Source organism: Roseibium suaedae, from assembly GCF_900142725.1.
In the GTDB taxonomy this organism is placed as follows: domain Bacteria; phylum Pseudomonadota; class Alphaproteobacteria; order Rhizobiales; family Stappiaceae; genus Roseibium; species Roseibium suaedae.
The window spans coordinates 284,359-340,538 of record NZ_FRBW01000005.1 but is presented as its reverse complement, the minus strand read 5'-3'; the positions used below and the strand labels follow the sequence as shown (position 1 = coordinate 340,538).

At 60.1% G+C, this 56,180-nt stretch carries 53 protein-coding genes (2 of these 53 only partly in view); 32 read left to right on the top strand and 21 right to left on the bottom strand.

The window, feature by feature from the left end; all coding sequences use genetic code 11:
- The 3 genes in view from BUA94_RS20440 to BUA94_RS20430 are tightly spaced (each overlapping or abutting the next) and all read left to right on the top strand, a layout consistent with a single transcriptional unit that may run on beyond the window.
- On the top strand, nucleotides 1-237 hold the 3' end of the coding sequence (locus tag BUA94_RS20440; RefSeq protein ID WP_235860665.1) for an ABC transporter permease. Its footprint begins 621 nt before the window's first position; only the last 237 of its 858 coding nucleotides appear in the window; its start codon lies off the left edge, out of view; it ends in the stop codon at nucleotides 235-237.
- Nucleotides 224-1,066, top strand: a complete 843-nt coding sequence (locus BUA94_RS20435; RefSeq protein WP_073015199.1) for an ABC transporter ATP-binding protein — start codon at nucleotides 224-226, stop codon at nucleotides 1,064-1,066. The genes BUA94_RS20440 and BUA94_RS20435 overlap by 14 nt, the downstream gene beginning before the upstream one ends.
- Nucleotides 1,063-1,800: an ABC transporter ATP-binding protein gene (locus BUA94_RS20430; protein WP_073015198.1), complete on the top strand. Its 738-nt coding sequence runs from the start codon at nucleotides 1,063-1,065 to the stop codon at nucleotides 1,798-1,800. The genes BUA94_RS20435 and BUA94_RS20430 overlap by 4 nt, the downstream gene beginning before the upstream one ends.
- Nucleotides 1,801-1,922: 122 nt before the next feature.
- On the opposite strand, the gene BUA94_RS20425 is transcribed toward BUA94_RS20430, so the two are convergent.
- On the bottom strand, nucleotides 1,923-2,702 hold the full coding sequence (locus BUA94_RS20425) for a TIM barrel protein (protein ID WP_073015197.1): 780 nt from the start codon (nucleotides 2,700-2,702) through the stop codon (nucleotides 1,923-1,925).
- A gap of 714 nt (nucleotides 2,703-3,416) precedes the next feature.
- Between BUA94_RS20425 and BUA94_RS20420 the strand changes: the two genes are divergently transcribed.
- The 12 genes from BUA94_RS20420 (at nucleotide 3,417) to BUA94_RS20360 (ending at nucleotide 16,456) form a co-directional block, all read left to right on the top strand.
- Nucleotides 3,417-4,346, top strand: coding sequence for an ArsR/SmtB family transcription factor (locus BUA94_RS20420; RefSeq protein ID WP_073015196.1), 930 nt, complete (start codon nucleotides 3,417-3,419; stop codon nucleotides 4,344-4,346).
- Nucleotides 4,347-4,492: 146 nt separating this feature from the next.
- On the top strand, nucleotides 4,493-6,004 hold the full coding sequence (gene arfA / locus BUA94_RS20415; protein WP_073015195.1) for an arabinosylfuranosidase ArfA: 1,512 nt from the start codon (nucleotides 4,493-4,495) through the stop codon (nucleotides 6,002-6,004).
- Between the two features lie 10 nt (nucleotides 6,005-6,014).
- The gene (locus BUA94_RS20410; protein WP_073015194.1) at nucleotides 6,015-7,079 is read left to right on the top strand and encodes an ABC transporter ATP-binding protein; all 1,065 of its coding nucleotides are present in this window, start codon (nucleotides 6,015-6,017) and stop codon (nucleotides 7,077-7,079) included.
- 75 nt (nucleotides 7,080-7,154) lie between these two features.
- Entirely contained in the window at nucleotides 7,155-8,426 is a 1,272-nt protein-coding gene (locus BUA94_RS20405; protein ID WP_073015193.1) for an extracellular solute-binding protein, read from the top strand.
- A 114-nt stretch (nucleotides 8,427-8,540) separates the two neighbouring features.
- Nucleotides 8,541-9,419 carry a carbohydrate ABC transporter permease gene (locus BUA94_RS20400; protein WP_073015192.1) on the top strand — a complete coding sequence of 293 codons (879 nt, stop codon included), beginning with the start codon at nucleotides 8,541-8,543 and terminating at the stop codon, nucleotides 9,417-9,419.
- Nucleotides 9,419-10,246 carry a carbohydrate ABC transporter permease gene (locus tag BUA94_RS20395; RefSeq protein ID WP_175558094.1) on the top strand — a complete coding sequence of 276 codons (828 nt, stop codon included), beginning with the start codon at nucleotides 9,419-9,421 and terminating at the stop codon, nucleotides 10,244-10,246. The genes BUA94_RS20400 and BUA94_RS20395 overlap by 1 nt, the downstream gene beginning before the upstream one ends.
- Before the next feature lie 722 nt (nucleotides 10,247-10,968).
- On the top strand, nucleotides 10,969-11,202 hold the full coding sequence (locus tag BUA94_RS23395; RefSeq protein WP_073015189.1) for a hypothetical protein: 234 nt from the start codon (nucleotides 10,969-10,971) through the stop codon (nucleotides 11,200-11,202).
- Nucleotides 11,199-12,710: a TolC family protein gene (locus BUA94_RS20380; protein ID WP_073015188.1), complete on the top strand. Its 1,512-nt coding sequence runs from the start codon at nucleotides 11,199-11,201 to the stop codon at nucleotides 12,708-12,710. Before BUA94_RS23395 ends, BUA94_RS20380 begins: the two co-directional genes overlap by 4 nt.
- Nucleotides 12,711-12,736: 26 nt before the next feature.
- Entirely contained in the window at nucleotides 12,737-14,149 is a 1,413-nt protein-coding gene (locus BUA94_RS20375) for a multicopper oxidase family protein (protein ID WP_073015245.1), read from the top strand.
- Nucleotides 14,150-14,216: 67 nt separating this feature from the next.
- Complete coding sequence (locus BUA94_RS20370; protein WP_073015187.1) at nucleotides 14,217-14,504, top strand: copper-binding protein; 288 nt, start codon at nucleotides 14,217-14,219, stop codon at nucleotides 14,502-14,504.
- Complete coding sequence (locus tag BUA94_RS20365) at nucleotides 14,501-15,040, top strand: c-type cytochrome (protein WP_073015186.1); 540 nt, start codon at nucleotides 14,501-14,503, stop codon at nucleotides 15,038-15,040. Before BUA94_RS20370 ends, BUA94_RS20365 begins: the two co-directional genes overlap by 4 nt.
- A gap of 198 nt (nucleotides 15,041-15,238) precedes the next feature.
- The gene (locus BUA94_RS20360; protein ID WP_208980178.1) at nucleotides 15,239-16,456 is read left to right on the top strand and encodes a hypothetical protein; all 1,218 of its coding nucleotides are present in this window, start codon (nucleotides 15,239-15,241) and stop codon (nucleotides 16,454-16,456) included.
- On the opposite strand, the gene BUA94_RS20355 is transcribed toward BUA94_RS20360, so the two are convergent.
- The 9 genes from BUA94_RS20355 to uxuA form a co-directional block, all read right to left on the bottom strand.
- A complete protein-coding gene (locus BUA94_RS20355; protein WP_084082151.1) occupies nucleotides 16,442-17,374 on the bottom strand; it encodes a diacylglycerol/lipid kinase family protein in 933 nt (310 codons plus the stop codon). The genes BUA94_RS20360 and BUA94_RS20355 overlap by 15 nt on opposite strands.
- Before the next feature lie 3 nt (nucleotides 17,375-17,377).
- Nucleotides 17,378-18,562, bottom strand: coding sequence for a glycosyltransferase (locus BUA94_RS20350; protein ID WP_073015184.1), 1,185 nt, complete (start codon nucleotides 18,560-18,562; stop codon nucleotides 17,378-17,380).
- Nucleotides 18,559-19,776 carry an SAM-dependent methyltransferase gene (locus BUA94_RS20345; protein WP_073015183.1) on the bottom strand — a complete coding sequence of 406 codons (1,218 nt, stop codon included), beginning with the start codon at nucleotides 19,774-19,776 and terminating at the stop codon, nucleotides 18,559-18,561. Before BUA94_RS20345 ends, BUA94_RS20350 begins: the two co-directional genes overlap by 4 nt.
- 12 nt (nucleotides 19,777-19,788) lie before the next feature.
- Nucleotides 19,789-20,724, bottom strand: coding sequence for a fatty acid desaturase family protein (locus tag BUA94_RS20340; RefSeq protein WP_073015182.1), 936 nt, complete (start codon nucleotides 20,722-20,724; stop codon nucleotides 19,789-19,791).
- A 48-nt stretch (nucleotides 20,725-20,772) separates the two neighbouring features.
- Nucleotides 20,773-21,891, bottom strand: a complete 1,119-nt coding sequence (locus tag BUA94_RS20335) for a cyclic nucleotide-binding domain-containing protein (RefSeq protein ID WP_073015181.1) — start codon at nucleotides 21,889-21,891, stop codon at nucleotides 20,773-20,775.
- An 8-nt stretch (nucleotides 21,892-21,899) separates the two neighbouring features.
- Complete coding sequence (locus BUA94_RS20330) at nucleotides 21,900-22,526, bottom strand: DUF6962 family protein (protein ID WP_073015180.1); 627 nt, start codon at nucleotides 22,524-22,526, stop codon at nucleotides 21,900-21,902.
- Between the two features lie 162 nt (nucleotides 22,527-22,688).
- A complete protein-coding gene (locus tag BUA94_RS20325) occupies nucleotides 22,689-23,609 on the bottom strand; it encodes an NAD-dependent epimerase/dehydratase family protein (RefSeq protein ID WP_073015179.1) in 921 nt (306 codons plus the stop codon).
- Nucleotides 23,610-23,969: 360 nt separating this feature from the next.
- Nucleotides 23,970-25,088: an acyltransferase family protein gene (locus tag BUA94_RS20320; protein ID WP_073015178.1), complete on the bottom strand. Its 1,119-nt coding sequence runs from the start codon at nucleotides 25,086-25,088 to the stop codon at nucleotides 23,970-23,972.
- A 229-nt stretch (nucleotides 25,089-25,317) separates the two neighbouring features.
- Nucleotides 25,318-26,529 (bottom strand): mannonate dehydratase, encoded by a 1,212-nt coding sequence (gene uxuA / locus BUA94_RS20315; protein ID WP_073015177.1) that lies wholly within the window; start codon nucleotides 26,527-26,529, stop codon nucleotides 25,318-25,320.
- Nucleotides 26,530-26,652: 123 nt separating this feature from the next.
- On the opposite strand from uxuA, the gene BUA94_RS20310 reads away from it, so the two are divergent.
- From BUA94_RS20310 to BUA94_RS23640, 6 genes are all read left to right on the top strand, one after another.
- Nucleotides 26,653-27,351: a GntR family transcriptional regulator gene (locus tag BUA94_RS20310; protein ID WP_073015176.1), complete on the top strand. Its 699-nt coding sequence runs from the start codon at nucleotides 26,653-26,655 to the stop codon at nucleotides 27,349-27,351.
- Between the two features lie 27 nt (nucleotides 27,352-27,378).
- The gene (locus BUA94_RS20305) at nucleotides 27,379-28,356 is read left to right on the top strand and encodes a TRAP transporter substrate-binding protein (protein WP_073015175.1); all 978 of its coding nucleotides are present in this window, start codon (nucleotides 27,379-27,381) and stop codon (nucleotides 28,354-28,356) included.
- A gap of 66 nt (nucleotides 28,357-28,422) precedes the next feature.
- Nucleotides 28,423-28,935 carry a TRAP transporter small permease gene (locus BUA94_RS20300; RefSeq protein WP_073015243.1) on the top strand — a complete coding sequence of 171 codons (513 nt, stop codon included), beginning with the start codon at nucleotides 28,423-28,425 and terminating at the stop codon, nucleotides 28,933-28,935.
- Nucleotides 28,935-30,212, top strand: a complete 1,278-nt coding sequence (locus BUA94_RS20295) for a TRAP transporter large permease (protein ID WP_073015174.1) — start codon at nucleotides 28,935-28,937, stop codon at nucleotides 30,210-30,212. The genes BUA94_RS20300 and BUA94_RS20295 overlap by 1 nt, the downstream gene beginning before the upstream one ends.
- A gap of 9 nt (nucleotides 30,213-30,221) precedes the next feature.
- A complete protein-coding gene (locus BUA94_RS20290) occupies nucleotides 30,222-31,280 on the top strand; it encodes an L-idonate 5-dehydrogenase (RefSeq protein ID WP_073015173.1) in 1,059 nt (352 codons plus the stop codon).
- A gap of 368 nt (nucleotides 31,281-31,648) precedes the next feature.
- A complete protein-coding gene (locus BUA94_RS23640) occupies nucleotides 31,649-31,978 on the top strand; it encodes a substrate-binding domain-containing protein (protein WP_073015172.1) in 330 nt (109 codons plus the stop codon).
- Between the two features lie 2 nt (nucleotides 31,979-31,980).
- On the opposite strand, the gene BUA94_RS20280 is transcribed toward BUA94_RS23640, so the two are convergent.
- Entirely contained in the window at nucleotides 31,981-32,811 is an 831-nt protein-coding gene (locus BUA94_RS20280; RefSeq protein ID WP_235860658.1) for a sucrase ferredoxin, read from the bottom strand.
- A 272-nt stretch (nucleotides 32,812-33,083) separates the two neighbouring features.
- Here BUA94_RS20280 and BUA94_RS20275 point away from each other — a divergent pair, with 272 nt between their 5' ends.
- From BUA94_RS20275 to BUA94_RS20250, 6 genes are all read left to right on the top strand, one after another.
- Nucleotides 33,084-34,493, top strand: coding sequence for an FAD-binding oxidoreductase (locus BUA94_RS20275; protein WP_139251218.1), 1,410 nt, complete (start codon nucleotides 33,084-33,086; stop codon nucleotides 34,491-34,493).
- A gap of 48 nt (nucleotides 34,494-34,541) precedes the next feature.
- On the top strand, nucleotides 34,542-35,522 hold the full coding sequence (locus BUA94_RS20270; protein WP_073015170.1) for a Bug family tripartite tricarboxylate transporter substrate binding protein: 981 nt from the start codon (nucleotides 34,542-34,544) through the stop codon (nucleotides 35,520-35,522).
- 63 nt (nucleotides 35,523-35,585) lie between these two features.
- Entirely contained in the window at nucleotides 35,586-36,053 is a 468-nt protein-coding gene (locus tag BUA94_RS20265; protein ID WP_073015169.1) for a tripartite tricarboxylate transporter TctB family protein, read from the top strand.
- The gene (locus tag BUA94_RS20260; protein ID WP_073015168.1) at nucleotides 36,053-37,564 is read left to right on the top strand and encodes a tripartite tricarboxylate transporter permease; all 1,512 of its coding nucleotides are present in this window, start codon (nucleotides 36,053-36,055) and stop codon (nucleotides 37,562-37,564) included. The genes BUA94_RS20265 and BUA94_RS20260 overlap by 1 nt, the downstream gene beginning before the upstream one ends.
- On the top strand, nucleotides 37,561-38,268 hold the full coding sequence (locus tag BUA94_RS20255; RefSeq protein WP_073015167.1) for a GntR family transcriptional regulator: 708 nt from the start codon (nucleotides 37,561-37,563) through the stop codon (nucleotides 38,266-38,268). The genes BUA94_RS20260 and BUA94_RS20255 overlap by 4 nt, the downstream gene beginning before the upstream one ends.
- Complete coding sequence (locus BUA94_RS20250) at nucleotides 38,265-39,173, top strand: isocitrate lyase/PEP mutase family protein (protein ID WP_235860657.1); 909 nt, start codon at nucleotides 38,265-38,267, stop codon at nucleotides 39,171-39,173. Before BUA94_RS20255 ends, BUA94_RS20250 begins: the two co-directional genes overlap by 4 nt.
- Nucleotides 39,174-39,319: 146 nt before the next feature.
- Here the strand turns inward: BUA94_RS20250 and BUA94_RS20245 are convergent, their stop codons facing one another.
- Nucleotides 39,320-40,648: an NAD(P)/FAD-dependent oxidoreductase gene (locus BUA94_RS20245; protein ID WP_073015166.1), complete on the bottom strand. Its 1,329-nt coding sequence runs from the start codon at nucleotides 40,646-40,648 to the stop codon at nucleotides 39,320-39,322.
- Between the two features lie 62 nt (nucleotides 40,649-40,710).
- Entirely contained in the window at nucleotides 40,711-42,087 is a 1,377-nt protein-coding gene (locus BUA94_RS20240) for an aspartate aminotransferase family protein (RefSeq protein WP_073015165.1), read from the bottom strand.
- Nucleotides 42,088-42,489: 402 nt separating this feature from the next.
- Here BUA94_RS20240 and BUA94_RS20230 point away from each other — a divergent pair, with 402 nt between their 5' ends.
- From BUA94_RS20230 to BUA94_RS20220, 3 genes are read left to right on the top strand one after another with little or no spacing between them, the layout of a single operon-like run.
- Nucleotides 42,490-43,155, top strand: a complete 666-nt coding sequence (locus BUA94_RS20230) for a haloacid dehalogenase type II (protein WP_073015163.1) — start codon at nucleotides 42,490-42,492, stop codon at nucleotides 43,153-43,155.
- A gap of 9 nt (nucleotides 43,156-43,164) precedes the next feature.
- Nucleotides 43,165-44,442 carry an NAD(P)/FAD-dependent oxidoreductase gene (locus BUA94_RS20225; protein WP_073015162.1) on the top strand — a complete coding sequence of 426 codons (1,278 nt, stop codon included), beginning with the start codon at nucleotides 43,165-43,167 and terminating at the stop codon, nucleotides 44,440-44,442.
- A gap of 16 nt (nucleotides 44,443-44,458) precedes the next feature.
- On the top strand, nucleotides 44,459-44,812 hold the full coding sequence (locus BUA94_RS20220) for a cupin domain-containing protein (protein WP_073015161.1): 354 nt from the start codon (nucleotides 44,459-44,461) through the stop codon (nucleotides 44,810-44,812).
- 89 nt (nucleotides 44,813-44,901) lie between these two features.
- Here the strand turns inward: BUA94_RS20220 and BUA94_RS20215 are convergent, their stop codons facing one another.
- The 5 genes from BUA94_RS20215 to BUA94_RS20195 form a co-directional block, all read right to left on the bottom strand.
- Complete coding sequence (locus BUA94_RS20215; RefSeq protein ID WP_073015160.1) at nucleotides 44,902-45,753, bottom strand: GNAT family N-acetyltransferase; 852 nt, start codon at nucleotides 45,751-45,753, stop codon at nucleotides 44,902-44,904.
- A gap of 76 nt (nucleotides 45,754-45,829) precedes the next feature.
- Entirely contained in the window at nucleotides 45,830-46,756 is a 927-nt protein-coding gene (locus tag BUA94_RS20210) for a 2-hydroxyacid dehydrogenase (RefSeq protein ID WP_073015159.1), read from the bottom strand.
- A gap of 86 nt (nucleotides 46,757-46,842) precedes the next feature.
- Nucleotides 46,843-48,057, bottom strand: a complete 1,215-nt coding sequence (locus BUA94_RS20205) for a M20/M25/M40 family metallo-hydrolase (protein WP_073015240.1) — start codon at nucleotides 48,055-48,057, stop codon at nucleotides 46,843-46,845.
- Between the two features lie 22 nt (nucleotides 48,058-48,079).
- Entirely contained in the window at nucleotides 48,080-49,231 is a 1,152-nt protein-coding gene (argE, locus tag BUA94_RS20200) for an acetylornithine deacetylase (protein WP_073015158.1), read from the bottom strand.
- Between the two features lie 34 nt (nucleotides 49,232-49,265).
- Nucleotides 49,266-50,720, bottom strand: a complete 1,455-nt coding sequence (locus BUA94_RS20195; protein WP_073015157.1) for an NAD-dependent succinate-semialdehyde dehydrogenase — start codon at nucleotides 50,718-50,720, stop codon at nucleotides 49,266-49,268.
- Between the two features lie 174 nt (nucleotides 50,721-50,894).
- On the opposite strand from BUA94_RS20195, the gene BUA94_RS20190 reads away from it, so the two are divergent.
- Entirely contained in the window at nucleotides 50,895-51,938 is a 1,044-nt protein-coding gene (locus BUA94_RS20190) for a tartrate dehydrogenase (RefSeq protein ID WP_073015156.1), read from the top strand.
- Nucleotides 51,939-52,006: 68 nt separating this feature from the next.
- Here the strand turns inward: BUA94_RS20190 and BUA94_RS20185 are convergent, their stop codons facing one another.
- Both BUA94_RS20185 and BUA94_RS20180 read right to left on the bottom strand, forming a co-directional pair.
- Nucleotides 52,007-52,483 carry an Lrp/AsnC family transcriptional regulator gene (locus BUA94_RS20185; RefSeq protein WP_073015155.1) on the bottom strand — a complete coding sequence of 159 codons (477 nt, stop codon included), beginning with the start codon at nucleotides 52,481-52,483 and terminating at the stop codon, nucleotides 52,007-52,009.
- 124 nt (nucleotides 52,484-52,607) lie between these two features.
- Nucleotides 52,608-53,474 (bottom strand): GNAT family N-acetyltransferase, encoded by an 867-nt coding sequence (locus BUA94_RS20180; RefSeq protein ID WP_073015154.1) that lies wholly within the window; start codon nucleotides 53,472-53,474, stop codon nucleotides 52,608-52,610.
- A gap of 267 nt (nucleotides 53,475-53,741) precedes the next feature.
- Between BUA94_RS20180 and BUA94_RS20175 the strand changes: the two genes are divergently transcribed.
- Nucleotides 53,742-55,205 carry an aldehyde dehydrogenase family protein gene (locus BUA94_RS20175; protein WP_073015153.1) on the top strand — a complete coding sequence of 488 codons (1,464 nt, stop codon included), beginning with the start codon at nucleotides 53,742-53,744 and terminating at the stop codon, nucleotides 55,203-55,205.
- A 64-nt stretch (nucleotides 55,206-55,269) separates the two neighbouring features.
- Here the strand turns inward: BUA94_RS20175 and BUA94_RS20170 are convergent, their stop codons facing one another.
- Nucleotides 55,270-56,180, bottom strand: partial view of an ABC transporter ATP-binding protein gene (locus BUA94_RS20170; RefSeq protein ID WP_073015152.1) — the 3' portion only. Its footprint extends 769 nt past the window's final position; 911 of the gene's 1,680 nt are visible here — the last part of the coding sequence; its start codon lies off the right edge, out of view; it ends in the stop codon at nucleotides 55,270-55,272.

Sequence of the window (56,180 nt, the reverse complement as noted above, 5' to 3'; positions counted from 1 at the left end):
ACGCTCAACATGGCCGGGATCATCCTGACCGCCGCCGCGCTCGGCTTCCTGGGCCTTGGCGCGCAGCCCCCTGCCCCCGAATGGGGCGCGATGATCTCGAGCGGCCGCCGCTTCATGCTCGACAACTGGTGGGTCGCGGTCATGCCCGGCATCGCCATTCTTCTCACCAGCCTGGCCTTCAATCTCGTCGGCGACACGCTCCGCGACATTCTGGATCCCCGCCATGCCCGCTCCTGAGACCGTCCTGACCGTCCGAAATCTGACGGTGCGCTTTGCCCGTTCCAAAATCCACGCTGTGGATGGCGTGAGCTTCGACCTTGGAACGGAACGCCTCGGCATCGTCGGTGAGTCCGGTTCGGGGAAATCTACCCTCGGGCGTGCGATCATGCGGCTTCTGCCTAGCGCGGCGAAGGTGGAGGCCGATCAACTGGACTTTGATGGCGCACCCCTTCTCACCCGCTCTGAACGCGAGATGCGCAGCCTGCGCGGCAATCGCATGTCGCTGATCATGCAGGACCCGCGCTATTCGCTGAACCCGGTGCTGACGGTTGGCAAGCAGGTGGCGGAAGCCGCGCTTCTTCACCAGAAGATCGGCAAGAAAGAGGCCTACGCCAAGGCTGCCGAAATGCTCGCCCGCGTACGTATTTCGGACGTCGAACGTGTGATGGAGCTCTATCCTCACCAGATTTCTGGCGGCATGGGCCAGCGCGTGATGATTGCCATGATGCTTCTGGCCAAGCCCCGCCTGGTGGTTGCCGACGAGCCGACCTCGGCGCTTGACGTCAGTGTGCGCGGCGATGTGCTTGAGCTTCTGGATGAACTGGTGCGTGAGAACAATTCCGGCCTCATGCTGATCAGCCACGACATTCGCATGGTGGCGGCTTTCTGCCAGCGCATTCTGGTCATGTACAAGGGGCGGGTCGTCGAGACCTTGACCCGGCTCGAAGATGCCCAGCACCCCTACACCCGCGGCCTGATCGCAGCCATGCCCGACCCGCGCAAGCCGGTGCGGCGCCTGCAGGTGCTTGACCGCCCCGCCATCGATGCACTGGAGCCCCGTCCATGATCGAAGTCAGCAATCTCTCCGTGTCCTTTGGCAGCGGCGAGCGCCGCAAGCAGGTGGTCAAGGGCGTTTCCTTCCAGGTTGCCAAGGGAGAAACCCTCGGCATCGTCGGGGAATCGGGCTGCGGCAAGTCCACCGTGCTGCGTTCACTCGCAGGGCTGGACCGCCACTGGGAAGGCGAAATCCGTCTGAACGGTCAGCCGGTGGAGCGGGTGCGCAGCCGGGAGCATCTGACGCTGGCGCAAATGGTGTTTCAGGATCCCTATGGCTCGATCCATCCGCGCCACCGTATCGAGCGCGTTCTGGCTGAGCCAGCGCGCGCCATGAAGACCGGCGAAGGCTGGGACCGCGTTGCCCCTGCCCTCGAACAGGTCGGCCTACCGGCTGCCTTCGCCGAGCGTTTCCCGCATGAGCTTTCCGGCGGGCAGCGCCAGCGTGTCGCCATTGCCCGGGCCCTGATGCTCGAACCGGAGGTGCTGTTGCTCGACGAGCCAACCTCGGCGCTCGATGTGTCGGTGCAGGCGGAAGTGCTGAACCTCCTTGCGGACCTGCGCGAAGAACGCGGCCTCACCTATGTTCTGGTCAGTCACGACCTCGCCGTTATTGCCCACATGTGCGACCGGGTGCTGGTGATGAAGGACGGTCTGTTCGTCGATGAACTCGACAAGTCGGACCTTGCGCGCGGCGAGACCCATCACGCCTATTCCAAGCAGCTGTTCGAAGCGAGTTATCTGTAAACCGGCAGAACTGCTGTTTCTGACCGGCTCGGATCGATAGGGCCGCCGCTAGGAATAAGGAAAAGACCCGCTCTGGCCATGTGTCAGAGCGGGTCTTTTTATGTCTGCTCTGAACTTGCTTGTCAGAGTGTGAAAGCTGTCCGGAAGGCCTCAAGTGCCGCATCCGGATCGCCCGCCGCATAGGCCTCCAGCGTCACCATTCCGGTGTAACCCATCCGGTCGAGGGCCTTGGCCACCCCTGCAAAGGCGATTTCACCGGTTCCGGGTTCGCACCGGCCAGGATTATCGGCCACCTGGACCTCGCCGATCCACGGCAGGCACTTTTCACACCAGCGGATAAGGTCTCCCTCGCCGATCTGCGTGTGATAGAGGTCGATGTTGATCCGCAGCTCCGGCCGGTTGATCGATGACACCAGCGCGAGGACATCTGACGTGGTGGCAAAGGGACAGTCCGGATGATCTAGCGGGTTGAGGTTTTCCAGCGTGAAGACCACCCCTTCCTTCTCCGCCATGTCGCAGACGCGGTTCAAGGTGTCGCGGGCCTTCAGCCACATGGCTCCGGTCACCGCATGCGTTCTGACGACCGGCAGGCCGCCCTCTCCAAGACATGTGCCGAGCAGGTTCAGACGTTCGACGCCAAGCCGTTTTCCGACCTGAGCGGTTTCAAGGGCCGTTGCCAGAAGACGTTCCGCGCCTGCGTCATCCGCAAGGCTGCCCTCCAGAAACCCGTTCATGATGGTGAAGTTTGCGCCGGACTTTTCAAGCTTGGCCAGATCATGCTCCGGCCAGTTCCAGAGACCGACGGAAAAGCCCAGATCTGCCAGCCTTGCGGCACGCCACTCGATGGGTTTGTCCTGCCAGAGCATCTCGGCACAGGCGGCAAGGCGAAAGGGCACGGTCATTCTTCGGAAATCCTGACGTTTTTGGAGGAGGACTGACAAATGTGAATTGCCCGGAACGGCTATCGGCGAGGGTTTTGAGCCACTTCATTTCATGATGCCGACCGGGAAGACACCACATTGCACGAACGGAATACTATAAGAAAAGGACGGTCCTTATATGGCCTTATCATGCTGCCAAATTTGGCAAACAACATTATAATCCAATTAGATAGTGCATAATAGCGCCTTGTAGCGGCGTTGCACCTGCTAGGATAGACTGAAATATAAAATTCTATCTCGTGATGGATTTGAATGAAATGAAACGCCGCCATTTAGTAATGCGAAGGTTGGGCCAGTTCGAGATACGACACTTCCTGTCCGTCTGATGCTAATCAATGTCAAAGTTGTATGGATGCGCTATTCCAAAGCGCAAGTTCTGTTTAAAGCAAATAGGTTATCAATCAGGAATAAATCACACTTGGCTTGAGTTCCATCCGTCTTGCACTGACGAACGCTGCAAGAGTGAAAGCTGGCGCAAGGAACCCCGTCCCGTCGCTGTGCGGCCTGATCAAGACACACTGCTTCCCAGCCCCTTGCGGCCTGCGGCCTGCGGCCTTCAGAAGCCTACAAGCAGACTGCCTGTTTGCGTTCAGTCGACATGTGCCCAAAGCCGGATTGTCTTTATCGAATTTTTCGATACAAATAGACAAACAGAATACAAAGCAAGGGTATTCCATGAGCCGGAACTTCCTCGTCATTGATCTCGACAAGGACGCAGACATCCTTAAGGCCATCGCCTCTCAAACCCGATTGCAGCTCCTGCGTGAACTCTCCCGCGATCCCGGTATGAACGTCAATGCGCTGGCACGGGCTGCGGGCATGCCGCAGTCTTCCGTCTCCTCGCACCTGCAGATCCTGCAGGAAGTAGGGCTCATTAGGACAGAGGTCCTCAAGGCGCGGAAGGGCAGCCAGAAGATTTGCTATCCGGTCTATGACGAGGTGATCCTTGCGTTCCGCACAGCCGAAGAGAAGGTCCAGCCGAACCAGATCGAAGTCTCCATGCCGCTCGGCCTCTACACCAACAGCCAGGTTACCGGGCCCTGCGGAATCTGCTCGACCGAAGGCATAATTGGCTTGTTGGACGTGCCTGAAACCTTCATGGACCCGGACCGCATGAAAGCTGCTTTGCTTTGGTTTACCAGTGGCTTCATCGAATACCAGTTCCCCAACAACGCCAAGCTGACCGGTTCCGGAATCGAAAGCCTCGATGTGGTCATCGAGGTCAGTTCCGAAGTTCCCGGAACCATGAGCAACTGGCCCTCTGACATCGTCTTGTCAATTAACGGCAAAGAGTTGGGAGTCTGGACTTCTCCGGGGGATTTCGGTGACAAGCGCGGCACCTATACCCCTGACTGGTGGAAGCTGTCCGGGTCGCAATACGGTATGCTGAAGACCTGGAGCGTAGGACCGCTGGGCACGTTTGTGGACGGGCACAAGATTTCCGATGTCACAGCGGCAGAGCTGGAGCTGGACGACCACCGTTCGGTCCGCTTGAAGATCGAGGTCAAGGCAGACGGGCGTCACCCCGGCGGGATCAACGTCTTTGGTCGCGGGTTTGGAAATTATGATCAGGACATTTTGCTGCGCCTGCACAAGCGATCTTGATAGATTTACCAAGTCTCAATCCGTCGATTTTCCGACTGCCGGTTGCAATGCAACAACTTATGCGCTTGACAAAAACATTCTCCATCACATTCTTATCGTAAATTCAGATTTATATCTGATTTATAGATATAGTTGGGAGAGCGTTTATGAAAGCACGTGTTGTCGTGCACCGGGATTTCCGGATTAGTACAATCGACGAGCGGCTGTATTCCGCCTTCATCGAACATATGGGCCGGGCGATCTATTCCGGTATCTACGAACCTGGGCATCCGGAAGCCGATGCCCATGGGTTCCGCAAGGACGTCCTGAAGTTTGTGAAGGACCTGAAGATCCCTGCCATCCGCTATCCGGGCGGCAATTTCGTCTCTGCCTACAATTGGGAAGATGGTCTCGGTCCGAAAGACCAGCGCCCCGTGCGTTTGGATCTGGCTTGGCGTTGCAAGGAAACCAACCAGGTCGGTATCGACGACTTCGCGATCTGGGCGGAAGAGGCCGGTATCGACATGATGCTGGCGGTCAATCTCGGATCCCGCGGTCTGGAAGACGCCCGCAACTTCCTCGAATATGTCAACTTTCCCGGTGGAACTACCTGGTCTGACAAGCGCCGCGGCAACGGCCGTGAGGCGCCCTACGGCGTGAAGATGTGGTGCCTGGGCAACGAAATGGACGGCCCCTGGCAGATTGGCCACAAGGTTGCCACCGAGTATGGGCGGCTGGCCAACGAAACCGCTAAGGCCTTCAAGGGCTTCGACCCGACCATCGAGACGATTGTCTGTGGCAGCTCCAACGACGGCATGCCGACCTATCCCGAATGGGAGCGCGAAGTGCTGGAGGAGTGCTACGAGAATGTCGACTACATCTCGCTGCACAAATATTTCGGCAACAAGAGCAAGGACACGCTCAACTATTTCGGCAAGATCGAGGAAACCGGCCGCTACATCCAGACTATCGGTGGCGTGATTGACTATGTGAAGGCCAAGAAGCGCGCCAAGAACGACGTTCATATCTGCTTCGATGAATGGAACGTCTGGTATCACATCCGCGAGGAAGATGGCCGCCGCATCAAGGAATGGGACTGGCCGGAAGCCCCGGCGCTTCTCGAAGAGAACTACAATTTCGAGGACGCGCTCTTCGTTGCGGGCCTTCTGAACGAGTTCATCCGCCGCTCCGACCGGGTGCGGATTGCCTGTATCGCCCAGCTGGTCAATGTGATTGCGCCGATCCGCGCGGAAAAGGGCGGCCCCGCCTGGCGCCAAACCATCTATTACCCGTATCAGTTCGCATCGCTTTATGGACGCGGTGATGCGCTCAACATCGCTGTCGATGCCGGCACTTACGATTGCAGTGTCGCCAATGATGTCAGCTATCTCGATGTTGCCGGCGTGCACGACAAGGAAGCTGGCAAGCTGACGCTCTTCTTCGTCAATCGCCACCTAACCGAGTCTGCGGATCTTGACGTCTCGCTGCATGGTTTTGCGAACCCGACCCTGGCTGACCACATCGCTATGGAAGGTCATGACCTGAGCGAAACCAACGGTCCCATCACGCAGGACAAGGTCGTGCCGACCCGTGGCAGCGGCGTGGGCGTCGAGGATGGAAAGCTGAAGGGCAAGCTGCGCCCCCTTTCCTATCACGTGCTGCGTCTCGACGTAGCGTGAGGAGGCGACCATGGCCGTACAGCTTCGCAATGTCCGGAAGTCCTTTGGCACGGTTGAAGTCATCCACGACGTCAGCATGGACATTGCCGCTGGCGAGTTCGCCGTCTTTGTTGGCCCCTCGGGTTGCGGCAAGTCCACGCTTCTGAGAACGATCGCCGGGCTGGAGGACACCAGCTCGGGTCAGATCTCCATCGAGGAACAAGATGTCACCTGGACGGAGCCGGCCAAGCGCGGAGTCGCTATGGTCTTCCAGTCCTACGCCCTCTATCCGCATCTGAGCGTCTACGAGAATATGGCCTTCTCGTTGCGTCTGCGGCGGGCCTCGAAACGGGAGATCGAAGAGAAGGTTCTCGAGGCGGCGGCCATTCTGCGGCTCGAGGAGCAGCTTCACAAGAAACCCTCCCAGCTCTCCGGAGGTCAGCGCCAACGCGTCGCAATTGGCCGCGCAATCGTGCGCCAACCCAAAGTCTTTCTCTTCGATGAGCCTCTATCCAATCTGGATGCAGAACTCCGTGTCCAGATGCGGCTCGAACTGGCGCGCCTGCATAAGCAAATCGGGGCCACCATGATCTATGTGACCCATGACCAGGTGGAAGCCATGACGCTCGCCGACAAGATCTTCGTGCTGAAGGGCGGCATCGTGCAGCAGTCCGGACGACCGCTGGATCTCTACCGCGATCCAGACAATCGCTTCGTCGCGGGCTTCATCGGTTCACCGGCCATGAACTTTCTGGAGGGAACCGTCACCGGCCGCGAGGGCGATCTGACCATCCTCGAGGTTGATCGCACCGAGATGGTCGCGCGCATCGATGCCACGCCGGCACCGGGCACAAGCGTAGCTCTCGGTCTGCGCCCGGAACATATTCGCGTTGGCGAAACCGGGTTGCCGGTGAGAATGGAAATGGCGGAAGAGCTGGGAGGCCTTTCCTTCCTGCATACCCGCCGCCCAGACATGTCCGAAATCGTGGTGGAATGGCGCGACGGCGAACACGCCCGCATGGGCGAGACGCTGCATCTCGCCTGTTCTCCGGACAAGATCATGGTCTTCGACACGGAAGGTCATCGCATGAGGTAGCGCCAACGCTCACTTCGCATATGCACCCCGGCGGCATTTGGGAGAAACCCGCCGGTTCAGGAAAGGGAGGAATAGATGAATTACGTGAAACGTCTTCTCGCAGCCGGGGCCATGAGCTTCGCCGCCCTGCCAGCCTTTGCCGCACAGAATGTCACCTGGTGGGACTTTCTAAGCGGTGGCGACGGCGTCCGCATGAAGGCCCTGATCCAGCGCTTCAACGAAGAGCATCCTGATATTCAGATCAATGGCACCACTCTGGAATGGGGTGTCCCCTTCTACACCAAGGTCCGCACCTCAGTGACCGTCGGCCAGGGGCCCGACGTTATGACCTATCACTTGTCGCGCATGCCGCTTGGTCTGGAAGAGAACGTGCTCGACACCATTTCCGATGAGGACATGGCCGCAGCCGGTCTGTCGAAGTCTGACTTCTTTCCGGCCTCCATCGCAGCGGCTAGCGACGAGAATGGCGCTCTGCATGCCGTTCCTTTCGACATTCACTCTATCGTCCTCTACGTGAACAAAAGCTACCTCAAGGGCTCTCGTTTCCTTGATGACAAGGGCAATGTAACCGGCATCGAGAGTCTCGCCGACTTCGAGGAAGCCATGGCGCTCGCCAAGGCAAACGGCTCGGATACCCCTCTGTCTTACGCCACTGGCGATGATGGCGGCACCTATCGCGTTTTCTACACCCTGATGAAGCAGCAGGGCGGTGAACTGATCGCCGATGGCCAGGTCCTCCCCGGTGACAATCTGGGCAAGGCTGCCAAGGCCATTGAAATCATGACCCATTGGCACGAGGAAGGCTGGCAGCCGGAGCAGGCGGAATATCCGGCCTCCGTGGCCCTCTTCACGTCCGGGAAATCTGCCTTCCACATGAATGGCGTCTGGGAAGTTCCTACCATGATCGACCTGGCAGCCCAGAACAAGCTCGGCTTCGAGTGGACCGCGATCCAGATTCCTACCTTGCTTGGCACCACCGCAACCTGGGCGGACTCCCATGCTTTCGCAATTCCTGCCGGCTCCAAGATGAGCCCGGAAAAGCGCAAGGCCGTCATGACTGTGATCGGCTGGATGGAAAAGAACTCCCTGGCCTGGGCCGGTGCCGGCCACATTCCGGCCTACAAGCCGGTGGCCACCAGCGAAAGCTTCAAGGAAATGGAGCCGAACGCTACCTATTCCAGCCTGGCTGAGACAGCCGCCTATGACCCGCGCTCCGTTATCGCCGGCGTTGCATCCCCGGTCTATGACGCCTCGATCAACATCATCTCGCCAGCCATGCACGGCTACATGGATCCGCAGCAAGCGGCCGAACAGCTCCAGGCAGAGCTTCAGGCCAAGCTGCACTAGGACGGGAGGGGGACCTCCCCACCTGATCGCCATGGGGCGGGGTCTTGACGGCCACGTTCCATGGCGGTTTCCCGTGCTTCTTCGCTCTAACCAGGGAGACCGACAAAAGTGGCCATGATTACCAATCGGCGCAGGGATGTGGCTGTCGCCATGTCGCTGATTGCACCTTTCGTCGTGACCTTTGCGTTGGTCTTTCTGTATCCAACGGTCCGCATGGTGCTCCTGAGTTTCACAGACGCCCCGCTGATCGGTAACGGACACTGGATCGGGCTGGAAAACTTCAAGCGCCTGATGAGCGATCGGCTTTTCTTCACCTCGCTGAAGAACAACGGCTATTTCGTCCTGCTTACGGTGGTGCCGACCACGGCCTTGGCGCTCGCTATAGCCCTGACGATCAACCGGCTGAAGGGAGCGCTGCAGGCGCTTGTCCTCGCCCTTTTCTTTCTTCCCTATATTCTGCCGGTCTCGGTAGTAACTGAGATCTGGATGTGGATGCTCGATTTCCAGTTCGGCATTATACAGCCGCTCTTTGCCAGCCTCTACGGCAAGTCGATCCCGGTCTTCAAGAACCCATACTGGGTCATGCCAACGGTCGCAGCCGTCACCATCTGGTGGACCAACGGTTTCAATGTGCTTCTGTTCATTGCAGGCCTGCGCAATATTCCGCAGGATTTCTATGAGGCTGCCTCGCTTGATGGCGCAACCCGCTGGCAGATGTTCCGCCGTGTCACCTGGCCCTTGCTGTGGCCAGTCACCGCTCTGATCTTGACCCTGCAGCTCATCCTGCAGCTGAAGATCTTCGACCAGGTTTACCTGATGTCTAAGGGAGGACCTTTCAACTCATCCTATGTGCTGCTGTTAATGGTCTATCGCGAGGCTTTCCAGCTCAATCATGGCGGCTATGCCTCGGCCATCGCCGTGGTCCTCTTCGTGGTGATCATGGTCGTTTCGGTGCTGCAATTCCAGCTGCTGCGCTCCAGGGGGCAGAAATGATGCAGATCAGAAAACTCGAAAACAGCATACTTGCAGGTGGCAGCTTGCTCGCTGCGGTACTATGGACCTTCCCGCTCTACTGGGCCTTCATCACCTCGATCCGGACGGAAGACCGGGTTGTCAGCGACGCGGCAGGGCTTATCCCGGACGAGTTCAACCTGACCGCTTATGCCAGCGCCCTGTTCAATACAAAGCTTCTGACCTGGTACTGGAACTCCATCGCCACCTCGGTGATCATCACTGTAGTCGTTCTGGTCTCGGGCATGATGTGCGCCTACGCCATTTCTCAGATGCGCTTTCCAGGTCGCAAGTTGCTCTATGGCGTGGTGCTGGCAAGCTTCATGGTGCCGTCGCAGGCTCTCATCGTTACTCAATTTATCCTGATGAACGACATGGGGCTCATCAACACCTGGGCTGGCATCATTCTGCCCCAGCTCATCGTTCCGGTAGTGATCATCGTCTACAAGCAGTTCTTTGACGCGGTGCCAAAGGAGATGCGCGAGGCCGTGGTGCTCGATGGCGGCGGTGACTATACCTTGCTCTTCAGGGTCTATCTGCCGCTCAACTGGGGCATTACCACGGCTCTGGCGATCATCACCTTCATCATGGCCTGGAACCAGTTTTTCTGGCCGTTCCTGGTGGTGACGACGGAGAACATGATGACGATACCGGTGGGCATTACCCAGGTGAATGACGCTTTTGGTGTCTACTATGCCCGCCTCATGGCTGTCGCCCTGCTCGGTGCCATGCCGGTGGCTGTCTTCTATCTGATCTTCCAGAAAAAGGTGACCGAGGCCGTGATGATATCATCCGGCGTCAAGGGTTAGGAACAAGTGGAAGCATTCAAACCATCTAACGAATTGTTTTGATGGATGAGTTTGGTGCTGTAGACAACTCAGCCTATTGAAACGTCGGATATAGATGGCTCAATATGGTTTGATTAATTTCTATCCTTGACGGGAGGTATGAACCCGCCATCTGTTTAAATTCCCGCCATCACATAGATTTCAGTTTGCGCCGGGCGGCAACCGGGTTAGTGATCAGGAATGATCGCCTCATTCTTGCCCTTGCGAAAGCTGCTTCTGACGGTTTTTGCGGTGCTTTTCCTGACGGGAAGCGCCTTTCAGGCAAGTGCGTCCGCGCATCATATGGCTTTTGCTCCAGGCGCCGTCGCGCAAGAGAGCGGGAAGGCAGAGCATCACCATTCCGGCGAAACGGCCTCGGCACATCATGGCGATCATCGTGTTGTGGCAGACTTGGCGGTCGATGGCTGCGACACTTCGGCTGGCTCCAGCGGAAAGCATGCCCAGTCTGAAAATTGCTGTCCGTTCATGTGCTTCGGCGGGTTGCCTGCAGTTCAGGCGAGCCTGACGGCACAGACGGATCAGACTCCTCTTTATCAGTTGCCGTTGCGCGCCCTTGTCACGGCGTCGCTGGTGCCCCTGGATCGCCCTCCCAAACACTGATCTGACCCTGCACACGCTGCAGATAGAGAACCGCGCTGCCTTTGGCAGAGCGATCCTGTTCTTGCTCAGATCCGTGAGTCCCCATGATATTCCGCATATTTGCAGCTCTGGCGCTTGTCGCGCTTGGGGCCTGCGCATCGGCAGATCCCTTGCCGAGTTTCGCTTCCGGACCAGCGCCGGATGATCCAAGCCTTGGTCTTGGTTCCGCGTCCTTCGCTGGGAGCCCGGTTGATTATTCCCATCGCGAGCCGGTCGATCCAAGGTCCTGGCGTCAGATGAACGACGAGCAGGCTCCCGCCTCGGGAGGCCGCTCATGACCGGAAAAGCCAAAAAGCTCGCTGCTGTCACGCTCCTCGGCGCATTGCTTTCAGGGTGTGTTTCAGCCGATCAGATCGACAGCTACTCTGCAGCTGAGCCCGGGTTTGCTTCCGTGGCGGGCGAAACGTCCCGCCGCATGGCTGGGAAGTCCACGGTCTGGATCCAGAATGCCGATCAGGCCAGGGCAACCGCGGACCGTGTCCATGGCCTCGTGTTCAGAAAGACGATCACTGCCGATACGGCTGTTCAGGTGGCGCTTCTCAACAATCGCGGTCTTCAGTCGGCCTATGCGGAACTCGGCATGAGCGCTGCAGATGCCTGGCAGGAGACCATGCTGGAAAACCCGGTCGTTTCGATTGGCCTGCTTGGCATTGCAGCCCCTGAAGTCAATGGCATCAGAACGCTTGAGGGCATGGTCGCGGCCAATCTTCTGTCCCTGTCCACGCGCAAGCGCCGCGTCGACATCGCCGATATCCGCTTCCGCCAGAGCCAGGCCAGTGCCGTTGAGGCAACCCTTGCTCTTGCAAGTCAGACCCGGAGGGCGTGGATCGAGGCCGTTGCGGCTTTCGAGACGGTCACGCTCCTGAACCAGGCACAGGCGGCAGCCGATGCTGCTTCCGAACTGGCGCAAAAGCTCGGCGAGACGGGGGCCATGCCAAAGGCAGCTCAGGCCAGGGAACATGCGTTCTATGCCGAGCTGACGGGGCAAAAGGCACAGGCGCGGCTCGCCGCTCAATTGGCCAAGGAGCAGCTGACGCGTCTGATGGGGCTTTGGGGAGACGATACCAATTACTTTGTTCCAGACGCCCTGCCGCGCCTGCCCGGTTCACCCCGCCGCATTCGTGCTGTTGAGAGCGACGCGCTGCGCGGCCGTATCGATCTTCAGATTGCGAAACTGGAGCTGGAAGCCGTGGCTCAGAGCTACAAGCTGACCAACGCGACCCGTTATGTGAGTGATCTGGAGCTCATCGCCGGCGTCGAAGCCGAGCGGGAGATCGAAACCGAATACGAACTCGATGGCGGCAGCCTGGAGGAGCACAAGTCAAAGAAGACTGTGGCGACACCTCAGATTGAGCTCGAGTTCGCCATTCCCCTGTTTGACAGCGGCAAGGCCAGCCTGCGCAAGGCGGAGTTTGCCTATATGCAGGCGGCCAACCGTCTGGCGGAAAAGGCCGTCACGATCCGGTCCGAAGCCCGTTCTTCCTATACGGCCTATCAATCCACTCACAAGATCGCCCGTCACTACAGGGATGCTGTTCTGCCTCTGCGCAAGACCGTCGAGGCGGAAGCCCTGCTGACCTACAACGGCATGATCACCAGCACATTTGATCTGCTGGCCGATACCAGGGCGCGGATCAACACCGCCTTGCTGGCAAGCGATGCGAAACGCGCATTCTGGATCTCCGAAGCCGATCTTGCTGCTGCAATCGTTGGAGGCGGTGTAGCCGCGTCCGCCGGTGGTGCGGCGCCTCAAATGACAGCCGAAGCTGGTGGAGGAGGACACTGATGACGTCCATAAAGCATTTTGCGGCCATGATGAGCCGCCGGCAACTGCTCGGTGCTGCGGCTGGTGGCACCGCTCTCGTTTCCGCGACAGCCTGGGCCAAGACCACCAACATGGGATTGCCCGAAGCTGCCGTCATGGAGGGAGCCGGAACGCAAATCACTCCGCCGCCTTCCACCGGTGTTCCCTATACGCCCGTCGTTACCTTGAATGGCTGGACCCTCCCCTTCCGTACCAACAACGGTGTGAAGGAATTTCATCTGGTTGCCGAACCGGTGGAACGGGAACTGGCGGAAGGAATGACGGCCTATCTCTGGGGTTATAACGGGCAGTCGATTGGTCCGACCATCGAAGCGGTAGAGGGGGACCGGGTCAGGATCTTCGTCACCAATCGCCTTCCAGAACACACCAGCGTGCATTGGCACGGCATGATCCTGCCTTCGGGAATGGACGGGGTCGGAGGGCTGTCTCACCCGGCCATCCCGCCGGGAAAGACCTATGTCTACGAGTTCGATCTCGTGAAGTCGGGCACGTTCATGTACCACCCGCATGCGGATGAAATGGTGCAGATGGCCATGGGCATGATGGGGTTCTTCATCGTGCATCCCAAGGATCCGGCCTTCATGCCGGTAGACCGGGATTTCCTCATTATGCTCAATGCCTTCGACATTGATCCGGGGTCCTATGTGCCCAAGGTCATGACCATGACCGACTTCAACCTCTGGACCTGGAACAGCCGGATCTTCCCGAACATCGACCCGCTTGTGGTGTCTAAGGGGGACCGGGTGCGGGTGCGGGTCGGCAATCTCACCATGACCAATCATCCCATCCACATGCATGGCTACGATTTCGAGGTCACCGGCACGGACGGAGGCTGGGTGCGGCCGGAAGCACGCTGGCCGGAAGTCACGATCGACATTCCGGTGGGGGCGATGCGGGCCTATGAGTTTGACGCGGTTCACCTGGGGGACTGGGCCATTCACTGCCACAAGTCCCACCACACCATGAATGCCATGGGCCATGACGTGCCCACGTTCATCGGAGCCGACAAGACCTCCGTCAGCCGCAAGATCCGGCTCCTTCAGCCTGACTACATGCCCATGGGCAGCACCGGAATGGCGGAAATGGGCGCGATGGAGATGCCCTTGCCGGACAATACGGTTCCGATGATGACCGGCTGGGGGCCATATGGCCCGTTGGAAATGGGCGGGATGTTCTCCGTCGTGAAGGTGCGGGAGGGCATAGCGGCTGGAGATTATGCCGATCCGGGCTGGTACGAGAACCCTCCCGGCACACAGCCCTGGGAGTGGACCGGTGAGATGCCGGACGTCACCCGGGCAAGCGATCCTGCAGGTTCGGGAGCGGTCGCCCCCTCCTCCTCCCAAGGACAAACTGCTCCCGTCATGGGAGAGGGGCACTCAGGACACGGTCAGCATCATTGATTTGAAGGAAAGAAATTGACCGGCCAACGGCCGGTCAATCTCGGAATTATCATGGAGAGGAGCGAAAATGAGACGTGCATTCAAACTGATGGCCACAGCCATCCTCGGGTTGAGCCTTGCTGGCCAGGCGCTGGCGGCTGACTACACCAAGGGCACGGTGCGAAAGGTGGATCTGAAGTCCAAGAAGGTTACCATCGCCCATGAGGACCTGAAAAACCTCGACATGCCGGCCATGACCATGCCGTTCCGGGTGGCCGATGAAGCCATGCTCGGTCAGCTCAAGGAGGGGGACGAGATCGAGTTCACCGCAGAGCGGATCAAGGGCAATCTGACCGTCACGGAGATCAAGCAATGAGGCGCGGGCGTGTCTGCGTCGCGGGAGTTGTCAGTCTCGCCGTTCTCATGGTCAGTGCCTCTATTGCCCCCATTGCTTATGGGCATGGCAAGGCAACAGGGGTGGTCAAGGAACGGATGGAGCTTATGGTCGTGCTACGGGATGCCGCGAAGGCTCTCGGCGGCATGATGAAGGGCGCCGTGCCTTATGATGCGGCGCAGGTCAAGGCACAGGCGGAGATCCTCCGGTCTCACTCCGGCGCAGCGCTGACAAAGCTTTTTCCGGAAGGGACCGGCGGGATGCCTTCCGAGGCCCGGGAGGAAATCTGGGAGAACTGGGACGAATTCACTCAGATGTCCAATCAGCTGGAATTGCTGGCCAGTGGCCTGATGGACGCTGCGGACAATGGCCTGATGAAGGATATGGGCGGCCATATGGCGGGGCACATGTCGATGAATGATCCAGCGGCGATTGCTGCCATGCCGGCGGATGGTGTTTTCATGATGATCGCACAGGCCTGCTCAGCCTGCCATGAGAAGTTCCGGCAGAAAATGTAAGTTTGAAGCCAGTCGGGGGGCTGTTCCTCCGGCTGGCTTGCGCGAAGCATTCCGGCGTTTAACAGTCCAAAGGCCTGGGATTATTTCCTTTTCTCTTGAAACAACGCCGCTCTGCCATTGACCTTGAATGCGCAGGACACGCATTTTTGCAGGTGCCTTTTTGCCGAAGTGCCTCAATGCCTCGGCCTGACAACGGGAATGACCATGCTTCAAACGGCCATTGGCACGAAGAGCTCCAAGGCGAGGGAACGGCATTCAGGCGGGCAACCGGTTCAGGACGCGGTTGTCGCGACCACTGCCGCCCTGCCCTGGATGACCGGCCCTGCCTTCATTTCCCTCTGGCAGGCCTGCGGTCTGGCGGCGCTTGGCTATCGTGTGACCTATCTGCTGCCCTGGCTATCCGAGAAATCGCAGATCGGGCTCTGGGGAGAGCAGCGGTTCGAGGATTTCGAGGCACAGGTCGAGTGGCTGGCGCGGGAAGCAAGGGATCTGACAGGCTTGACCCTGCCGGAATGCCAGCCGTATTCCGCGGCTTATTCGCGGGCCATGGGGTCGATCGTGCCGATGGAAGACGTCTTCCGGGCCGTGCCTCCCACCCGGTGTCTTGTCGCCAACGAGCCGGAACATCTGAGCTGGTACCCCCTGTCGCGGGGCCGCAACGCTGCGCGGGCGGACCGGACCATCGGTCTGAGCATGACGGATTACGACACCTATATCCGCATGTCGGGGCTGCCGATGGGCCGGCCCCTTTCGAAACTGGTTTCCTATCTCCATGGGGATGCGATCCGCCGTCGAATTGATCTGCCTCTCAGTCTGTCCCCTGCCCTTTCCCTGCCCGGCGTCACCATGGCGGTGGAGCGGGTGACTGGGGTGATGCCGGCCTATGCAAAGGCGCCAGCTGTTCAGGCTTCAGATCAGGGCATCTATTTTCTGGGAGCACTGATCTGGGAAAAGGGGCTGGCTGATCTTGTCGAAATCGCCCGCAGATCTGGCTTGGCGATGGATGTGATCGGTTCGGGTCCCGATGAGGAGGCTGTGAAGGTCCTTGCGCAGGATCAGGGGGCGAACCTGCGTTTCCTGGGAGCCAATCGCCGGTTCTGGTCTGATATCGGCCCCTACCGGGTGATGGTGAACCCCTCCCGCAGCGAGGTTCTGTGCACGGCGACGGCCGATGCGCTGGTGGCTGGACGGCATGTCGTCCTGCCGGATTGTCCGGGTAACCTGCCTTTCAAGGCCTATCCCAACGCGCATTTCTACGATGATCTTGATGGTGCGGTTTCAGCGCTTCAAAGTGCTTTGCAGGTTCTGCCGGAAGATCCGGCTGCGATCCGGAAGGATTTTGACTGGATGAGCGCTTGCCGGCGGCTGGCTGAGCTCGGCGGACTAACGGCTCAAGGCCCCTCAGAGACGGTCTGACGGAACACGGAAATGCACGGTCTGGTCACAGAGCCGGATGTTCGCGGGAGCGTGGGCGACAATATCGCCATCGGCCTGGATCGGTTCGCCTTCCGGTGACAGGATCTCGAGACTTTCGACCGGGCGCTCCTCTGCAAGTCCCAGCCGGACAATCTGTCCGCTGGGGATCATCAGAAAACGCAGGAAGACCGAAAGAGCCCGCCCTTGTGGGAAACGGACAAGTTGCAGGCTCGGGGAAAATAGGTCTGCGTGCGGTGCCAGCATGAACCGGCCGCCATAACGCTTGCCCCTGCAGAAAATTGCGGTACCCGCTGCGATCGTCTCACCATTCACCCGTAGCCGCAGGTCCGCGCCACGCCAGCGCCACAGGGTCCGTACGACCTCCAGAAGATAGGCGCTTTTGCCGAGCCGGGATTTCAGGGCGCGGGGAACACAGGCAACGACCTGTGCATCGAGACCTACACCGGCCATCATCATAAACCGGTGCCCTGCGACTTCGCCTGGACGGATCGCTTGCGTCCGGCCCGAGACGAGGGTCTCCACGATGCGGCCGGGCCTGGTTCCGATGCCGAGTTCATGGGCGAGCACATTTGCCGTGCCGAGCGGAATGAGCCCGATGGGAGGTGTGGTGGGGCCAATGCCCTGCAGGGCGTCATTCATCGTGCCATCGCCGCCGGCAATCGCGATCAGGTCCACCTTGCCGGGCGCGGCGGATCGGACATGGGAACCGGCATCACCTGCCTTTTCCGTCGTCAGGATCTCGACATTGTGGCCTGCATCCCGCAGCCGCTTTAAGACCCCGGCAAACCGGCGCTGTCTGCGTCGTGCCGCCCGCGGATTGTAGATCAGTCGGATCCGCAGCGCTTTTGGCGATGCGGTCACGCTTGCGGGTGAAGAGCGATCCCCCGGTCCGCTCATGGCTCAGGCCTTCACCGCCGTTGCCCCAGCGTTGACATGGCGCTCACCGGCAATCTGGTCGATGATCCGCAGAACATCGGTTGGCGAGCTGTTGGCCGACGCAGGGCGGTGGTGTGCCCGAGGGTCAAGTGCCTTCAGGGCGCTGGAGAATTCGCGCTGGAAATCGTCCATGGTGGCGAAGGATCGCCCAAGTCCGGTCTTCTGGACGTGAGAAAGGACTGCCGCCTCCTGAGGCAGCGCGAGGCTGCGGTCAAGCAAGGGAGAGAGGCCGAGGGCCAGCGCTTCGCTGGTGCAGCCGGGACCAGGCTTGCCGATGAAGAGGTCGCTCGCGGCAAGATAGTCCGCAATCCGGTCGGTGAAGCCAAGGATCTGGTTCGGATATGGCAGGTCAAGCGCTGCAAGTTCTGCCCTGAGGGCTGCGTTGCGGCCGCACAAGAAGACCACTTGCGCGTCATGGTCCGTGTTGGCCATGGCCTCGGCGAGCGCCAGCATCCGCTGGCTGCCTTGAGCCCCATAGAGCACAGTGACAACCGGGCGTGCGGGATCGAACCCTGGAAGGTCCGGGGTCTTCCGGAGAGCAGGGTCCGTAAATTCCGGGCGGATCAGAAGACCGCCCATTGCATGAACCTTGCCCTTCAGACGCTTCAGCTTCCGGGCCGAGCGCAAGGCGTCTTCCGTGCCGCAGATGGCATGGTAGTCATCGCGATTGGGGAACCACACACCCGGCGCCAGTTCGGCCCAATCGGTGATCATGACAGCGCCCTTGGGCTTGCGGTCCGCTCCGGCCCCCGCCCGGTACCTCTTCAAAGCCTCCAGCATGGTTTTGTTTCCAAGAGGCATGACCGACAGGGCGATATCCGGCTGAATGTCCTCAAAATGCCGGGCAAGGATCCGGATTGCGGGGCGCTCGCACAGCACATAGTTCAGTCTGAGAGCAGCATAGAAAAGCCAGCATCCCAGGCCCGTGCGCCCCTTCCGGAGAATGACTTCATTGTAGATGTTCTCGCCGGTCAGCGATCCGAAACGGGAGAAGAGATCGAGATGGGCAATCAGGTCCAGGTAGGGGTTGAGCAAAGTGACCCGATAGCGGCCTGTGGCCTCCAGGCAAGCCTTGAGAGCGCAAGCGCTGGCCCTGTGGCCACCGCCTGCGTCCGTATAGAGAATGACCACATGTACCGGAGCGGTCATACGCGCGGTTCCACGGCCCGGTCATTGGGAAGAACAAGTTGCGCCCGGGTCATCGAGACGGAGTTGTTCAGGCCCTTGGTCATCAGCAGATGGAACAGCTTGTTGTCGCCCCAGCTGAAGGAGGAGCTGGCAATCTCGAGATAGAGCCGGAAGCTGCGGACGAACTTGTCGTCATAGAGCTCGCGAATGCGGTCGATGTTGGCATCGAAATTGGCCAGCCAGTAGCGCACGGTCGGCGGATAATGCAGCCGCAGGTTTTCCAGATCGATCATGCTGAGGCCGTTGTTGCCGGCAGCTTCGATCATGGTGGTCAGGGGTGACGCCTGGGTGCCGGGGAAGATGTATTTGTCGATCCAGGGATCGATTGGCCGTTCGATGTCGTTGCCAATGGTGTGCACCAAGGCAAGTCCCTCGGGCTTCAGGATCTTGGAGATGCGTTCGAACACCGGTGGGATCTGGGCATTGCCCATGTGCTCGACCATGCCGATCGAGGCCACCTTGTCGTAGAGACCTTCGGCTTCGCGGGCATCCTTCAGCCGGATCTCGATCTTGTCCGACAGACCCTTTTCCGCGATCCGCTCAAGCGCATAGTCCCGCTGCTCGGAGGAAATGGTGTAGCCCACGCCGGTCACGCCGTAGTTTTCCACGGCATACATCAGGAACCCGCCCCAGCCGCAGCCAAGATCTGCAATGTGCTCGCCAGGCTTCAAGGCAAGCTTGCGGCACACCAGTTCGAGCTTGTTGCGCTGCGCCTGATCAAGGCTCTCGTCGGGCGAGGTGAAATAGGCGCAAGTGTAGATCATGCCCTTGCCCAGCAGAATTTCGTAGAACTCGTTGCCGATGTCATAGGCAAAGGAGATGTTCTCGCGCGACTTCGAGATCGTGTTGCGAGCGCGCAGGAAGTGGAAGAAGAGCTTGAGGCGGAGCATCAAGGACATCGGCCGTTCGGCAAAGTCGATGGCGAAGCCGAGATAGAATAGCTTCTTGATGTCGCCCTCGACGTCGATTTCGCCCAGCATATAGCTCTCGCCAAAGCCCATGAAGGCATCGGAAAGGACCCTGGACAACGCGCGCTGTGTCTTGAAGTGCAGGGTAAATTCGGGGGCGGCTCCGATGGTGAAGCCTGTGCCATCCCAAAAGCGGACAGCAAACTGTGCATCTGGCTCTGCGGCGGACATGGCATCCGCCAGCTGCTTGATAATATCTTTCATCATATGACTTTCAAATCAGGAATGGGAAGCTGTTGCGCTGCGTTTGGGGCCGCGGATGGCGCGCCAAAGGGAAATGATGCTGTCCCGGTATTCCGGAACAGTTTGCTTCAGATGTTCATGCAAGGCCGGAAGGTTGTGGTAGGGCACGGCCGGATACATGTGATGGGCGGTATGAAAGCGGAACCCGACCGGCTGCACGATCAGGGCAAACGGAGATTCAATCGTGAAACTGTCGATCATCTGGTCCTGCCGGCCAGACGTCTCCATGAGCTGCTCCAATTCGTGCTCGAGCGGGATCCGGGCCGTCAGCAGCGCCCAGCCGATGACGAGAACCGCATAATAGAACGGCAGGATTCCGGGAATGAAGATGACAACGGCTGCAAGCAACAGCAGGTTCACGCGGGCATGCCGGCTGACTTCAGCCTGCTGCTCTTCCGTTAGAGGTGAGCTGAGCGAAAAGCCGAACTTGCGCATGGCCCAGCGGTCAATGGCCTGCTCTGTACTGAACGCACCGGCGGCAGCCGTGAAGGTCATGAAAAGATTGGTGAAGGGTACGATGAAGGGGATCACCAGAAGCACCATGGTCATGGCAATCGGGTTGTTGCGGACCAGCGGATACTGGGGATCTTCAGGGGTGCCAAAGACGCCAAGCCTGTGATGGGCGAGATGCGGAACTTGAAAGCGCAGGGGTGGCACCATCACCAGTAGGGCAACTGTCCAGGTGTAAAGATACTGGAAGGGTTTCAGCGAGGCGTCCTTGATGTGAACGATCTCGTGACAGAAGAGGCCTGCCCGGTGCAGCCCGGCGGCGGCCAGGAGCAATGGCAGGATTAGCGTCGGCCAGGTGGCCTGTGATCCCCACACCATGCCGATGACAAACAGAACCAGATAAAACCCGAAATCCCGGTAATAGATGGCGGGACGGGGGATAAAGTATTTTCGATCTACCATGGCTTCAACCTGTCGCAGTTTTCTGCTGTAGCTGCTTGAGAAAATGGATCAAAGAAGTCCAGAATTGAATGCCGCCACACCCATCATGTAATGGATGAGGACGACACCAGCGATGTTCTGATGCCGGATGTAAATCCAGCCGAAAACACATCCCGTCGCAATGGTCATCAGCACGGCAGGAAGCCCGAAATGCAGATGAAACATCCCAAACAGGACAGAGGCAAGAATAACTGAGCGCCAACCACGCTTGTCACCAAGGAACCTTTGGAAAGACGATTGCAAAAAGCCTCGGGCAATCACTTCCTGAAGCGCACTGTGCAGGAAATAGCTGGCACTTCCCCAGGGGTCAAAAGGCAAGGCCTTGCCGGGAAGCACATCGAAATAACGCAGACCTGCCGCTAGGCCAAAGGTGACTGCGCATAGCCCGGCAGATACCAGGGCCCCTTCCCTCATGGATTTGCCAAGTCCGCGCGTCGTCAAGCCGAGTTCGGACAGCGGGATCTGCATATGCCAGATAATGAGAAGGCTCGGCACCATCAGCACCGCGAGATATTGCCAGGCAAAGACGGCGGTATAGATGTCGATGTTGGTAAGCGACCGGGCGAGCACATTGTTCACCAGTGTGCCGATGGACATCATGATCAGCGAATATACGAAGAACTTGCCGAAATGTTGCTGTTCTTCCCGCAGCTTCAGCTCTCTCTGCAATGCGGCGACATGCTCCTGGTTGGCAGCGCGCATGCGGCGGGTCACCAGGGATGCCAGCTCGCCCTTGAATTCCGAAAGGCGCAGGACACCGTCAGGCTGCTTTGACAGGGCATCGGGATCAATCTCGATCAGGCAGCCTGCTTCCTCCGCTCGCACCGAAGCCGAGCGGGGCTCCCCGTCAAGTAGGGCCATTTCGCCAAAGGCCTGTCCGGTCGAGACGACCGCAACCCGGTGGTCCGTCTGGTCCAGCGGGTCGCGGCGGTAGACGCCGAACGTTCCTGCGACAACGAGATAAAGCACTGAGCCGACCGCCCCTTCCGTGAGGATTGGTTCGCCCGAGGCGACCGGCTTCAGCCTGCAAGCTTGTTGCAGGGCACTCTGGATGGAAGGGTCCATATCTGCGGAGAAGGCAGACAGGATCTCTGCAGCCTCTGCGGGAAGGTCCAGGCACGTGCTCATGACGATCCTCAACACCCGGTCCGGAAGGATCGGCCGCCGAGATACAGCAGGAAGACAATCGGCATCAGCAATACGTGATAGCTTGCATAGAGCCCAAGCCCCCAGAAACCGTCACTTTGGAGCGGGATCATGGTCGAGACCGCGAGGGTCAGCACAATGCCAACCAGCATCACCCCTGCATTCTTCTGGCGGCTGAGATTTGCCGCGCTGAAACCTGCCAGCAGCAGAAGTCCGATCGAATAGTAGAGGATGACCGACAGGAAATCGTCGGAAGTCAGGATCATGAAGAGCGGCCATAAGGCGAGCAATCCGCCCAGGCCGATCAGGGCCATGCGTGCCTTGCCGCGAAGATACTGCGCTGCCGTGGCGCAGATCATGGCCAGGCTGCCGAGGACAATCACCACCCGGGTGATGACCACCATTGGCCGGTGGCCTTCATGGCCGATTGCTTCAAAGAACCCGTGATCAATCGCGCCCAGCATGGAGGCTAGACCGATCAGAAGCAGGGTGATGCCCCAAATGCCGGCAGGGGAGCACAGCTTCACTTCCGGGCGCAGGCTCAGACCTGCGAGAAAGAACAGCTCGCAGGCGAGGATGACGTCCGTCAAGGCGGAAAGGGCAAGTTCAGAAAGCACCGGCAACCTCTTTCGAAGAATGCGCAAATAAAGGGAGTGGACCGGCAGCCAGGACCGCAGGAATGAAGAAAGGCAACAGCAAGGCTTGTGCGGGGACCATAACGGCTTTGCCTGCCAGGCAGCCTTGACGCCTGCCCTTTGGCAAAGACTGGAACGGAAGGGTCAGGCTGCGTCGCATTTGCTCACCCAGTTCCACGTACCGGCCAAACCTTCGTCAAGTCCAACGCGGGGTGTCCAGCCGAAGGCGGCATTGACCTTCGAGATGTCGAGAACCACCCTCGGCACATCGAAGCCGCGTCCGTCGCGATAAATCGGATGGACCGGGCCGCCAACGGTCCGCTGGATCCGCCCGATCAGATCCCTGATCGAGATGCCTGTCCCGCTCCCGGCATTGAAACAGCCCGTCAGGCTGGACATGAGTGCCTGATGACAGATATCGGCGAAGTCCTGAACGTAGAGAAAGTCCCGGATCACCGACCCGTCACCCCAGACTTCGATCGGCAGGCCCAGGCTGAGATTATGCAGATAGGTGCCGATGACGCCCTGGACTCCAAGCCTTCCCTGACGGGGGCCGTAGATATTGGAGGGACGCAGGATGGTGGCCTGCAGCCCATGAAGATGCTGCTCCATCTGAAGGTAATGTTCCATGGCCGCCTTCACGACGCCGTAGGAGCAGATTGGCTGCGGCAGATGGGTCTCCGGCACCGGACACATGTTCGGAATGCCATAGATGGTTCCGCCGGAGGACAGGAACACCAGCTTGCGCGGTCCATGTTCGCGCATGGCCTCGAGAAGTCTGATCATCGGGATCAGATTGCCGGAAATGTCCGATGCGGGATCAAGATTGGAAGAGGACGGGATTGTCGTGCTCGCGAGATGGACCACGGCGTCGATGCCCGACAGAAACTCGGGCAGGCGGGCCTGATCTTCCAGGTGCCCTCGGACATAGTCCACTTCAGGATGCGCGATGCGGCTGTTTGGCCGCGCTGGGTCGAGGACCCGAACTGCCATGCCTTCGGCCAGGCATTTGTCGACCACATGAGATCCTACAAACCCGCATCCGCCAATGATCAAGACGTGCATCAGGGTCCTCAGAATGCCTGAAGGGCGCGTGGATCCGTGCAGTCTGTTTTAAATGTCATTGCAGTTCCCCCAGCCAGAATCAGCAAGATAATCAAAGTAGCTTGCCGCAGTTACGGTTTAAAGGCCCTTACGTAAACGGGCCTCATTTGAAGTTTGTGCGGGCTTTCTTGTTCCCGCCGGGTTCGCTTTTAGGTCTGCCGATCGGGAGGCGAACGGGGACGTGAAAGGGTGCCCCCTGCCGGCTCAACACCAGTCCTGACGCAAGGCTGGGACGGGAACGGAGTGGTATGGGACGTAATCGCTTCTGCGCGGCCTCCTGAATGAACTTGCTAGAGGATGGGCAGTGTTTTCAGCCGATGTTCACGACACGACCTGGTTTGGTTTTGCAAGGTTCCGCCTGCCATTGATCAATGACTTGAGGAGGCGTTCAGCGGGCATCTCGTAGATACGGTAGAGAAACACCGAAAACGCGGTCGTGATGCACAATGATATGGGGAAGAAGATGATATCCGACGGGATGCTCGGCCTTAGGAAGAGGTTCAACAGATGTAGTGAAGGCTGGTGGACCAGGTAAAAGGCGAAAGACGCATTTCCCAGGAGGACGAGTGGCCGGGTTGCAAAGACGTGGGTAAGTGCCGTGCCTTCTGTCAGATGGGCATAGAAGAAGAGCGTGATGACCGGCAGGTAGAACAGCGAGTAGCGGAACGGGGCCGGAATGTCTGGCGCAAGCCACATGGCCAGGAACAGCAGAACATAAGTGAACGGGATAACGGAGCCGGGTAACCTAATGCCCCGCTTCCAGAGATCGTGGAGCACCATCCCAACCAGAAATTCCAGGATGCGAAAGCCGGGAAACACATAGAACAGCCAATGGGAGAACGGGTATTTTCCTGCAAGGATCGTATCGCCCAGGAAGACTAGAACCAGAAATGCGGAAACGAACACCACCACGGCAAGGCCTGCAGTGATCGCAAGAAGCTTGCGCGGCGAGAAAGCGACGAGAAAAAAGAAGCTGAGATAGAAGAACATCTCGTCTGATAGCGACCAGGACGGTGCATTCAGAGAGAAATAGATCGAGGAGACTGGAACCCAGCTCTGCAAATAGGTCAGGTTCAGGGCTGTCTTGAGAATGCTGAACTCTTCCGAATAGATCGCTTCGACCTGCATGATCGAGAAATACAGAAACGGAAGTCCGGTCAGGAAGTGCAAGGGCGACAGACGGGCGATCCGAAGCAGGAAATAGGTCCGGAAAGAGGTCGCTCCGGTGAGGATCCGGCTCTTGTAGGACTGTGTCAGCACGAATCCGGAAAGTATGAAAAAGAAAGAGACGCCAACATAGCCCTGTTCGGCAATGCTCTTGACGAAGTCTCCACTCGTGTCCCACCTGAAATGGACGCCGAAGACCAGCAGCGCTGCGAAGAAACGCAATCCGGTCAATTGTTCGAGCCGCACCGTTGCCGTGCCGATTGCCCTGTTCATGCCTGATGGCCCCATCCTTTTATCCCGGGACATAAAGGCTGAAGCTGTCACGATAGTCTATCCTTGAAGCAATTTGGGGATCGGCATGTGATCAGGTCCCAGACCTCAGCAGGGATCGAGAAGTGCTTTGCTTGGCAGTAAGCGTCACTTAACCGGGGCTCAAACACAAAGCCGCCGGACACGATTGGCATCCGGCGGCTTGTCTTGAGTTTTGGTGCCTTGAAGCGTTTCAGGCTTCAGCAGCGACGTGCTGGAACGCGTTGTAGAGGCCACGTAGTTCGGCAAGCCCCTTCAGGCGTCCGATGGCCGGATATCCGGGCTGAGCCTCGCGGCCGATGTCGTCCAGGATGTCTTGGCCATGGTCCGGACGGAACGGGATCGACCAGTCAGAGCGGCCTGCAGCGGCGCGGCGGGCTTCTTCGGCCACAATCGCCTTCACCATGGCCGCCATATCGGTGTGACCGCTCAGATGATTGTCCTCGAAGAAGGAGTTCATCAGAGCGGAGCCCTCAATGCTCACGTTCCGCAGATGCAGGAAATGCACCCGGTCGGCCAGCGCCTTGAAGATCTTGACCGTGTCATTGTCCGGACGGGCCCCAAGAGAGCCGGTGCAAAGGGTAACGCCGTTTGCAGGCAGATCCACGGCATCCAGAACCGCACGGTATTGCGCTTCAGTCGACATGATGCGCGGCAAGCCCAGAAGCGGGAACGGCGGATCATCCGGATGGCAGCAAAGCCGCATGCCGATGTCCTGAGCGATCGGAGCCACTTCCGAGAGGAAGTCGATCATGTTCCCGCGCAAACGGTCTTCGGTGATGTTGTCATACTGGGCCAGATGTTCCCGCACCTGTTCCAGCGTGAATTTTTCCGCAGCGCCAGGCAAGCCGAAGACGACATTGCCGGCGATCCGTTCCTTGTCTTCCTCGGACATTTCCGCGAACCGGCGGGCAGCTGCTTCAACGACTTCCGGGGGGAAGCTTTCGGCAGCGCCCTTGCGGGCCAGGATGTGGATGTCGAAGGCGGCGAAATCGATCAGGTCGAACCGCATGCAGCGGGCGCCATTCGGCCGTTCCCAGGCAAGGTCCGTGCGGGTCCAGTCGAGCACCGGCATGAAATTGTAGCAGATGACTTCAATTCCAGCGTCGCGCAGGTTCCGCATCGAGACCTTCCAGTTCTCGACATGGGTTTTCCAATCGCCTTGCTGTTTCTTGATGTCTTCTGAAACAGGAAGGGATTCGACGACTTCCCATTGCAGGGAAGACGGACGCCCGTCCCGCCGGGTTGCGATCTCGCGCTGCCGCTGCCCGATTTCCTCTGGTGTCCAGACCACGCCGGTCGGCACGTGATGAAGCGCCGAAACGACGCCTTCGACGCCGGCCTGCATCATGTCGTCGATGCTCACGCGGTCCTTGGGTCCAAACCATCGCCAGGTTTGACGCATTCTTCTCTCCTGATCGTTTCGCGGCTTCCTGCGCCGCAACACATGACAAACGGCTAGCACACATCATTGATGTTGACTAGTATGGAAGTATGGTGCAGTTAGAGCGGCGGAGGAAACGCGATAATGACCGGAACAATTCAAGCCAGGCTCGATCCGAAAATGGCAGCTGGTCCGCAGCTGGCCCAGATAATCCGTCATTTGATCGTCTCCAATGAACTGGAGCCTGGCGCGCGCCTTTCTGAGTCGGAAATCGCGGCACGCTACGAGGTCAGCCGCCAGCCAGTGCGCGAGGCCTTCATCAAGCTTGCAGAAGAAGGCCTGGTTGAAGTGCGGCCCCAGCGCGGAACCTTTGTCTGCAAGATCAATCTGTCCACGGTGCTCGACGCCCGCTTTGTGCGCGAAGCGGTGGAAGCCGACATCGTGAAACTCTGCGCGGAGGCCTCCTCCTCTGAGCTGGTCAAGGAATTGCGCAGCCAGTTGGCACTTCAGTTGCGCCTTTGCGCTGACAATCCCGCAAATTTCGTCGAACTCGACGACCTATTTCATCGCACCCTGGCGGAAGGCGCAGGACGCCCCAACGCCTGGCGCGTGATCGACGGCATGAAGTCCCAGCTCGACCGGGTCCGCCGTCTGACCACCGCGCGGCTTGCGATTGACCACCTCGTCACCCAGCACACAGCAGTGGTGGATGCGATCGAGACGGGCTCGCCCGAGGCGGCTGAGGCCGCAATGCGCGCTCACTTGAAAATGATCCTGTCGGACCTGCCAGCCATTCAGGCGGCCTGCCCGCAGTTTTTCGAAACCCAGACCAATCCGGCCTGATCCCAATAGCGGCCAAGGGAGGAAACCATGACTGTCGCAAACTCACTCAAGACCCTACTCATTGCAGGCATCGCAACCGCAACCATTTCGGTTGCAGCCTGGGCACAGGATGTCACCCTGAAGCTCGGCCACCCGGCCAATGAGCAGAACACCTGGCACCTGGCTTCGGTGAAGTTCGCCGAGGAAGTTGCCTCCCGCACGGGCGGCCGCGTAAAGGTCGAAGTCTATCCGAACGAGACCCTGGGCAAGGAAATGGACGTCATCAACGGCATGCAGCTTGGCACCGCCGATATGACCATCACCGGCGAATCCCTGCAGAACTGGGCGCCGAAGGCTGCTCTTCTGGCCATTCCCTACGCCTACAAGTCCCTTGAGGACATGGATGCGGTTGCTTCCGGTGATCTCGGCAAGAAGATCGAAGCGGAAATCGTCGACAAGGTTGGCATCCGCCCGATCGCCTACTTCGCCCGCGGCCCGCGTAACCTGACCTCGAACCGCCCGATCACCAAGCCTTCCGAGCTGGACGGCCTGAAGATGCGCGTGCCGAACGTGCCGCTGTTCCTGAACGTCTGGAAGTCCCTGGGTGCAAGCCCGACCCCGATGGCCTTCTCGGAAGTCTTTACGTCCCTGCAGAACGGCACCATCGACGCTCAGGAAAACCCGCTGGCCCTGATCAAGTCTGCAAACTTCAATGAAGTGCAGAAATACGTCAACAAGACCGAGCACGTCCGTTCCTGGATCTATCTCACCATCTCCGAGATGTCCTGGGAAAAGCTGTCGGCTGAAGACCAGAAGGCGGTCACCGAAGCTGCTGCCGCAGCTCAGGCCTATGAGCGTGAGCTGTTCCTGAAGCAGGAAGGCGAACTCGTCAGCGAACTCACCGGCCTCGGCATGACCTTCGTGGACGTCGATAGTGCAGCTTTCGCTGCTGCTGCCAAGGATGCGGTTCTGGCCTCGGTTTCCGATGAGATCCGTCCGGACGTTGAAGCGCTGTTCGCACGCTGATCGATCACACACTCCGGCGGGGGCGTCCGCGCCCCCGTCCTTTGCTTTGCAATGAAGGAGACCGGGATGAAATCCCTTGTTGGGCACGTTACGAAAGCTGCCGTGCTGATTGCCCGCCTGGCGACTGGCGTTGCCTTTCTGACAATCATTGTCGCGGTTATCATCCAGCTCCTCGGCCGGTCCGGATTTGTCCCGGCAATGATCTGGACAGAAGAACTCACGCGCTTTGCGCTGCTGTGGCTGACCGCTTTCGGCGCAGGCCTGGGATTGCGCACCGGCGCGCTTGTCAATGTCGATATCATCTCCGAAGCCCTGCCCGGCAAGCAGCCCTGGATGCTGCGCCTTTTCGCTGCCGTGGTCACCGCAGGCTTCGCCTTGATGCTGATTTCGCCCGCCGCCCTCTTCACCAAAATCGGCGCACGCCAGACGGCTCCTGCCCTCGGGATCCATATGGACTGGATCCATGCGGCTGCCCTCGTGACGCTGCTTGTGCTTGGAATTTTCGCCATCCTGCGCGTGATCGGCATGATCATTGGCACGGATGACGGCCTGCCGACCAAATCCGCGGAGGAATTATAATGGGTCTGGCGCTCCTTCTGGGAACGTTTCTCGTGGGTCTCGCGCTCGGCATGCCCGTCGCAGTGACCCTTGGCGTTGCCTCTGCTGCCTATCTGCTTGAGGCAGGCATTCCCCTCGTCACGATCCCGCAGAAGATGTATGCGGGCATCGACAGTTTTGTGCTGCTCTGCATTCCGGGCTTCATCCTGGCCGGAAACCTCATGAACGAGGGCGGTATCACCACCCGTATCGTGCGTCTGGCGCAGGCTCTGGTCGGCTGGATGCGCGGCGGCCTTGGCCTCACCAACGTTGCGGCCTCCATGCTCTTCGGCGGGATCTCCGGGACAGCCGCAGCGGACGCTGCGTCCATCGGCGGCATGATGATTCCAGGCATGAAGAAGGCAGGCTATCCTGTTGATTTTTCTGCCGCGATTACCGCTGCCTCTTCGACGGTTGGTCCGATCATTCCGCCGTCCGTGCCGATGATCATCGTCGGGACGCTCTCGGGCATCTCTGTCGGAAAGATGTTCATTGCCGGGGCCCTGCCGGGCATCCTGATGGGCGTTGCCATGATGATCACCGCCTGGATCATTGCCCGTCGCAACAACTTCCCGCGCCAGCCCTGGCAGGGATTTGGCGAGTTGTTCCGCGCCTTCTTGGGCGCGTTCTGGGCGGTTTCGATGACGGCCTTGATCGTGGGCGGCATGCTCTCCGGCTTCGCCACGCCCACGGAAACGGCGATCGTCGCTTCGCTCTATGCCTTCATCGTCGGTGCCTTCGTCTATCGCGGTCTGAAGCTGCGGGACGTTCCCCGGATCCTGATCGACAGCGCGATTTCCGCTGCCGGTATCCTGCTTCTCGTCGGGTTTGCGAATGTCTTCGGCTGGATCCTCGTCTCCGAGCGCATTCCCCAGATGATCGCGGATACGGTTCTGTCGATCACCACCAACAAGTATCTCGTGATCCTGCTGATCAATCTGGTGCTCCTGTTCGTGGGCATGTTCATGGAAACGATCGCAGCGCTCATCATCCTGTTCGTGCCGTTGCTCACACTGGCGCAGGGCGTCGGCATTGATCCGATCCACTTCGCAACCTTTGCAGTGCTTAACCTGATGATTGGCCTGACGACCCCTCCAGTCGGCGTCTGCCTCTTCATTTGCGCCAGCATCGGCCGCATTTCCCTGGTGCAGATCACGAAGGCCATCTGGCCCTTCATTCTGACCAACATCCTCGTGCTGATCCTGGTGTCCTATGTGCCCTTCTTCAGCACCTGGCTTCCCAACCTTGTTTCCCAATAGGATCTGGACATGAACCGCATCGTACGCCTTCACGGCAAAAACGATCTGCGCCTCGAAAGCGAACCAAAGCCGGCCGCCAAGGCCGGGGAAGTCATCGTCGCAATTGGCGCGGCCGGCTTCTGCGGGTCAGACCTGCACTATCATTCGGATGGCGGTATCGGCACGATCCGGGTGCGAGAGCCGATCATCCTTGGTCATGAGGCTGCCGGAACCGTGATCGAGACCGGTGAAGGGGTCTCGCAGCCGAAGGTGGGGGATCTGGTTGCGATCAATCCGTCCCATCCCTGCGGTGACTGCAAGTTCTGCCGTGCCGGTTCCCATCAGCATTGCCTGAACATGCGCTTCAAGGGATCGGCAATGTTCCTGCCGCATGAGCAGGGCTTCATGCGGGACCAGGTCGCGATTGGCGCTGGACAGTGCTATCAGATCGCTCCGGGCATTCCGGCAACGCAGGCTGCTCTTGCCGAGCCCCTCGCCGTCTGCTGCCGGGCCGTTACCCGTGCCAGGGAAATCTCCGGCGAGATCAAGGGCAAGCGGGTTTTGGTGACCGGGTCCGGACCGATCGGTGTTCTGTGCGCCGCTCTTGCCCGCCATCACGGGGCGGCTGAGATCGTCGTCACGGATCTTCAGGATGCAACGCTTGAGGTCGCCCTGCAGGTTGGCGCGACCAAGGTCGTCAATGTGGCCAGCAATCCGGAAGGTCTCGAGCCCTGGGCTGCGGATAAGGGCCAGTTCGATCTGGTGTTTGAATGCTCGGCGGCTGCCCCTGCCCTGCGCAGTGCCATCGCGACCACCCGCCCGCTCGGCACCATCGTGCAGGTCGGCGTGATGGGCGACACGCCAATCCCTTTCAACATGCTGGTTGCGAAAGAGATCAACCTCATTGGCACCCATCGCTTCGATGGTGAATTCGGACAGGCCGTTGATCTTATCAATGCCAAGGCGCTGAACCTTGCGCCTGTCGTGACCCATGTCTTCGACGGCTCCGAAGCCGCAGATGCCATCGCAATCGCTTCCGACCGGACCAGGTCGGTCAAGGTGCAGCTTCTGTTCGCCAAGGAAGACTGAGGCGGAAAGCTGTTGCCACAGACAAGTCAGAACGCCAGGCACCGGCATCGGTGCCTGGCGTTTTTTGTTTCTGTCTACCGATCGTTTGTTTCCTTCCTGTCCTGCCTTCAGAGGCAGGTTCCTTGTGACGATTTTCGCACCGCTCCAGATCCCGGCCGGACTGTTCGTCGCAACGCGCTGCGTCGTGTCGCTGCACGACTTCAGCCTGACGACACAGCTTCTGGAACTGGGTGTCGTCCCCTGTGGCTCCTCCGGCCGGAAAAGGGTGTTCGAGGACGCCATCTTCAGAGGAACTTCCCAGAGATATGACACCTCGGCCATCCACTACATCGGCACGCATCAGGCACCGGATTATCGGGCGGGGCGGCATGGAACAGGTGATCGCCGACTTTGGCCTGGGTCATGTTCCCGCAATTGAGGCAAGCTCCCGGGACATTCCCTATAGCCTGGAGCGTCTGTCCGACTTTGATAGCGATGTCATCATAGATACTTATGAGGACATGCTGGCAGAAGAGGCAGAAACCCGCGTTGTCCGCGCCTCTGCCCAGTGGCAAAACCTCTTTGCCGTGCGCAACCGGCAGTTTCTCTATCTGAACCGCAGCCGCTATGGCGAGACCATGGAAGGGCTGATCGGGTCGGCGACCTTGCTTCTATCCCACATTGGCGAAAGGGAAATCCTGAGGCAGGCCAGGCCGTAGGGTCAGGGCATCAATGGCGTGAGGGACACCACGTTCCAGCGGTCGGCGTGGTCTGAGGGGGCGTCTTCTTTCAGGTTGCTGCAACGTGTGCTGACCGGGAAGCGGCTCTGTTGCAGTTCGATCCGCAGTTGTCCGGTGTTCGCCGAAGCAAGGACTTCTGCCCTGTCATTCTGGCCATCAAAGCCGGACAGGCGGGTCAGCGAGATTTTCCCGTCAAATCCTGCATTCTGCCAATGTGACAAGGCAGCATGTTCTGCAACCTGGCCCAGATCATCCAGTTCCGGGTTGCCGCGATAGGCCGGCAGGTATGGCTTGCCCTCGCGCAGGCAGGACAGAAAATCCGGAACATCCCTTGGCTCAAGTCGCCCATATCTGGCGCGCTGGGGCAAGACCATGAGGGACGCTGCAAACCGGCAGCCGCCAAGATGGGTCGATTGCAGAATCCGGAACTCTTCCGGATCGGCCTGACTGCGCAGGGCCTTGAACGTGGCAAAGCCATAGCGTGCGCAACACGGGTCCCTCTTGCCGTCCGTGCAGCACAGGATCGTGATGCGCTTGTCCTGCTCTCCCTCAAGTTCCGCCCCCTTGGACACACTCCCAAGATAGCCTGCCATTTCCTCAGGAGTTGCTGTGCGGACGAAGACACCATTGAAGGAGACCGCGAGATCATCCCCTTCGACCAGCGCAACGTGAAGTCCGCGCTCGTTTGCAGCGATCATGGCTTCGGAGAGCACGGCAGGCATGCCGGCGGAATCGGTTCTGGGCACACGCCAGTGACCCCGCGGCCAATGAAGCAGCACGTAGCCCTTTGCCGAGGCTCCGGCGCCCTGCATCGGCTCTCCTCGCGCCAGGCAGGTATCACGGCAAAACCTATGTGCGCTCATAGACACTCACGTCCCATTTGCCTGGATGAATTGTAGTGTTTGATCTTCATGTTTTTATACGAAGTCCAATGATTTTCAATCAGATGCCTGTCAGAGGCATTTTCAAATACCGGATCAATTAAGCCATTGTGCTCCCGCGCCCTCCGGGAACCCGAGCCTTTGCGCTTGCTGGAGTGGTTAGTTCTGTTATATGTAACACATAACATTTAACCGGATTGATCATGATGCAGCTTCAGAATGCCGGACGGTTTATCGAGGATCTTGCCCAGGAGCTTGGCCCCAAGGCCGTGCTGATGGGACCGGATGTCCCGGTGCGAAACCGGACTGACTGGAGTTTCCTGCCTCAGGCTGCACCGCTCGCGGTATTCCGTCCCTCCTCCACGGAAGAGGTCTCCAGAATCCTGAAGACCTGCAGCCAGGCAGGGATCCCGGTGACGCCGCAAGGCGGCATGACGGGCCTGTGCGGAGGATCCCGGCCGCTGGATGGCGGTGTGGCTCTGTCCATGGAGCGCATGACGGGTATCGAGCAAATTGATCCGGACGGCATGACCATGACGGTGCTGGCCGGAACTCCGCTTGAGGTGATCCAGAAGGCTGCAGACGAAGCCGGTCTGTTCTTCGCGCTGGATCTCGGTGCGCGGGGGTCCTGTGCGATCGGCGGAAACCTTTCCACCAATGCAGGCGGCAACCGTGTCATCCGCTATGGCATGGCCCGTGATCTGGTGCTCGGGCTTGAGGTCGTGCTGCCGGATGGCACGGTCCTGTCCATGCTGAACCGGATGCTGAAGAACAACGCCGGCTATGATCTGAAGCAGCTTTTCGTTGGCGCGGAAGGCACGCTCGGGGTCATCACCCGTGCCGTTTTGCGGCTTCATCCGAAGCCGGGCTGCGTTTGTGCCGCCATGTGTGTGGTCAATGGCTATGACAAGGTGCTGGAACTGCTGGGCACTGCCCGGCGGACTCTCGGACCTTTCCTGTCGGCCTTCGAGGTCATGTGGGCGGACTACTGGCATCAGGCGACGGAACGGGTGCCGGGCGGCAAGGCTCCGGTTTCGATTGGTGATGGAACCCATGTGGTTCTGATCGAGGTGCAGGGTCTGGATGACGAAATCGATGGCGCCCGCTTCTCGGCCTGGCTGGAACAATTGTTCGAAAAGGGCGTGATCGAGGACGGTGCTGTCGCCCAGACGCTTTCGGATATGGCCGATTTCTGGGGCACACGGGATGCGGCCGCGGAATTTGCCAATCCGGCAGTCATCGGGCCGCATATCTCCTTCGACATCGGCCTGCCGATCCGCCGGATTGAGGAATTCGTAACCCGCTCCAAACCGGCACTTCTGGAACAGTTTGGCTGCCACTCGGTTCATTACGGCCATGTTGGCGACGGCAACATCCACATTGTTGCCTGGGTGCCGGGTGCAGATCCGCAGCCTCTGTCCGACGTGAGCACTGTGGTTTACGGCATCGTCCGGGAACTGGGAGGAACGGTCTCGGCAGAGCATGGCATTGGCCTGCTCAAGAAGCCCTATCTGAAGCACACACGGGACGACGCTCAGGTCGACCTGATGCGGCGGATCAAGCGCAGCGTCGATCCGGACTGGATCGTCAACGCGACCAAGATTTTTGACTGACCCTTGCCGGCGGAGGGCCGGAGACAAGGGCATCCTGGGGAGGAAAGCATGAAACTGAACAGACGCAGCATTCTGTCGCTTGCCGCAGCCTTGATGGTTGGTGTTGCGGCACCGGCAATCGCGCAGGACTGGCCGAATGGCCCAGTTACCCTGGTTGTGCCGTGGAGCGCTGGTGGCGGCACCGATGCCACTGCCCGCATGATCGGAACCCTGCTGGAAAAGAAGCTGGGCGTGCCGGTGCCGGTGGTGAACCGCACGGGAGGATCTGGCGTCATCGGTCACACGGCCATCGCTGACGCTGCACCCGATGGCCAGACCATCGGCGTTGCCACCCTGGAAATCGGCTCTATGCACACCCTTGGTCTGACCGACCTGACCTACAAGGCCTATACGCCGATCGGGCTATACAACTCTGATCCGGCCGCCCTCTTCGTGCGGGCTGATGCCGGTTACGAGGATATGCCTGCTCTGCTCGCCGCGCTTGAAAAGGCTCCGGACCGCGAGTTCAAGGGGTCCGGCTCGGCACAGGGCGGCGTGAACCATCTGGCTCTGGCAGGCATGCTGCTTGCTGCCGGCCTGCCGGTTGAGCGCGTGGCCTGGGTTCCGTCGGAAGGCGCTGCGCCCGGTCTGCAGGATCTTGCAGCTGGCGGGGTGCAGATCGCGACGGCTTCTCTTCCTGAAGCGGCTGCACTCATGTCTGCCGGCCTGATCAAGCCTCTGGCGGTCTTCTCTGAAGCCCGGCTGGAAACCGCGCCGGATCTTCCGACCTTCTCTCAGGCAACCGGCCATGACTTCGCACTCGGTTCCTGGCGCGGTGTCGTTGCCCCTGCAGGCATTCCCGAGGACGTTGCCGCCAAGCTGGTGGCAGCTGTGGGCGAAGTCGTGAAAGACCCGGAATACCTGTCCTTCATGAAGGACCGTGGCTACGCCACCCAGTGGACGCCGGCAGCCGAGTTCGAGACCTTCATGGAAAACTCGGACAAGGCGCTCGCCCAGAGCCTGAACGCCGTGGGTCTTGCAAAGCAGTAATATGGTTGCCCGGGGAAGCTTAGCCTTCCCCGGGCTTCTTCGCGATAGACGGGATCGCACGCCATGAAGATACACGACAGCCTGATTGGAGCGCTTTTGTTCGCGCTGGGGCTCTGGGTTCTGACAACGGCCCTGAACTATCCGCAACTGCAAGGACAAAGCATTGGTCCCGGTACGTTTCCTGGTGTCCTTGGCGCGTTGTTCATGGCCGGTGGAGTTGCGCTTGCCGCAGCCGGATTGAGAGCGCAGGGGATGAGGATCATTCACTTCGATCCAGGCTGGCGTCATCCCGCGCGCCTGGCGGCTGCGCTCATTGCGACCGTGGGCGTTGTGATCTTCTCGCTCGGTTTCGAGACCATCGGGTTTCCGGTCGGCGGCTTCGTCTTGCTGACTGCGCTGTTCTTCTTCTCGGGTTATCGGGGGCTGACCTGGGTGCTGATAGCTGCCACCTTCGTGCTCGCTGTCCACCTGCTGATGACGCGCCTTCTTTACGTTCCCCTGCCCGCCGGACTTCTGAAAGGCATTTTGTAATGATCTTTCAGCATCTTGCCGCTGCGTCCGATTTGGTCCTGACCTGGAACATGGCGTTGGTTCTTCTATCCAGCGCATTGTTTGGTCTGTTTGTCGGTGCGGTCCCAGGCCTTTCGGCCACCATGGCAACAGCCATGCTGGTACCCTTGACCTTCTTCATGGATCCGGTGCCCGCGATCGCCTCCATCGTGACCACAGCGGCCATGGCGATCTTCGCGTCGGACATTCCTGCCGCCCTGATCCGAATTCCGGGAACCGCCGCCTCGGCTGCCTATGTGGATGACCTCAGCGCCTTGACCCGGGCCGGAAAGGTTGGCCGTGCGCTTGGTATATCCGTCACCTCATCGGCCATCGGCGGCGTGTTCGGGTCGCTGATCCTCATGTTCGCCGCGCCCCAGCTGGCACTGGTGTCCTTGAATTTCACGTCTTTCGAGTATTTCTGGCTGGCGCTTCTCGGGCTATCGGCAGCGGTCATGCTGGGCTCGGCCTCCATCCTGAAGAGCCTGATTGCCCTTGGCATCGGTCTCTTGATTGCCTGTGTCGGCATGGACACAACGTCTGGCCTGCCCCGGTTCACCTTCGGCCTGACCTCGCTGCTGGACGGGGTTGCCTTCGTTCCGGCCCTTATCGGCATGTTTGCCATACCAGAGCTGATCCGCACTTTCGTCCATCGCGACACGATCCCCAAGGCAGCGGTGATCGGCAATCCTTTCAAGATGTTCGAGGGATTGGGTGGTGTGCTTTGGAGGCACAAGACCAATCTTGCCCGCAGTTCCACCATCGGCACGATCATCGGCATTTTACCGGGAGCGGGGTCGGATATCGCAGCCTGGATATCCTACGCTGTGTCCAAGAATTTCTCGAAGACACCAGCTACCTATGGACGTGGCAGCGAGGAAGGTCTGGTGGATGCCTGTGCAGCCAACAATTCGGCCCTGTCCGGCGCTTATGTGCCTGCAATGGTGTTCGGCATTCCCGGCGACAGCATCACCGCCATCGTCATCGGCGTGCTTTACGTGAAGGGCCTGAACCCCGGACCCATGGTGTTCCTGACCAGTGGCGACACCATTGTTGCAATCTTCCTGGTGTTTCTTCTGGCCAACATCCTGATCGTACCGCTTGGCCTGCTTGCCATCGGCCTTGCGTCTCAGGTTCTGCGTGTCCCGAAACTGGCTCTCGCACCACTCATCCTGGGTTTCTGCATTGTCGGCTCCTATTCCATCAATGCGAGCGCTTCAGGTGTCATCATCATGGTGGTGCTCGGTCTTCTTGCCTATCTGATGGAGGAAAACGGGTTCCCCGTTGCGCCGACCATCCTCGGCATCGTGATGGGTCTTCTGGTGGAGCGGAACCTGATCACCTCACTGATCAAGTCGGATGGATCCATGGTGGGGTTCTTTGAACGGCCCATTGCCGCTGGACTTGCGCTGCTGGTCGCTGTCATCTGGATCGTGCCTGCCTTGCTCTGGATCGGCCGGCGCTTGAAATCGTCAAGGGAGACGCAAGGATGAGTGTGCGCCGGATTGCGCCGCAACAGTCGCTCGCGGAAATCGCGGCCCATCAGATACGCGATGCCATCGTGACCGGTGCGTTCAAGCTCGGGGAGAACATTTCCGAAGACCGTCTGGTTGCCCAGATGGGCATCTCCCGCACGCCGGTGCGTGATGCCATGGCGATCCTGTCGCGCGAAGGCCTCGTCAACGTGCGCCCCAAGCGCGGATCCTTTGTCTTTGAGACCTCTCTGGAGGACCTGGCCGCCATCTGCGACTACAGGCAGATATTGGAAACCCAGGGTGTCAGGTGTGCGCTCAAGTCGGACCGTGAGGGTTTCCTCACCACTCTGGGGGACGTGATCGCCAAAATGGATCGCGCCTTGGCTGAAGGGGATGTCCCTGAATACGGCCAGCTCGACAGCGCCTTCCATCAGGCTGCTTTCGACCACTGTGGCAATTCCTATTTGCAGAATTCCTATGGTTTGGCGGCAGGGCGGATCGCGGCCCTCAGGGCGAATATCACCGCCCCCTATGAGGCCCGCCGGGAGGAATCCATGGCTGAGCACCGGCGCATGCTGGACTTGCTTACCCGCAATGATCTCGAAGCCTATGACGCTGCGCTGAGCGTGCATGTTCAGCGCACGGCAGACGTCTATCAGAAGGCCTTGGCCGAAGGGCATCTTGGCCCGGACAAAACCATATCCGCAAAGGCATCCAGATGACGCTCGCCTCCAACGACACCCAGCCTCTTGCGCTCATGAGCGGCCCGGCCCGGTTGAAGGATCTGCTCTCCGCTGGCGCTCTTGTAGCAGCTCCCGGGGCTCCTGATTGCCTCACCGCCCGGATGATTGCTCAGGCAGGCTTTCCGGCGGTCTACATGACGGGATTGGGGGCGACGGCGGTACGCATTGGCCAGCCGGATCTTGGTCTCCTGACCCAGACGGAGATGGCGAATCATGCCCGCTCCATGGTTCGCGCAGTTCCCCTTCCGGTCATCGCGGATGCGGACACCGGCTATGGTGGTCCCCTGAACGTGCGCCGGACGGTCGAGGAATATGTGCAGGCCGGTGTCGCCGCTATGCATCTGGAAGATCAGGAAAGCCCGAAGCGCTGCGGCCAGCTTGCCGGTGTGCGGCTTGTTCCGGTACGCGATGCGGAATTGCGCATCTCTGCTGCCGTGTCCGCCCGTCAGCAAGCCGGGTCGGATATGCTCATCATCGGACGCACAGATGCCCTTCAGACGGAAGGACTGGAGGCGGCCCTCAACCGGGCCAGGCGCTACCGGGATCTTGGAGCGGATCTTGCCTTCGTCGATGGGGTGAAGACCCGCAAGGAGGTCGAAGGCATAGCCCGTGGACTGGAAGGGCCGAAGGTCGTTTCTCTGGTCGATGGCACGGACGCCGCCAGTCTGAGCCGCGCCGAGCTGATGGAGATGGGATTCCAGATCGCGCTTTATGCCGTCACGACGCTCTTCGCGGCAGGAGCCGCCATTCGGGAAGCTCTTGCGCACTTGGCCCGCGCGGGCACGTCAGATGGTCTTGCAGGGCAAATGACCTACGCCGAATTCTGCGATGCCGTCGATCTCTCCCGGTTTCAGCGCTTCGCCCACGAACATGAAGCTTCCTGACTGAAGTCAGGTATTCCGCCATATGTATGATGCAAACGGTTGCATTCCCTGAGCTTCCTGCCCTGTCCCTGAAGGTGGGAAGTTCAGGTTTGGCGCATTTTCAAAAGCTTGGCCGGGAACCTCAGACCTCCAGACAGAGGACCGGATCAGAACTCTGATACCTTGCCCCAGGAAGACTGGCGGAAACGTTCAAGGCGGTATTGGGCGGGGTCGGCGAAGGGTGTCTGGCCGGTCAGCATCTGCGAGACCAGAAGCCCTGCGCCAGGGCCGATGCCGAAACCGTGGCCGGAGAACCCGGCGGCGATCATCAGGCCGGGGACCCCTGCAGCTGGACCGATCACGGGCACCCCGTCTGGCGTGCTGTCGATAAAGCCTGCCCAGGTGGCCTGCACCGGATTGGCGGCAAGACCGGGTAGCAGCTTTCTTGCCCGTGCCAGCGTGTCCCTGGCAATGGTCTGGTTGGGCTTGGGATCAAGGATGCGGGTGCGCTCCATCGGCGTCGGGCGGTCGAGTTTCCATTTGGACCGGGTTTCGTGGCCTGCACGCCAGCCCTGCAGACCGCCAGCAGTCAGGCTGCCTCTGCGGCGCAGGAACATGGGCAGGAAGTCCTTGGCGTAGCGGATGCTTTGCGGTGTGGGATCCAGCTGGGCCCGGCCGGAAACGGCGAGCGTCCAGCCGCCGTCACCGCGGGCGGTGACGGACACGTCCTTGGTGTGGAGGGCCGGCGGAATGTCGGAAGATCCGCCCGGTTCGACCGACAGGATGGTCGAGCGGGTCGAGGCCTGGGGCATGTTGACGCCGAGCTGATGGACGAAGGACGACGCCCAGGCCCCACCGGCCATGACCACCTGGCTTGTGCGGATGGTGCCCCGTTCGGTGACAACGCCGTTGACCTTACCGGCGGAGAGCTCAATTCCGCGCGCCGCGCAGCCCTGCAGCACCGTGCCGCCGAACTTCACGATGCCGAGGGCAATCACGGGCGCTGCCTTCGAAGGATCCGCGATACCGTCGTCCTGGGAGAAAACGCCGCCCTTCCAGGCCTTGCCGGTCGCCCTGCCCCTCTCAGTGGCTTCCTCCGCGCTGAGCATGAAGGTCCGCACCCCTTGGGTGACCGCGAAATCGCGCCAGCGCGCCCAGCCTTCGATTTCGGCTTCGCTATCGGAGAGATAGGTCAGACCACAGCGGCGGAAGCCGGTATCTTCCCCGATTTCCGAGGCAAGAGTGTCCCAGAGGTCGAGGCTCTTGGTTGCCATCGGCAGTTCGCGGGCATCGCGGTTTTGTTGACGGCACCAGCCCCAGTTCCGGCTGGATTGTTCCGCGCCGATCTTTCCCTTTTCCAGAAGAACGACATTCACGCCCGCTCTGGCCAGATAATAGGCGATGGAGGTGCCGACGATGCCGCCACCTATCACCACCATGTCGGCCTGGCGCGGAAGCTCTGTTCCCGTGGAAATGGACATGAGAGGCGCGGGCATGAAGGTCTCCTGAAAATGAGGCGTCGCCGGTCTGGTGTTGGGTTCTCGGGAAGCGGCCTGGCTCAGGCCATGGCCGCCCGGACGTCCGGGTCCTCAAGGGTCTGGTCCAGCACAATCCGGGTGCGCTCGACAATGGCGTCGATCTCCGCCTCCGTGCAGCAGAGCGGCGGTGCGTAGCCGATCACACCCCAGGCAAAGGCTCTGGCAACGAGACCTGCTTCCCAGGCCCGCTCAAAAATGCGGGTTGCCGGCAGGGAGGCGGCCGGGAGCTGTGTCTTCTTATCCTTGTCGGTGACCAGTTCGATGGCTGCCAGCATCCCGCGGCCGCGCACGTCTCCGACCAGCGGATGATCCGACAAGGACTGAAGACCTGCCTGCAGTCTGTCACCCATCCGGCGGCCGTTGTCGAGAAGGCTGCCTTCATAAAGATCCAGTACGGCAAGGCCGACTGCGGCTGAAACCGGATGGGCGGAATAGGTGTAGCCGTGACCGACCGCAGCCTGGCCTGCGCCATCGGCAATGGTCTGGTAGACGTGTTCGGACATGAAGACTGCCCCCATCGGTACATAGGCAGAGGTCAGGCCCTTGGCGGTAGTGATCATGTCGGGAACGATGCCTTCTTCAGAGCAGGCAAAGAGCGGCCCGGTTCGCCCGAAGGCCGTGATGACTTCATCGGCGACGAACAGGATATCGTTCTTTGCGCAAAGATCCCGCATGGCCTTGAGCCAGCCCTTGGGGGGAACAATGACGCCGCCCGAGCCCTGAATCGGTTCCGCATAGAAGGCGGCGACACGGTCGGCGCCGCCCAGCTCTTCTATCTTTGCAAGCAGCTGCGCCTTCGACTGGGCAATCATGGCCTCGACGTCAGATCCCAGGGGATTTCGGTAGGGATAGGGAGACGGGATCTTGTGCTGCCAGTCATAGGGCACGCCGAAACCTGCGTGGAAGGCGGGTAGTGCCGTCAGGCCTGCACCCACCGTGGACGAACCATGGTAGCCATATTCCAGGGTGATGAACTGGTCCTTCTGCGGCTTGCCGCGGGAATGCCAGTAATAACGGACGAAACGCACTGTGCTGTCGACCGCGTCCGATCCGCCAAGGGTGAAATAGACGTGGTTGAGATCGCCCGGTGCATGATCGGCAAGGCGTGCGGCCAGACGGATGGCCGGATCAGAGCCAATGCCGAAGTAGCCGGTGGCATAGCACAGGTCACGCATCTGTTCGGTTGCGGCGGCCACAACACTTTCCTGGCCATAGCCCGCATTGACGCACCAAAGGCCGGCAAAGCCGTCGATCAGTTCCCTGCCGGTGGCATCGCGCACGACCGCGCCCTTGCCGGAAGACAGGATGCGCACGCCCGCCGCTTCGTGGCCGCGCCAGCTCGCGACCGGGTGTATCAGATGGGCGCGGTCGAGTTCGACAAGGGAATTGGAAAGCATGGCGGGTTCCGGTCGTTGGCTCCCCTGCGGGGCGGCAGCGGATGAAAGAGGGTCTAGGCCTATAGTTCCCATCCGGTCCGGATTGGAAACGCAGGCGTCATGATCGATGCTGGTGAGTATCGGCCTCCCGGATGACACGATGCGGCTGATTGGACTGCGGTTTCGGAAGATTTGGCTGTTCAGGATCGGCCGGGCCGAAGGATATGCCGCGGCGGGTGGCTGGAGATCTCATGGCGCAGGGCCGGACTGGCAGCCTTGCGCAAGATCGTTCCGCGGCATGCGCAAGATACGGCGTTTTCTGCTTTTGCCGTCCTGCAAAGCGGCGGGTCCGTTTCTTGTGACCGGCTAGGATCATGGTCAAGGCCGACGTGGCCGCCATTCTTGTCAGTCAGGATATCCGTCATGACCTTCCGCCCGAAGTTCGTTACCTTCGATTGCTACGGCACACTCACCAATTTCGACATGGCAGGGGCCGCGCGCCGGATCTATGGCAATGACCTGCCCGAGCCGGAAATGCTGGCTTTCATCAAGAGCTTCTCCGCCTATCGCCTGGATGAAGTGCTGGGGGCCTGGAAGCCTTATGCCAATCTGGTGCACAACGCGCTGGAGCGGACCTGCAAGAAGCACGGCGTTGCCTTCCGTCCGGAAGATGCAAAGCGGATCTATGAAGAAGTGCCGACCTGGGGTCCCCATGCGGATGTGCCTGCTGGTCTTGCGAAAGTCGCGAAGGACATTCCGCTCGTCATTCTGTCCAATGCGATGAAGAGCCAGATCATGTCCAATGTCGAGAAGCTCGGCGCGCCCTTCTTCAAGGTCATCACCGCTGAGGAAACCGGCACCTACAAGCCGCATATGAACGGCTTTGAATATATGCTCGACGTGCTTGGCTGCGGTCCGGAAGACATTACCCATGTCTCGTCCTCGTTCCGCTATGACCTGATGACCGCCTATGACATGGGCATCAAGTCCAAGGTCTGGGTCAACCGTGGCCATGAGCCGGCCAATCCCTTTTACGAATACACCGAGATCAAGGACATCGGCGGCCTGCCCGGCGTCTTCGGCCTGTGAGGCGGCGACATGAAATTCGTCCCCTATTGGCAGGACAGCGCTCCGGTCTTTGATGGTGCCGCAGGCGGCAATGTCGGCGGATCCTATGATTATGCGGTGATCGGGGCCGGATTCACCGGCCTCGGTGCTGCGCGTTTGCTCGCGAAACAGGGCCATTCGGTCGTCGTTCTCGAGGCGGAGACGGTTGGCTTCGGCGCATCCGGCCGCAACGGTGGCCATCTCAACAACGGCATGGCGCATAGCTATCTTCATGCCCGCGAGACCATGGGCCTGGACAAGGCCCGGGCCATCTACAAGGCTTTCGATGACGGCATTGAAACCATCGAGCGGATCATTGCCGAAGAGGGGATCGACTGCAGTTTCCGGCGGTCAGGCAAACTGAAGCTGGCGTCCAAGCCGGCTCACTATGAAGGCCTTGCCCGCAATTTTGACGCGCTGAACCGGGACGTCGATCCGGATACGGCAATGCTGAGCAAGTCCGATCTCGTTTCCGAAGTGGGATCGGATGCTTTCCACGGCGGTATGCTGCAGAGACGCAGCGCGATGATGCACATGGGACGCTTCGTGACCGGTCTTGCGCAAGCCGCTGTGCGCCACGGGGCCGTGATCCATGAAAAGGCTCCGGTGATTTCGAGAGAACGGACCGGCGGCAGCTGGCAGCTGGTGACACCGCGCGGCAGTGTCAGGGCCGGAAAGGTTCTTCTGGCAACCGGGGCCTATACCACGTCCGCCTTCCCCTTCTTCCGCCGCCGGGTCATTCCGGTCGGGAGCTTCCTGATTGCCACCCAGCCCCTGACGGAGACGCAGGTTGCGGCGACGGTTCCCGGCGGACGCACCTATGTCAACACGATGAACATCGGAAACTACTTCCGCCTGTCACCGGACAACCGGCTGATCTGGGGCGGAAGGGCACGGTTTTCCGCGACGTCCGATCAGCGGTCCGATGCCAAGGCGGGCGAGATCCTGCGGGACAGCATGGTCCGGATCTTCCCGCAGCTTAAGGGTGTCGGCATCGACTATTGCTGGGGTGGTCTGGTGGACATGACCAAGGACCGCTTCCCGCGGGCAGGCGATGCCGACGGTCTCTACTTCGCCATGGGATATTCCGGCCACGGGGCCCAGATCGCCACTCACATGGGTGAGATCATGGCTGACCTGATGAGCGGACGTGCCAATCGAAATCCCTGGGATGGCCTGGCCTGGAACGCGGTTCCCGGTCACTTCGGCAAGCCCTGGTTCCTGCCGCTTGTCGGTGCCTATTACAAGGCGCTCGACCGTTTCCAATGAATTTCCGGAGATATCCATGAGCCTACTGATCAAGTTCGACCAGGCCGATCTCGGCATGCCGGTCGTCAAGAAATGCGATCCTGAAAAGCTGGTTGAGGGCGACCCGACCTATAGCACCTGGGCCTATGAAAGCGCCCGCAACGGCGAAGTCATCACCGGTATCTGGGAAGCGACGCCCGGGTCTAACCATTCGATCAAGGGCGAGAAGTTCGAGTTCTGCCATCTTCTTGAAGGGGTGATCGAACTGACCGAGGAAGGCAAGGAGCCGCGCATCTTCCGCAAGGGCGACAGCTTCATGATGATGCCCGGCTACAAGGGTATCTGGAAGACGATTGAAACCGTGCGCAAGATCTATGTGATCGTGGGCTGATCCCCCCTCTCTTTAGTAAAATCAAAGGCCCGGAACCATTGGATTCCGGGCCTTTTGCATGTCTGGAATGGTTCGCCGCCTTCGGAGCCTCAGCAGAGGGCCTGGCTGGCCAGTGTGTAGACCGCCGCATCCCCTGTCGCAGCGAGTTGGTGCGTACCTGCGCGGGTCATGGCAACGCCTCCGCCGACCTGGGTCAGGCCCGCCGTCTCCACAAGCGAAACAAAGGGGGCTGCCGCGTCCGTGAGATCCACCCGGAGAAACTGTCCTTCATGCCGGGCGAGCGCCGCACACAGCAGCAGGCGCGCCGTTTCCTTGTCACGTGCCACGACAGGGCCTGCGATCTGACCCCGGCCAAAGGCGCGGCAGGAGGCAAAGCCGCGCAGGCCGTTTTCATCCCGCAGGATCAAGAAGGGTTTCTCGTTGATCAGGTGTTTCAGAAGGCCTTGCCGGTCCATGCCATGTGCGGCGAAGTCGAGCGCAAGAATGTCGTCCAGATCGGCCTGACTGGCTTCCTGGACTAGCGGAGATGGCGGCACGGCGGAGACGATGCCCTGACATTGGGTGATTGAACCGGTGGCCACGAAACCGAGCTTTTCATAGAGCGGAAGACCGGACTGGGTTGCGATCAGCCGGCATTCCCGGCTGCCGGCCTGTGCCAGCAAGGCTTCGACAAGTTGCCGTCCAAGGCCAAGCCCGCGCATGGACGGGTCGACGATGATCATGTTGCAGGTCGCCGCATCGTCGCCGTAGGGGGTCAGCATGGCGGTTCCGACAAGCTGTCCGTCATGAACAGCGCCAACGCCGTGGCTGAGCTCCAGAAGAAGCTGCCAGTCCTCCAGCCGGTGGGGCCAGGCCTCCTGCCGGGACAGGCGCAGGGCCTCTGCGGCATCTGAGGTCCGCAGGTCGATGATGGAGATCTGCTCGGAGCGTTTGGTCTGCATGCGTCCTACCCTTTGCGTCTCGCTCACGGTCTCTTGGTGAGCAGTTGCCGGCTGGTGCCGGTCTTTATGCGGTGTTTCAGTATCCGAGTGCCGGATTGACCGACCCCTTGAGGTTTTCCCCGGCAAGGTGGCGGCGGATGTTCTCGATCGTGGCCTGGGCGGCGGTTTCCGGCCGGCTGTGTCCGGCGATGTGAGGTGTTAAGACGATACCCGGGTGGGACCAGAGGCGGTGGCCCGCAGGCAGGGGCTCCGGATTGGTGACGTCGATGAAGGCACCGGAGAGCTGGCCGCTGTCGAGGGCGTCGAGCAGGGCCTCCTGATCCAGGTGGCCGCCGCGCCCGGCATGAACCAGCCCTGCCCCCTTTGGCAGCATGTCGAAGAACTCTGCATTGAGAATGTTGCGGGTCTCGTCGGTGAGCGGCAGCAGGCAGACGGTAATGTCGGTTTCTGCCAGCATCGCCTTCAGGCCCTCATCTCCGGCAAAACAATCGACACCTTCAATCGACTTGAGCGAGCGGCTCCAGCCGGAAAGCTTAAATCCAAAGGGGCGCAGGGCGTTGACGGCCGCCATGCCCAGTTCCCCAAGCCCCAGAATCCCGATGCGCCGCTGGTCGGCCCAGACAAAATCCCGGGCCTTCCAGATCTCCTGCCGTTGCTGGTCCAGAAAGGCCGGAAGGTCCCGGTGCAGGCCGAGAACACTCATGACCACATAGTCCCGAACCAGGGAGGTGACCCCATCTTCGACCATGCGCACAAGCTTGGCTCCGGCGGGGATCTCGACACCGGTCATCTGGTCGATGCCTGCGCCGACGGAAAGGATCAGTTCCAGATTGGGGAACTTTGCGGCCAGATCGTCCGGGAAGGTCCAGGCCATCAGGTAGCGCACATCCACCGGATCGATCTCGTCCAGCGAACCTGCGAAGACGAGATCCGGAAAGTCACGCGCAAAGACCTTGCGGAAGGTTTCGACACGGGCGGGATAGGAAAGGATCAGAAAGCTCATGTCAGGGTCCAGGTCAGCGAGGCCTAAGGGTGGTACAACTCGGGTTGAACCATCGCCCGCACTGCTGCGGGCGATGGGGTCTGTTTTCAGTCTTCCAGTCCGGCGACGCCGAGGATCACGGCGAGAAGGGCATGAAGCGAACGCAACTGCGGCTCACGTTCGACATCGATCCACTCATCGAGGGAATGGGCGCGGCCGCCGACCCCATTTCCCGAGCCGATGCAGATGGCCGGAATGCCGAGGCTGATCGGGATGTTGGCGTCGGTGGAGGAGGATTCCAGCCGGGGGGACAGGCCGAAAGCCTTCACGGCAGCAAGGCTGGTTGCAACGATCGGAGCGTCGGACGCGGTGGACCCGGCTGGCCGGTTGCCGATGCGCTGCGCGTCCACGGTGATGGTCCCGGAAGACGTGTCTCCCCGTGCATTTTCGGCTGCAACCGCCTTGGTCAGAAGGGCGTGGAATTCCTGGTCAATCCGGTCGAGCTCTGTCTGTGAGACCGAGCGCAGGTCCAGCTCGAACCAGACGGTTTCCGGCGTTGCATTGATCGAGGTTCCGCCCCCAAAGACGGAAGGCGTTGCCGTCGTCTTCGGCTCCTTCGGCAATTCCAGGCTTGAAAGGCCAGTCAGAACTTCGGCCATGGCATAGGCCGGGTTGACTGTGCCAAAGGCGGAAAAACTGTGTCCGCCGGGACCACGGAAAGTGACCCGGTAGCGGTAGGATCCGACCGCCTCCGTGACGATGCGGGACGTGTCCGAGCCGTCAATCGACAGGAAGGCATCGATGCGGTCGCGGTATTTTCCGGCGGTGAACAGGTGGCGGATACCGCGCAGGTCGCCCTTGCCCTCTTCACCAACGTCGCCGACGAAAAGAAGGGTCTTCTTGGGACGGATGCCCGACTGGAGGATGGCGCGAGCCAGCGTCAGGTTGGCGGCAAGACCACGGGTGTCATCGCCAATGCCCGGTGCGAAAAGCTTGTTGCCTTCCCGGCGCACGGTCACGTCCGTTCCCGCCGGGAAAACCGTATCCAGATGGGCAGCCACGACGACGAAGCCATCATTGCCGCTGCCCCGGATCAGGCCGCAGACGTTACCTATCTCGTCGGATTCGACTTCTTCAAGCCCTGACTCTTTCATCATGCCGAGATAGGCGGCTGCCTTTTCCTCCTCCTGGAAAGGGGGAGCAGGAATCTCGGTTAGGGTGATCAGCTCTTCGATGAAGCGGTCGAACGCGCCATCGATATGCGTCAGCGCGCTTTTGAAGCCGGAATGGCCGAGAAGTCGTGAAATCTGGTCAGGGGTCATAATCTTGTCCTTGCAATCCGCCTCAGGCAGCGCGGCAGAGCTCCTGGCCAAGACCGCGCAGCATTGCGATGCAGGCCTCAAGCTCCGAGCGCAGGATGAATTCGTCCGGGCGATGGGCACGGGAGATATCACCTGGACCGCAAATGATCGAGGCAATCCCCGCCTGATGGAAAAGGCCAGCTTCCGTGCCGTAGCTGACAGCCTGAACCGGTTCTTGTCCGCTCAGGCGCTGCATGAGCGCAACGAAACCCTGATCCTCGCAGGGTGGCAGGGCGGGATAGCAGGCTGTCTCGCTCCAGCTTGCCCGCAACGCCTTGCCAGCGCCCGTGGAGGCGGCGTTCAGCGCCTCAATCTGTTCGATGAGAGACCGGCTCAGGCTTCGCGGATCAACGCCTGGAATGGCTCGTGTCTCAAACTGGATCACGGCACTGTCCGGGATGATGTTGACGGCCGCACCGCCCTGAATGACCCCGGCCTGACATGTGGAATGGGGCGGGTCGAACCGGTCGTCGAACGGCCCCTCCTTTTCCAGAGACTGGCTGAGGGCGCGGATTGTCACCAGCATGTCGGCTGCGGCGTAGAGCGCATTTTCCCCGAGGGCCGGATTGGAAGAGTGCCCGGCCTTGCCCGAGAAGCGGAGTTCCAGTGCCTGCTTGCCCTTGTGGGACAGAACGGGCTTGAGACCGCTCGGCTCGCCGATGATTGCTCCTGAAGGGTGCGCGCAAAGGTCCGGCAGCCGGTCGATCATGTGACCGACGCCGCGGCAGCCGATTTCCTCGTCATAGGAAAAGGCAAGATGGATCGGGCGTTGCAGCGGCATACTTGCAAATTCGGGTGCCATGGCCAGCATGCAGGCCAGAAAGCCCTTCATGTCCGTGGTGCCTCGGCCTGTCAGCCTGTCGCCATCCTTGGTGAGCCGGAACGGATCCGACGACCAGGTCTGGTTCTCGACCGAGACCACATCGCTGTGACCGGAGAGAATATAGCCGGGCTTGTCCTTGGGGCCGATGGTGGCAAAGAGATTGCAGCGATCCCCTTCCGGTCCGGTCAGGCGGGTCACCTCAATTCCGGCATGGTCAAGCTGCGCCAGAAGACAGTCCGTGACTGTTCCGTTTGGCGTGCCGGGCAATGAGGGAATTGCCACGAGATCGGCCAGTATCTGTTCGACAGACATGCGCTTTGCTCTCCGCTCCTGTTTGCCTTCAGTCTCAGAGACCGCCGATATGGAAGGTTTTCACTTCCAGATATTCGTCTATGCCAAGCTGGGAGCCCTCGCGGCCAAGGCCGGACTGCTTGACGCCGCCGAAGGGAGCGACTTCCGTGGAAATGAGGCCCGTGTTGAGGCCGACCATGCCGCTTTCCAGGGCTTCGCCGACGCGGAAGCCGCGGGCGAGATCCCGGGTGTAGAAATAGGCGGCGAGGCCGAAAGGCGTGTCATTGGCAATGCGGATGGCTTCTTCCTCGGTGTCGAAACGGAAGAGAGGCGCCACTGGCCCGAATGTTTCCTCATGGGCGAGCATCATGTCCGTTCCGGCATTGCCAAGGACCACCGGTGTCACATATTGCGAACCCTCCGGGCCACATTGCGCGGCGGAAATGATGGAAGCTCCCTTCGACAGGGCATCGGCAACATGGCGGTTGATCTTCTCGACTGCGGCAGCGTTGATCATCGGGCCGATTTCGGTGCCTTCGCCAAGGCCATCCCCGACGCGCAGGGCCGAAACGCGCTCTGCAAGCCTTGCTGCGAAGGCGTCATAGATGCCGGACTGGACGAGAATCCGGTTGGCGCAAACGCAGGTCTGGCCGCCGTTGCGGAACTTGGACTGCATCGCCCCTTCAACAGCCAGATCAAGATCCGCATCGTCAAAGACGATGAAAGGCGCGTTGCCACCAAGTTCCAGCGACAGCCGCTTCACGGTTCCCGCGCATTGCTGCATCAGGAGAGAACCGACGCGGGTGGAGCCGGTGAAGGAAAGTTTGCGGACGATGGCGCTGGCGGTCAGTACTCCTCCGATCGCCTCCGGCTTGCCGGTCACGACATTGATGACGCCGGCCGGAATGCCGGCCCGTTCGGCCAGAACAGCGAGGGCAAGCGCGGAGTACGGTGTGAAGTCGGAGGGCTTGACCACGACCGTGCAACCGGCAGCCAGTGCTGGAGCCACCTTGCGGGTGATCATGGCATTGGGAAAGTTCCACGGCGTAATGACGGCGCAGACGCCGACTGCTTCCTTCATCACCAGGATGCGCCGTCCATTGGTCGGTGACGGAATGGTCGACCCGGAGATGCGGCGTGCCTCCTCGGCGAACCATTTGATGAAGGAATTGCCGTAAGCGATTTCTCCCCGGGCTTCGGCAAGGGGTTTGCCCTGTTCCAGGGTCAGGATCCGCGCGAGATCTTCGGCGTGTTCGCTGAGAAGCTCGGACCAGCGCTCGAGCAGCTTTGCCCGTTCTGCCGCCGGCCGGGCCCGCCAGGCCGGAAGTGCTTCATGTGCGGCACGAATGGCACTTTCCGTGTCTTCGGCGGTGCAGTCGGGCACCTGTCCAAGTATGGCTCCGGTCGCGGGATTGAGCACATCCATTGCCGCACCATCGGAGGCAGCACGCCATTCACCGGCAATCACGCAAGCGGTGCGGAAAAGGGTCTGGTCGGAAAGGCCAATCATGTCTGCGGTTCCTGATTTTTTCTCCTTATCTTTGTGCCGTGTCGACAGCGGATGATCATGCGGTTCTCGTCGCCTCGCGGGCAGAATATGCTGTGATCACTTGCGAGACGGCAGCAAATCATGGAGCTCTATGCGAGGCTTGGGCACAATCATTTAGAAACACAGGGGAGGCTCATGAGCCCACACAAGATTGCATTGATTCCGGGAGACGGCATCGGCGTTCCGGTCACGCAGGCCGCATGGCGTGTCATCACTGAGGCTGCCGCTCGCGAAGGGGCGCAGCTGGACGGAACCTGGTTTGACTGGTCCTGCGAAACCTATCTCAAGACCGGCCGGATGATGCCCGAGGATGGCATCGACCAGTTGCGCAAGTTTGATGCGGTCCTGCTTGGAGCCGTTGGCTGGCCCGCACAGGTGCCAGATGCAGTATCCCTGCACGGTCTGCTTCTGCCGATCCGCAAGAACTTCACGCAATATGCCAATATCCGCCCTCACCGGCTGCTGCCGGGCGTCACCGGCCCCTTGCGGGCAGAAGGTTTTGATATTCTTTGCATCCGCGAGAACACGGAAGGGGAATATTCAGGCGCCGGTGGCCGGGTGCACGAGGGCACGGACAACGAGGTTGCCGTCGAGACCTCCGTCTTCACCCGCGCGGGAGTCGAGCGTATCCTGCGATTTGGCTTTGAACAGGCCCGCAAGCGGCGCGGCAAGCTGGCTTCGGTCACAAAGTCCAACGCGCAGAAATATTCCATGGTCTTCTGGGATGAGCTGACGGATCGGATCGCAGCTGAATATCCGGATGTGGAGGTTTCGCGTTACCACGTTGATGCGATGGCGGCCCGTTTCGTCATGGCGCCGGAAACGCTCGATGTGGTGGTCGCTTCCAATCTCTTCGGTGACATTCTCACGGATCTGGGTGCGGCCATTCAGGGTGGTCTTGGCTTTGCGGCCTCGGCTAACATCAACCCTGACCGCACGGCTCCGTCGATGTTCGAACCTGTTCACGGCTCGGCGCCGGACATTGCCCATCTTGGCATTGCCAATCCGATCGCGACGATCTGGTCCGCAGCCATGATGCTTGAACATCTGGGCGAGAAGGCCACCGCAGACCGGGTCATGGCCGCTGTCGAAGCCGCAACGGCTGCCGGGATCGGAGCAAAACCCGGCGCAAACACCACGGACGAGATCACTAGCGCGATTTGCGAACAGCTCGGGTGACGATTGCTGCCCGCTGTTCCTCTCTCGCCTTGATTTTCTTGGCAGGCGATGGGCAGCGGGCGTCTCGCCTATTCAGGGAAGAGCGTGCGAAGCGGCAGGTGATGTTTGACGAAAGGGGATTTCATCACGATGAAGCTGAAATACTTGTCGATGCCGATTTCCGCTTCGAGCAGACGCTCCATCAGTTCCTGATAGTCGGAAATGCTCGCCGTCACGAATTTCAGCAGATAATCATATCCACCTGAAATCAGGTGGCATTCGATGGCTTCATCAACTTTTTCAATGGCCTGCTGGAAACGGGAAAAGTCGTTCTGGCGGTGGTTGCTGAGCGTGATTTCCGTGAAGACCGTAACGGTCGGGCCCAGCTTGGCAAGATCGATGTGTGCCGAATAGCCCGTGATATAGCCTGACTGCTGCAGCTTCTTCACGCGCATCAGGCAAGGGCTTGGGGACAAGTGTACCAGTTCTGCCAGTTCGACATTGGTCAGGCGGCCGTTCTTCTGCAGTTCATGCAAAATCCGTATGTCGATCCGATCAAGCTTCACTTGTAGTCCCTTATCTTTCCCGGCACACGGGCGAGCCCGGGCATCCTATGCGACCGCGTGGCCTGCAACCAGATCCAGAAGTGCATAGCTTCCGTCTGCGGGAGACCAGCCTCGTTTGGCCGGCCTATCCGAGTGCCTGATTGGCAAGTCCGTAAATCGTTAAAGCCGGTGCCTCCCCTCCCGGCTCCAGTCGCATCGTTGTCACGTTGTCATAGAAACTCATCCCTGCCAGTTCCAGCGCCGTTTGCAAGGGGCCTCCGGCGTTGCGCGTGTCCATCCGCAGGAAAGCGCCATCGTGGCGGGCAATCAGCGGCCGGATCAGCGCAACCGCATCTCCTTCGCTTTCAGCAACGACAGGACCGAGGACATGGCCACGGCCAAAGCGGCGGCAGAAGGCATAGCCTTTGATCTCCCCGCCGTCCTCCAGAACGAAAGCTTCGGACAGCGGCAGAAGATGGTCCAGAACATGATGGCGGTCGGAACCGAAGCCGAGCTGATCGATGTGCTTGACGGCATCGAAATCCGTCTCCGTCATCGGCCGTACCCGGCTGTCCTCCTCGGCAAGATCTCCGGAAAGGGCCTTTGCGATGCCCTGGTGCTGGTAGACCAGCCCCTGCGGCTGGAAACCCATGGAAAGATAAAGATTATAGGCTGCCTTGGTCGCGTTGAGCCGGCGGATCGTGCCCTTGCTGCGGGAGAGCATTTCTTCCATCAGCCAGCGCGCGGACCCATGGTTCTGCAGGCGCGGCGAGGTGATGACCATGCCGATATGGGTGATTTCCTCTCCAAGTGGGAAGACCATGGCGGAGCTGACCGGGCGTCCGATTTCGTCGAAGGCGATCACTCCTTCCCCGAGGGCCAGCGCGACAGCCCAGTCTTCGGGACGGTGCGGCCAGTTGACCGCGATCGACAGTTCATGCAGGCGGGGGATGTGCTCCTCCGTCATCGGCATGAGAGTCAGCTCGAAATTGTCGATCTTCCGGTTTTCCATTCTTCGTACCCGCAACGGTCTTTACCCGATTAGCCCCTATGCTAGCGGGCGGGAACAGCATTTTCGGCGCAATCACCCCCTGCCCGCACGATTTTATTGCGCAATGCCAGGAACCCTCGCCGCGGCATTCGGCGATTTGGCCGGAAAATCCGCAGCATCTTCGGCCCCTCCCCGCCCATACGGCATAAATGCCTGATGCCTCCCTTTAGTCTTGGCCTCACCTTTCCGGCAGCTCCTGCCGGTCACATCAGACAGGGTGGATTCTCCATGACGCTTTCTTTTGACCCCGCCGCGCTCCGGCTGCCGAAAGGCCACTATGTCGATGGCCAATACGTTGAGGGGGCCGATGCGCTGGAAATTGTCCGCCCAAGCGATGGTCAGGCGCTGTCTGCCATTCCTCTTGCCGATGCGGGGCTGGTGGATGAAGCAATCCGGATCTCGGCGAAGGTGCAGAAGGAGTCCGGCTGGGCGGATTGCATGCCGCGGGAGCGGGCGCGGGTGCTGCGCCGCTGGGCGGACCTCATTGACGAGGAAGCTGTCTATCTGGCGCAGCTCGAGGCGGTCTGTTCGACGCGGCCGGTGACCCAGGCGCTTCAGGGCGATGTGGTGAACTGTGCTGATCACATCCGGTTCTTTGCCGAGTTTGCCGACAAGGAAGGTGGCGTCGTTGCGCCGACAGCCTCGTCCCAGATGGGCATGATCCTGCACGAACCCTATGGGGTGATCGGTGCAATTGCTCCCTGGAACGTGCCGATTTCCATGGCGGCATGGAAACTGGCCCCGGCCCTTGCCGCAGGCAATGGCATCGTCATCAAGCCGTCTGAAATGACGCCTTATTCAACCCTGTATCTGGCCGAACTGGCCGTGCGCGCAGGCCTGCCCAAGGGGCTGGTCAATGTGGTGCTCGGCGATGGTCCGGTGACAGGCTGCGCCATCACCACTCATCCGCTCACCGGCAAGGTCAGCTTCACCGGTTCCACCCGGGCCGGTGCCCAGATCATGGCCGATATTGCGCGCACCGGCATCAAACCGATGACGCTGGAGCTTGGCGGCAAGAGCCCGCAGGTGGTTTTCGCCGATGCGGATCTTGATCTGGCGGCCGCCTCCGTTGCCCGGTCCATTACCGGCAATGCGGGACAGGTTTGTGTCGCAGGATCGCGTCTGATCGCCGAGAAATCCATTGCGGAAGAACTGATGGCAAAGATCGCGGAGCACATGCTCAAGATGGCGCCGGGCAAGACCTGGGATGAGAAGACAGTCTATTCGCCGATCATTTCCGAGACGCAGATCCAACGTATCGAGACCCTTGTCGATGCAGCGCGGGCGGAAGGGGCGGAACTGGTGACTGGCGGGTGCCGGATGGAGGCGGAAGGTTACTTCTATGCGCCGACCATTCTCGCCGGCGTCGATGAAGATAACCCGGCGGTGCGTGAGGAGGTCTTCGGTCCGGTCCTGACAGCCCAGTCCTTCGAGAGTGAGGAGGAAGCCTGCGCTCTGGCAACCCATCCGACCTATGGGCTGGCGTCCGGTCTCTTCACCCGGGATCTGTCCCGGGCGATCCGGATGTCGCGCAAGCTGGAAGCCGGAACTGTCTGGGTCAACCGTTATGGCCGTTCGCGGGACATGATCCTGCCAACGGGTGGGTACAAAAGCTCGGGCCTCGGCAAGGATCTGGGACGAGAGGCCTATCTCGGCGCCTTGCGGACCAAGTCGGTCCTGATCGATCTCTGATTGGAAATGAAGAGGCCCGGCATTTGACCGGGCCTCAATCTTTCAGGGATGCAACGGGTTCATCTCAGGCGTGGGCGAATTTGCGCACGAGCTCCGGGTCCTGTTTCAGGTTGTCCAGCCAGGTCGGGTCGAGAGTTGGCAGCGAGGACACCAGCAGCTTGGTGTAGGGATGGCGCGCATCCTGGTGCAGATCGCTTGCGTTGAAGGTTTCCAGGCACTTGCCCGCATACATCACCATGATCCGGTCACAGAGGGTTTCGACCGTGTGAATGTCATGGCTGACGAAGAGATAGGACAGGTGCAGCTCGCGCTGCAGTTCCCGCAGGAGATCCAGCACCTTCGCAGCCACAACCGTGTCGAGAGCCGAAGTGATCTCGTCGCAGAGAAGAACCTCCGGTTCCGCCGCCAGAGCGCGGGCCAGATTGATGCGTTGGCGCTGGCCGCCGGAAAGCTCGCGGGGCAACCGATGGCGGAACTGGGCTGGCATGCGCACCATGTCGAGCAGCTCAATCACGCGCTTCTCCCGTTCTGCCCCTTTCAGTCCCTTGAAGAAGGTCAGCGGTCTGCCGATGATATTGCCGATCGTCTGTGCCGGATTGAGCGCTGTGTCTGCAAGCTGGAAGACGATCTGCATGCGCTGAAGGTCACTCTTGCTGCGCTGTGCGATCTGCGGGCGCAATTCCCGGCTATCCAGAAGCAAACCGCCGGATGCGGCCGGAAGCAGCCCAGACAGAACCCGCAGCAGCGTGCTCTTGCCGCAGCCGGATTCGCCAATCACTCCAAGGGACTGGCCGCGGTCGAGGGTTAGGCTGACGCCGTTGACGGCCACTACCTGGGGCCTGCCGTCCGGGCCAAGAACACCATAGCCGGCCACCACGTCACGGGTCTCGAGCACCCGGTCCCGTGAGGTGTCGTCTGAGGCGCTCGCCGGAACAACAGGCTTGAACGCGGCGAGAAGAGATTGCGTGTAGGGAT

Excerpts from the sequence above, each read along its gene's own strand:
- BUA94_RS20350 (WP_073015184.1), bottom strand. The coding sequence starts at position 18,562 with ATGACCGCTCCGGTACATGTGGTCATTCTCTATACGGACGCAGGCGGT.
- uxuA (WP_073015177.1), bottom strand. The coding sequence starts at position 26,529 with ATGCGTCAAACCTGGCGATGGTTTGGACCCAAGGACCGCGTGAGCATC.
- BUA94_RS20420 (WP_073015196.1), top strand. The coding sequence starts at position 3,417 with ATGAGCCGGAACTTCCTCGTCATTGATCTCGACAAGGACGCAGACATC.
- arfA (WP_073015195.1), top strand. The coding sequence starts at position 4,493 with ATGAAAGCACGTGTTGTCGTGCACCGGGATTTCCGGATTAGTACAATC.
- BUA94_RS20175 (WP_073015153.1), top strand. The coding sequence starts at position 53,742 with ATGACGCTTTCTTTTGACCCCGCCGCGCTCCGGCTGCCGAAAGGCCAC.
- BUA94_RS20435 (WP_073015199.1), top strand. The coding sequence starts at position 224 with ATGCCCGCTCCTGAGACCGTCCTGACCGTCCGAAATCTGACGGTGCGC.
- BUA94_RS20400 (WP_073015192.1), top strand. The coding sequence starts at position 8,541 with ATGATTACCAATCGGCGCAGGGATGTGGCTGTCGCCATGTCGCTGATT.
- BUA94_RS20380 (WP_073015188.1), top strand. The coding sequence starts at position 11,199 with ATGACCGGAAAAGCCAAAAAGCTCGCTGCTGTCACGCTCCTCGGCGCA.
- BUA94_RS20405 (WP_073015193.1), top strand. The coding sequence starts at position 7,155 with ATGAATTACGTGAAACGTCTTCTCGCAGCCGGGGCCATGAGCTTCGCC.
- BUA94_RS20320 (WP_073015178.1), bottom strand. The coding sequence starts at position 25,088 with ATGAACAGGGCAATCGGCACGGCAACGGTGCGGCTCGAACAATTGACC.
- BUA94_RS20255 (WP_073015167.1), top strand. The coding sequence starts at position 37,561 with ATGAGTGTGCGCCGGATTGCGCCGCAACAGTCGCTCGCGGAAATCGCG.
- BUA94_RS20425 (WP_073015197.1), bottom strand. The coding sequence starts at position 2,702 with ATGACCGTGCCCTTTCGCCTTGCCGCCTGTGCCGAGATGCTCTGGCAG.
- BUA94_RS20325 (WP_073015179.1), bottom strand. The coding sequence starts at position 23,609 with ATGCACGTCTTGATCATTGGCGGATGCGGGTTTGTAGGATCTCATGTG.
- BUA94_RS20375 (WP_073015245.1), top strand. The coding sequence starts at position 12,737 with ATGATGAGCCGCCGGCAACTGCTCGGTGCTGCGGCTGGTGGCACCGCT.
- BUA94_RS20270 (WP_073015170.1), top strand. The coding sequence starts at position 34,542 with ATGAAACTGAACAGACGCAGCATTCTGTCGCTTGCCGCAGCCTTGATG.
- BUA94_RS20335 (WP_073015181.1), bottom strand. The coding sequence starts at position 21,891 with ATGAGCACGTGCCTGGACCTTCCCGCAGAGGCTGCAGAGATCCTGTCT.
- BUA94_RS20250 (WP_235860657.1), top strand. The coding sequence starts at position 38,265 with ATGACGCTCGCCTCCAACGACACCCAGCCTCTTGCGCTCATGAGCGGC.
- BUA94_RS20205 (WP_073015240.1), bottom strand. The coding sequence starts at position 48,057 with ATGACCCCTGACCAGATTTCACGACTTCTCGGCCATTCCGGCTTCAAA.
- BUA94_RS20240 (WP_073015165.1), bottom strand. The coding sequence starts at position 42,087 with ATGCTTTCCAATTCCCTTGTCGAACTCGACCGCGCCCATCTGATACAC.
- BUA94_RS20300 (WP_073015243.1), top strand. The coding sequence starts at position 28,423 with ATGAAATCCCTTGTTGGGCACGTTACGAAAGCTGCCGTGCTGATTGCC.
- BUA94_RS20365 (WP_073015186.1), top strand. The coding sequence starts at position 14,501 with ATGAGGCGCGGGCGTGTCTGCGTCGCGGGAGTTGTCAGTCTCGCCGTT.
- BUA94_RS20245 (WP_073015166.1), bottom strand. The coding sequence starts at position 40,648 with ATGCCCGCGCCTCTCATGTCCATTTCCACGGGAACAGAGCTTCCGCGC.
- BUA94_RS20260 (WP_073015168.1), top strand. The coding sequence starts at position 36,053 with ATGATCTTTCAGCATCTTGCCGCTGCGTCCGATTTGGTCCTGACCTGG.
- BUA94_RS20280 (WP_235860658.1), bottom strand. The coding sequence starts at position 32,811 with ATGCAGGGCGCCGGAGCCTCGGCAAAGGGCTACGTGCTGCTTCATTGG.
- BUA94_RS23395 (WP_073015189.1), top strand. The coding sequence starts at position 10,969 with ATGATATTCCGCATATTTGCAGCTCTGGCGCTTGTCGCGCTTGGGGCC.
- BUA94_RS20360 (WP_208980178.1), top strand. The coding sequence starts at position 15,239 with ATGACCATGCTTCAAACGGCCATTGGCACGAAGAGCTCCAAGGCGAGG.
- BUA94_RS20275 (WP_139251218.1), top strand. The coding sequence starts at position 33,084 with ATGATGCAGCTTCAGAATGCCGGACGGTTTATCGAGGATCTTGCCCAG.
- BUA94_RS20370 (WP_073015187.1), top strand. The coding sequence starts at position 14,217 with ATGAGACGTGCATTCAAACTGATGGCCACAGCCATCCTCGGGTTGAGC.
- BUA94_RS23640 (WP_073015172.1), top strand. The coding sequence starts at position 31,649 with ATGGAACAGGTGATCGCCGACTTTGGCCTGGGTCATGTTCCCGCAATT.
- BUA94_RS20230 (WP_073015163.1), top strand. The coding sequence starts at position 42,490 with ATGACCTTCCGCCCGAAGTTCGTTACCTTCGATTGCTACGGCACACTC.
- BUA94_RS20290 (WP_073015173.1), top strand. The coding sequence starts at position 30,222 with ATGAACCGCATCGTACGCCTTCACGGCAAAAACGATCTGCGCCTCGAA.
- BUA94_RS20265 (WP_073015169.1), top strand. The coding sequence starts at position 35,586 with ATGAAGATACACGACAGCCTGATTGGAGCGCTTTTGTTCGCGCTGGGG.
- BUA94_RS20215 (WP_073015160.1), bottom strand. The coding sequence starts at position 45,753 with ATGCAGACCAAACGCTCCGAGCAGATCTCCATCATCGACCTGCGGACC.
- argE (WP_073015158.1), bottom strand. The coding sequence starts at position 49,231 with ATGTCTGTCGAACAGATACTGGCCGATCTCGTGGCAATTCCCTCATTG.
- BUA94_RS20410 (WP_073015194.1), top strand. The coding sequence starts at position 6,015 with ATGGCCGTACAGCTTCGCAATGTCCGGAAGTCCTTTGGCACGGTTGAA.
- BUA94_RS20305 (WP_073015175.1), top strand. The coding sequence starts at position 27,379 with ATGACTGTCGCAAACTCACTCAAGACCCTACTCATTGCAGGCATCGCA.
- BUA94_RS20345 (WP_073015183.1), bottom strand. The coding sequence starts at position 19,776 with ATGATGAAAGATATTATCAAGCAGCTGGCGGATGCCATGTCCGCCGCA.
- BUA94_RS20295 (WP_073015174.1), top strand. The coding sequence starts at position 28,935 with ATGGGTCTGGCGCTCCTTCTGGGAACGTTTCTCGTGGGTCTCGCGCTC.
- BUA94_RS20430 (WP_073015198.1), top strand. The coding sequence starts at position 1,063 with ATGATCGAAGTCAGCAATCTCTCCGTGTCCTTTGGCAGCGGCGAGCGC.
- BUA94_RS20395 (WP_175558094.1), top strand. The coding sequence starts at position 9,419 with ATGCAGATCAGAAAACTCGAAAACAGCATACTTGCAGGTGGCAGCTTG.
- BUA94_RS20355 (WP_084082151.1), bottom strand. The coding sequence starts at position 17,374 with ATGAGCGGACCGGGGGATCGCTCTTCACCCGCAAGCGTGACCGCATCG.
- BUA94_RS20340 (WP_073015182.1), bottom strand. The coding sequence starts at position 20,724 with ATGGTAGATCGAAAATACTTTATCCCCCGTCCCGCCATCTATTACCGG.
- BUA94_RS20225 (WP_073015162.1), top strand. The coding sequence starts at position 43,165 with ATGAAATTCGTCCCCTATTGGCAGGACAGCGCTCCGGTCTTTGATGGT.
- BUA94_RS20310 (WP_073015176.1), top strand. The coding sequence starts at position 26,653 with ATGACCGGAACAATTCAAGCCAGGCTCGATCCGAAAATGGCAGCTGGT.
- BUA94_RS20220 (WP_073015161.1), top strand. The coding sequence starts at position 44,459 with ATGAGCCTACTGATCAAGTTCGACCAGGCCGATCTCGGCATGCCGGTC.
- BUA94_RS20180 (WP_073015154.1), bottom strand. The coding sequence starts at position 53,474 with ATGGAAAACCGGAAGATCGACAATTTCGAGCTGACTCTCATGCCGATG.
- BUA94_RS20195 (WP_073015157.1), bottom strand. The coding sequence starts at position 50,720 with ATGATTGGCCTTTCCGACCAGACCCTTTTCCGCACCGCTTGCGTGATT.
- BUA94_RS20210 (WP_073015159.1), bottom strand. The coding sequence starts at position 46,756 with ATGAGCTTTCTGATCCTTTCCTATCCCGCCCGTGTCGAAACCTTCCGC.
- BUA94_RS20190 (WP_073015156.1), top strand. The coding sequence starts at position 50,895 with ATGAGCCCACACAAGATTGCATTGATTCCGGGAGACGGCATCGGCGTT.